Source organism: uncultured Altibacter sp. (genome assembly GCF_963972995.1).
GTDB lineage: Bacteria > Bacteroidota > Bacteroidia > Flavobacteriales > Flavobacteriaceae > Altibacter.
Genome location: NZ_CAXAXI010000006.1, coordinates 57,672 through 115,342, shown reverse-complemented (window position 1 = coordinate 115,342; position 57,671 = coordinate 57,672). Strand labels below are relative to the sequence as shown.

Annotated in this window: 52 protein-coding genes and 1 other RNA gene (1 of these 53 only partly in view); 28 read left to right on the top strand and 25 right to left on the bottom strand. The window is 42.7% G+C overall.

All coding sequences use genetic code 11. The features are described from left to right. Positions 1-16: 16 nt before the first annotated feature. Entirely contained in the window at positions 17-553 is a 537-nt protein-coding gene (locus tag AACZ11_RS04215; RefSeq protein WP_290625854.1) for a phosphoglycerate mutase family protein, read from the bottom strand. A 295-nt stretch (positions 554-848) separates the two neighbouring features. On the opposite strand from AACZ11_RS04215, the gene AACZ11_RS04210 reads away from it, so the two are divergent. Further along, the gene (locus AACZ11_RS04210; RefSeq protein ID WP_290625855.1) at positions 849-1,034 is read left to right on the top strand and encodes a CsbD family protein; all 186 of its coding nucleotides are present in this window, start codon (positions 849-851) and stop codon (positions 1,032-1,034) included. Between the two features lie 56 nt (positions 1,035-1,090). Here AACZ11_RS04210 and AACZ11_RS04205 read toward each other — a convergent pair whose 3' ends face one another. Together AACZ11_RS04205 and AACZ11_RS04200 are read right to left on the bottom strand one after the other, a co-directional pair. Next, on the bottom strand, positions 1,091-1,219 hold the full coding sequence (locus tag AACZ11_RS04205) for a hypothetical protein (RefSeq protein WP_290625856.1): 129 nt from the start codon (positions 1,217-1,219) through the stop codon (positions 1,091-1,093). Between the two features lie 107 nt (positions 1,220-1,326). After that, complete coding sequence (locus AACZ11_RS04200; protein WP_290625857.1) at positions 1,327-3,072, bottom strand: redoxin domain-containing protein; 1,746 nt, start codon at positions 3,070-3,072, stop codon at positions 1,327-1,329. 110 nt (positions 3,073-3,182) lie between these two features. On the opposite strand from AACZ11_RS04200, the gene AACZ11_RS04195 reads away from it, so the two are divergent. Next, positions 3,183-4,481 carry a T9SS type A sorting domain-containing protein gene (locus AACZ11_RS04195; protein ID WP_290625858.1) on the top strand — a complete coding sequence of 433 codons (1,299 nt, stop codon included), beginning with the start codon at positions 3,183-3,185 and terminating at the stop codon, positions 4,479-4,481. 156 nt (positions 4,482-4,637) lie between these two features. On the opposite strand, the gene clpB is transcribed toward AACZ11_RS04195, so the two are convergent. Beyond that, positions 4,638-7,247 (bottom strand): ATP-dependent chaperone ClpB, encoded by a 2,610-nt coding sequence (gene clpB, locus AACZ11_RS04190; protein WP_290625859.1) that lies wholly within the window; start codon positions 7,245-7,247, stop codon positions 4,638-4,640. Between the two features lie 178 nt (positions 7,248-7,425). Here clpB and ytxJ point away from each other — a divergent pair, with 178 nt between their 5' ends. Beyond that, positions 7,426-7,818: a bacillithiol system redox-active protein YtxJ gene (gene ytxJ, locus AACZ11_RS04185; RefSeq protein WP_290625860.1), complete on the top strand. Its 393-nt coding sequence runs from the start codon at positions 7,426-7,428 to the stop codon at positions 7,816-7,818. A 29-nt stretch (positions 7,819-7,847) separates the two neighbouring features. On the opposite strand, the gene AACZ11_RS04180 is transcribed toward ytxJ, so the two are convergent. Together AACZ11_RS04180 and fahA are read right to left on the bottom strand one after the other, a co-directional pair. Then, positions 7,848-9,032 (bottom strand): hypothetical protein, encoded by a 1,185-nt coding sequence (locus AACZ11_RS04180; RefSeq protein WP_290625861.1) that lies wholly within the window; start codon positions 9,030-9,032, stop codon positions 7,848-7,850. A gap of 49 nt (positions 9,033-9,081) precedes the next feature. Next, a complete protein-coding gene (fahA, locus tag AACZ11_RS04175; protein ID WP_290625862.1) occupies positions 9,082-10,362 on the bottom strand; it encodes a fumarylacetoacetase in 1,281 nt (426 codons plus the stop codon). 107 nt (positions 10,363-10,469) lie between these two features. Here fahA and glyA point away from each other — a divergent pair, with 107 nt between their 5' ends. The 3 genes from glyA to AACZ11_RS04160 are packed head-to-tail and all read left to right on the top strand — an operon-like array spanning position 10,470 to position 12,529. Next, a complete protein-coding gene (glyA, locus tag AACZ11_RS04170; protein ID WP_290625863.1) occupies positions 10,470-11,747 on the top strand; it encodes a serine hydroxymethyltransferase in 1,278 nt (425 codons plus the stop codon). Then, complete coding sequence (locus tag AACZ11_RS04165) at positions 11,747-12,286, top strand: GNAT family N-acetyltransferase (protein WP_290625864.1); 540 nt, start codon at positions 11,747-11,749, stop codon at positions 12,284-12,286. The genes glyA and AACZ11_RS04165 overlap by 1 nt, the downstream gene beginning before the upstream one ends. A gap of 51 nt (positions 12,287-12,337) precedes the next feature. Continuing rightward, on the top strand, positions 12,338-12,529 hold the full coding sequence (locus AACZ11_RS04160; RefSeq protein ID WP_034257748.1) for a cold-shock protein: 192 nt from the start codon (positions 12,338-12,340) through the stop codon (positions 12,527-12,529). An 83-nt stretch (positions 12,530-12,612) separates the two neighbouring features. Here the strand turns inward: AACZ11_RS04160 and AACZ11_RS04155 are convergent, their stop codons facing one another. Further along, a complete protein-coding gene (locus AACZ11_RS04155; RefSeq protein ID WP_290625865.1) occupies positions 12,613-14,157 on the bottom strand; it encodes a hypothetical protein in 1,545 nt (514 codons plus the stop codon). A gap of 107 nt (positions 14,158-14,264) precedes the next feature. Beyond that, a complete protein-coding gene (locus AACZ11_RS04150) occupies positions 14,265-15,320 on the bottom strand; it encodes a glutaminyl-peptide cyclotransferase (protein ID WP_290625866.1) in 1,056 nt (351 codons plus the stop codon). A gap of 86 nt (positions 15,321-15,406) precedes the next feature. Here AACZ11_RS04150 and ffs point away from each other — a divergent pair. From ffs to fsa, 3 genes are all read left to right on the top strand, one after another. Next, positions 15,407-15,505: signal recognition particle sRNA small type (ffs, locus tag AACZ11_RS04145), an RNA gene on the top strand. Positions 15,506-15,582: 77 nt separating this feature from the next. Further along, the gene (locus AACZ11_RS04140) at positions 15,583-16,392 is read left to right on the top strand and encodes an SDR family oxidoreductase (RefSeq protein WP_290625867.1); all 810 of its coding nucleotides are present in this window, start codon (positions 15,583-15,585) and stop codon (positions 16,390-16,392) included. 100 nt (positions 16,393-16,492) lie between these two features. After that, on the top strand, positions 16,493-17,146 hold the full coding sequence (gene fsa, locus AACZ11_RS04135) for a fructose-6-phosphate aldolase (protein WP_034257753.1): 654 nt from the start codon (positions 16,493-16,495) through the stop codon (positions 17,144-17,146). A gap of 64 nt (positions 17,147-17,210) precedes the next feature. On the opposite strand, the gene AACZ11_RS04130 is transcribed toward fsa, so the two are convergent. Next, positions 17,211-18,599, bottom strand: coding sequence for a thioredoxin-like domain-containing protein (locus AACZ11_RS04130; RefSeq protein ID WP_290625868.1), 1,389 nt, complete (start codon positions 18,597-18,599; stop codon positions 17,211-17,213). A gap of 152 nt (positions 18,600-18,751) precedes the next feature. Here AACZ11_RS04130 and AACZ11_RS04125 point away from each other — a divergent pair, with 152 nt between their 5' ends. Next, positions 18,752-20,377: an ATP-binding cassette domain-containing protein gene (locus tag AACZ11_RS04125; RefSeq protein ID WP_290625869.1), complete on the top strand. Its 1,626-nt coding sequence runs from the start codon at positions 18,752-18,754 to the stop codon at positions 20,375-20,377. Positions 20,378-20,380: 3 nt separating this feature from the next. On the opposite strand, the gene AACZ11_RS04120 is transcribed toward AACZ11_RS04125, so the two are convergent. Both AACZ11_RS04120 and AACZ11_RS04115 read right to left on the bottom strand, forming a co-directional pair. Continuing rightward, positions 20,381-20,623, bottom strand: a complete 243-nt coding sequence (locus AACZ11_RS04120; protein ID WP_290625870.1) for a DUF2007 domain-containing protein — start codon at positions 20,621-20,623, stop codon at positions 20,381-20,383. 11 nt (positions 20,624-20,634) lie between these two features. After that, positions 20,635-21,357 carry a hypothetical protein gene (locus AACZ11_RS04115; protein ID WP_339831558.1) on the bottom strand — a complete coding sequence of 241 codons (723 nt, stop codon included), beginning with the start codon at positions 21,355-21,357 and terminating at the stop codon, positions 20,635-20,637. A 144-nt stretch (positions 21,358-21,501) separates the two neighbouring features. On the opposite strand from AACZ11_RS04115, the gene AACZ11_RS04110 reads away from it, so the two are divergent. Together AACZ11_RS04110 and AACZ11_RS04105 are read left to right on the top strand one after the other, a co-directional pair. Further along, entirely contained in the window at positions 21,502-22,077 is a 576-nt protein-coding gene (locus AACZ11_RS04110) for a fasciclin domain-containing protein (protein WP_290626965.1), read from the top strand. A gap of 115 nt (positions 22,078-22,192) precedes the next feature. Further along, the gene (locus tag AACZ11_RS04105; protein WP_290626963.1) at positions 22,193-22,798 is read left to right on the top strand and encodes a fasciclin domain-containing protein; all 606 of its coding nucleotides are present in this window, start codon (positions 22,193-22,195) and stop codon (positions 22,796-22,798) included. 56 nt (positions 22,799-22,854) lie between these two features. On the opposite strand, the gene pheT is transcribed toward AACZ11_RS04105, so the two are convergent. Beyond that, entirely contained in the window at positions 22,855-25,281 is a 2,427-nt protein-coding gene (pheT, locus tag AACZ11_RS04100; protein WP_290626961.1) for a phenylalanine--tRNA ligase subunit beta, read from the bottom strand. An 89-nt stretch (positions 25,282-25,370) separates the two neighbouring features. On the opposite strand from pheT, the gene AACZ11_RS04095 reads away from it, so the two are divergent. After that, positions 25,371-26,603, top strand: a complete 1,233-nt coding sequence (locus AACZ11_RS04095; RefSeq protein ID WP_290626959.1) for a TlpA disulfide reductase family protein — start codon at positions 25,371-25,373, stop codon at positions 26,601-26,603. Here the strand turns inward: AACZ11_RS04095 and AACZ11_RS04090 are convergent. Beyond that, positions 26,588-27,928 carry a hypothetical protein gene (locus AACZ11_RS04090; RefSeq protein WP_290626957.1) on the bottom strand — a complete coding sequence of 447 codons (1,341 nt, stop codon included), beginning with the start codon at positions 27,926-27,928 and terminating at the stop codon, positions 26,588-26,590. The two genes, AACZ11_RS04095 and AACZ11_RS04090, sit on opposite strands and share 16 nt — an antisense overlap. Positions 27,929-28,020: 92 nt before the next feature. Then, entirely contained in the window at positions 28,021-30,126 is a 2,106-nt protein-coding gene (gene recG, locus AACZ11_RS04085) for an ATP-dependent DNA helicase RecG (protein WP_290626955.1), read from the bottom strand. An 87-nt stretch (positions 30,127-30,213) separates the two neighbouring features. Between recG and AACZ11_RS04080 the strand changes: the two genes are divergently transcribed. Further along, positions 30,214-32,271 (top strand): M1 family metallopeptidase, encoded by a 2,058-nt coding sequence (locus AACZ11_RS04080; RefSeq protein WP_290626953.1) that lies wholly within the window; start codon positions 30,214-30,216, stop codon positions 32,269-32,271. Then, positions 32,268-33,182, top strand: a complete 915-nt coding sequence (locus tag AACZ11_RS04075; protein WP_290626951.1) for a patatin-like phospholipase family protein — start codon at positions 32,268-32,270, stop codon at positions 33,180-33,182. The genes AACZ11_RS04080 and AACZ11_RS04075 overlap by 4 nt, the downstream gene beginning before the upstream one ends. On the opposite strand, the gene AACZ11_RS04070 is transcribed toward AACZ11_RS04075, so the two are convergent. Beyond that, positions 33,179-33,703, bottom strand: a complete 525-nt coding sequence (locus tag AACZ11_RS04070; RefSeq protein ID WP_290626949.1) for a hypothetical protein — start codon at positions 33,701-33,703, stop codon at positions 33,179-33,181. The genes AACZ11_RS04075 and AACZ11_RS04070 overlap by 4 nt on opposite strands. 173 nt (positions 33,704-33,876) lie before the next feature. Between AACZ11_RS04070 and AACZ11_RS04065 the strand changes: the two genes are divergently transcribed. The 3 genes from AACZ11_RS04065 to AACZ11_RS04055 all read left to right on the top strand — a co-directional run bounded on the left by AACZ11_RS04065 (position 33,877) and on the right by AACZ11_RS04055 (position 39,203). After that, positions 33,877-35,622, top strand: coding sequence for a T9SS type A sorting domain-containing protein (locus AACZ11_RS04065; protein WP_290626948.1), 1,746 nt, complete (start codon positions 33,877-33,879; stop codon positions 35,620-35,622). Positions 35,623-35,697: 75 nt separating this feature from the next. Beyond that, positions 35,698-38,463 carry a histidine kinase gene (locus tag AACZ11_RS04060; protein WP_290626947.1) on the top strand — a complete coding sequence of 922 codons (2,766 nt, stop codon included), beginning with the start codon at positions 35,698-35,700 and terminating at the stop codon, positions 38,461-38,463. Beyond that, positions 38,460-39,203 carry a LytTR family DNA-binding domain-containing protein gene (locus AACZ11_RS04055; protein ID WP_290626945.1) on the top strand — a complete coding sequence of 248 codons (744 nt, stop codon included), beginning with the start codon at positions 38,460-38,462 and terminating at the stop codon, positions 39,201-39,203. The genes AACZ11_RS04060 and AACZ11_RS04055 overlap by 4 nt, the downstream gene beginning before the upstream one ends. 3 nt (positions 39,204-39,206) lie before the next feature. Here AACZ11_RS04055 and AACZ11_RS04050 read toward each other — a convergent pair whose 3' ends face one another. Continuing rightward, positions 39,207-40,823, bottom strand: a complete 1,617-nt coding sequence (locus tag AACZ11_RS04050; RefSeq protein WP_290626943.1) for an FMN-binding glutamate synthase family protein — start codon at positions 40,821-40,823, stop codon at positions 39,207-39,209. A 3-nt stretch (positions 40,824-40,826) separates the two neighbouring features. Next, positions 40,827-42,047, bottom strand: coding sequence for an amidohydrolase (locus AACZ11_RS04045; protein WP_290626969.1), 1,221 nt, complete (start codon positions 42,045-42,047; stop codon positions 40,827-40,829). Between the two features lie 198 nt (positions 42,048-42,245). On the opposite strand from AACZ11_RS04045, the gene AACZ11_RS04040 reads away from it, so the two are divergent. After that, the gene (locus AACZ11_RS04040; protein WP_290626942.1) at positions 42,246-44,564 is read left to right on the top strand and encodes a UvrD-helicase domain-containing protein; all 2,319 of its coding nucleotides are present in this window, start codon (positions 42,246-42,248) and stop codon (positions 44,562-44,564) included. Here the strand turns inward: AACZ11_RS04040 and AACZ11_RS04035 are convergent. Beyond that, complete coding sequence (locus AACZ11_RS04035; RefSeq protein WP_290626941.1) at positions 44,561-45,448, bottom strand: alpha/beta hydrolase; 888 nt, start codon at positions 45,446-45,448, stop codon at positions 44,561-44,563. The two genes, AACZ11_RS04040 and AACZ11_RS04035, sit on opposite strands and share 4 nt — an antisense overlap. 109 nt (positions 45,449-45,557) lie before the next feature. Between AACZ11_RS04035 and AACZ11_RS04030 the strand changes: the two genes are divergently transcribed. The 3 genes from AACZ11_RS04030 to AACZ11_RS04020 all read left to right on the top strand — a co-directional run bounded on the left by AACZ11_RS04030 (position 45,558) and on the right by AACZ11_RS04020 (position 47,383). Continuing rightward, the gene (locus AACZ11_RS04030) at positions 45,558-45,770 is read left to right on the top strand and encodes a DUF2945 domain-containing protein (RefSeq protein ID WP_290626940.1); all 213 of its coding nucleotides are present in this window, start codon (positions 45,558-45,560) and stop codon (positions 45,768-45,770) included. Positions 45,771-45,832: 62 nt separating this feature from the next. Then, positions 45,833-46,450: an L-threonylcarbamoyladenylate synthase gene (locus AACZ11_RS04025; RefSeq protein WP_290626939.1), complete on the top strand. Its 618-nt coding sequence runs from the start codon at positions 45,833-45,835 to the stop codon at positions 46,448-46,450. A gap of 96 nt (positions 46,451-46,546) precedes the next feature. Continuing rightward, positions 46,547-47,383, top strand: a complete 837-nt coding sequence (locus AACZ11_RS04020; RefSeq protein ID WP_290626938.1) for an alpha/beta hydrolase — start codon at positions 46,547-46,549, stop codon at positions 47,381-47,383. 11 nt (positions 47,384-47,394) lie between these two features. On the opposite strand, the gene AACZ11_RS04015 is transcribed toward AACZ11_RS04020, so the two are convergent. From AACZ11_RS04015 to AACZ11_RS03990, 6 genes are all read right to left on the bottom strand, one after another. Continuing rightward, positions 47,395-47,883, bottom strand: a complete 489-nt coding sequence (locus tag AACZ11_RS04015) for a nuclear transport factor 2 family protein (protein ID WP_290626937.1) — start codon at positions 47,881-47,883, stop codon at positions 47,395-47,397. Between the two features lie 75 nt (positions 47,884-47,958). Further along, complete coding sequence (locus tag AACZ11_RS04010; RefSeq protein ID WP_290626936.1) at positions 47,959-48,564, bottom strand: DinB family protein; 606 nt, start codon at positions 48,562-48,564, stop codon at positions 47,959-47,961. Positions 48,565-48,692: 128 nt separating this feature from the next. Continuing rightward, positions 48,693-49,553 (bottom strand): OmpA family protein, encoded by an 861-nt coding sequence (locus tag AACZ11_RS04005; protein WP_290626935.1) that lies wholly within the window; start codon positions 49,551-49,553, stop codon positions 48,693-48,695. A 146-nt stretch (positions 49,554-49,699) separates the two neighbouring features. After that, the gene (locus AACZ11_RS04000) at positions 49,700-50,554 is read right to left on the bottom strand and encodes a flagellar motor protein MotB (protein ID WP_034257776.1); all 855 of its coding nucleotides are present in this window, start codon (positions 50,552-50,554) and stop codon (positions 49,700-49,702) included. Between the two features lie 93 nt (positions 50,555-50,647). After that, positions 50,648-51,643, bottom strand: a complete 996-nt coding sequence (locus tag AACZ11_RS03995) for a glycosyltransferase family 2 protein (protein WP_290626934.1) — start codon at positions 51,641-51,643, stop codon at positions 50,648-50,650. An 18-nt stretch (positions 51,644-51,661) separates the two neighbouring features. Continuing rightward, positions 51,662-52,111: a type I restriction enzyme HsdR N-terminal domain-containing protein gene (locus AACZ11_RS03990; RefSeq protein WP_290626933.1), complete on the bottom strand. Its 450-nt coding sequence runs from the start codon at positions 52,109-52,111 to the stop codon at positions 51,662-51,664. 53 nt (positions 52,112-52,164) lie between these two features. Between AACZ11_RS03990 and holA the strand changes: the two genes are divergently transcribed. After that, positions 52,165-53,169 (top strand): DNA polymerase III subunit delta, encoded by a 1,005-nt coding sequence (gene holA, locus AACZ11_RS03985; protein ID WP_290626932.1) that lies wholly within the window; start codon positions 52,165-52,167, stop codon positions 53,167-53,169. Here the strand turns inward: holA and AACZ11_RS03980 are convergent. Next, positions 53,166-53,543, bottom strand: a complete 378-nt coding sequence (locus tag AACZ11_RS03980) for a DoxX family protein (RefSeq protein ID WP_290626931.1) — start codon at positions 53,541-53,543, stop codon at positions 53,166-53,168. The genes holA and AACZ11_RS03980 overlap by 4 nt on opposite strands. A 167-nt stretch (positions 53,544-53,710) precedes the next feature. Here AACZ11_RS03980 and menA point away from each other — a divergent pair, with 167 nt between their 5' ends. The 5 genes in view from menA to AACZ11_RS03955 are tightly spaced (at most 42 nt apart) and all read left to right on the top strand, a layout consistent with a single transcriptional unit that may run on beyond the window. Next, the gene (gene menA, locus AACZ11_RS03975) at positions 53,711-54,613 is read left to right on the top strand and encodes a 1,4-dihydroxy-2-naphthoate octaprenyltransferase (protein ID WP_290626930.1); all 903 of its coding nucleotides are present in this window, start codon (positions 53,711-53,713) and stop codon (positions 54,611-54,613) included. A gap of 29 nt (positions 54,614-54,642) precedes the next feature. Next, the gene (locus AACZ11_RS03970) at positions 54,643-55,323 is read left to right on the top strand and encodes a metal-dependent hydrolase (RefSeq protein ID WP_290626929.1); all 681 of its coding nucleotides are present in this window, start codon (positions 54,643-54,645) and stop codon (positions 55,321-55,323) included. 42 nt (positions 55,324-55,365) lie between these two features. Continuing rightward, entirely contained in the window at positions 55,366-56,436 is a 1,071-nt protein-coding gene (locus AACZ11_RS03965; protein WP_290626967.1) for an o-succinylbenzoate synthase, read from the top strand. Between the two features lie 22 nt (positions 56,437-56,458). Further along, positions 56,459-57,415, top strand: coding sequence for a CPBP family intramembrane glutamic endopeptidase (locus AACZ11_RS03960; protein WP_290626928.1), 957 nt, complete (start codon positions 56,459-56,461; stop codon positions 57,413-57,415). Positions 57,416-57,424: 9 nt separating this feature from the next. Next, positions 57,425-57,671 carry the start of an AMP-binding protein gene (locus AACZ11_RS03955; RefSeq protein ID WP_290626927.1) on the top strand. The gene runs 833 nt beyond the window's last position, so only the first 247 of its 1,080 coding nucleotides appear in the window; it begins with the start codon at positions 57,425-57,427; the stop codon falls past the right edge of the window.

Here is a 57,671-nt window from a genome sequence, read left to right as displayed (position 1 = left end):
TCAAACACGCAGGGCTTTATTCTACCGTAAAAACCCATGCCTTCTTTTGATCACCCACTACCGTCACCATATATAAACTGCTGTTGTCTGTGTCGTCCATATCGGTAAACTCATGGGTTCCCAAGATGGCGTTCACAAATTGTGGTGTGGTATTGCTATGGCCGGCAACGAGAACCGTTTTCGCTTTGGTGAGACGTTGAAAATCTTGACTGTAAAGTGAAGAGGCATCGTAGGTTTGTACCGTAATAGCATGATCGGCAGCGAGATCCATGACGGTTTGTTGTGTTCGCTTATAGGAAGTGGAATAAATTTGGTCCAGCGGTATCTTAATAAAGAAAGTTGCCCATTTCTTGGCCCGCTCCAATCCTGCTTCCGTAAGTTCGGGGTCACTGTTCTCCGGGTCACTTCGATCCTTTTCCGCATGACGAATAAGAAAATAGGTGGTCATCTCGGGAGCTTCGGTTTCAGGGAGCAGTGTTTTCTTTTTTTCCGAAGAATGACAAGCTGATAAAGAGCTGACAGCCAATAGAATAACGAGTAGGTGGGTGCGCATAATCCTTTTTTTTCTGAAGAAAGATACAAAACTTACATCCAAGAGACGAATAGTCTCGTATATAGAAATAGAACGCATCTATGTTAAATGTGAGGTTTACATGTAGATAAGAAGTTATGCTATGATGAAGAGATCCCGTTTCCGGCCCCGAAACGGGATTTTTGTTTGTAACATAATTTAAGAGACTTTTGTAAAACTATAACAATTCCGGCAGCCTATTTATGACTTCCTTATTACAGAAAGCCGACGCCTCTGGGTATCTTTATACTCATATTAACTTTAAAACAACATAGCTATGAACTCAGAGCAATTAAAAGGAAACTGGAATCAAATCAAAGGAAAAGCGAAACAACAATACGGTATTGCCGTAGATGACGACGCTACCTATTCAGAAGGAAAATTTGACGAACTGGTTGGAAGAATTCAAGAAAAGACCGGAAAAGCCAAAGAAGAGATCAAAAAAGAGGTTTCCAGTTGGTAATCCTTTTTTAAACGAAACGTTATAACAAACCAAACCCGCTCTATGAGCGGGTTTTTTTATAGGTTGCTTACAATGGTAGTGACCGAATAGGCAACAGTGACCAATGTAATAACGGCAATGTAGATGCCCAGAATGTAGTTGGGTCTTGCCGTATTTTCGTTCGAAGGATTCTCGTAAGTTTTCATGCGGTTGGTTTTTTGATTGTTATACTAAGAAGACGAACATATAGGTGTTTTTGTTACAGTATTTCTGAAAATATTTTTTTCTGAAATGACCTCCAATGTCCTAAAAGTCAATCTTCTATCGTATAATTGAAGAATCCGATAAGCATTTCGTCGGTACTTTGCAACCCAAAACCGATCTCCTTGGAAGGATCCGGATTGAAGGGGTTTTGGAAACTATTGTCATAAATACCTTCTACCCATATCGTAGATCCCTTTGGTACAAAAAACGGCTGTTCCAAGCGATACATACGCTGCCAATTGAAGTTATAATCGGATATGGAAATAACGGTCTCCTTGCTTCCGTCCGGGAAGGTGACACCAAATTGTATACGCTTTCCCCTATAATGCATATGGGGCGCGACATAATAGATGTTGATATCACGGTGGATAGAGTCTTCTACACGCAGGGGCACATGTTGGGCGTAGGGTGGAATGCTAAAATTGTTCTTGGAAGGAGATAGGGCGTAGAATTCCTTTTTTGGAGGGGTATCGTGATAATATAATCCAATCCGCATCGTATCCTCTTCCGGCTTTCCTGTTGTCGTATAATGAATCTGTAACGTAAGTTCGGTCTGTTCCGGAAGCATGACCCCGGTACCTTCCGGAAAAAAGGTGGCCTGCGCTCCCTGACTGCTAATCGCTATGTAATTATCGGTCCAAGGCCGTTGTTTGCGATTGGTGATAAGGCTTTTCTTGTTGCGTTCGGTGTTGGTGACTACCACGTGATGTACCACTTTGTTGTTACCCGGTTGGATCTCAATACCTCTAAGCCATTTCACTTCAGCGTTATTTAAGGGTATGGTCTGGTATCTGTAGTCAAGGACTCCGGTCGCGGGTAGTCTTTCGGTCTTTAAGTCTATAATTTCATCGGGAATACCTCGCTTCCATTCTTTGGTGATCGGCGGGAGCGCTTGTAGTGGATCTTCGCCTTCACCATATTCAAGACCGTTGTCAATCCAGGCTACTATTTTTCTTGCGTTGGAGTCGGACAAGGCCAAAGAATTCTCAAAGACACCAATGTGGGGATCGGCTTTCCAAGGAGGCATGCGTTTACTAAGGATCACTTGTTTAATCATTTGGGACCACCCCTGTATCGTTTGGTAATCTGTCATCTGCCACGGTGCGATGCCTCCTTCAATATGGCATACCGCACATCGTTCTTTCAAAATTGGCGCAATGTCTTTGGTATACGAAAGTTGTGATTCATCTTGAATTTTGGACAGCCGCGTTACGGTACATCCACGGGTCATGTCCTTCTTCTGTGTAGGCTTTTTACCCTTCAGGATGTGATCCAAGGCTTTTTTCAGAAAATGACTTGACGCTTCCTCTTTTTGAACCTCATAGTCCAATCGGTTATTAATGGGACCACGGTATAGGATCTCCCGGGTGGTGGGGTGAAGTACTAGCGCTTCGGCTGTTAATGTAATGTCCAACGCATCTGCGAGCAGTTGTGCGGAGTCTTTTAGCACAGGCACCTCAAAATTGAATTGCGAGGCTTCTTGCTGAATTTCCAAACGGTCGTCTTGCGGATTGCTGTTCAGCATAAAGAAAACAAAGCCCTTTTGTGAATATTCTGAAGCGATCTCGTGGTAGTCTGTTAAGGCGTTTCTAACAATGGGGCATCCGTTTCCTTGCACCCAAAGTACGATCGCTTTATGATCATTATAGTAGGAGAACCTATGAAGATCCCCGGAAGCATCGTACAGAGCGTAATCATTCACACGACTGTCAGCTACAGGCTGAGGCACGTCTTTACAGCCTGTCCAAAGCAGACATACAAGACTTAGGCATAAAAATTTGGCAACGTAGCTCATAGCTGCGAAAGTAAGCAAACTCGTTAAAAATGATACCAATTTTCAATAATGAGATATTTTTTTTCCAAACAATTCTTTATCTTACTTCCAAATAATCAAACGATTTAATTATGAAAAAAAAATACAATAGAGTACGATTTGATATGTTGGCTGTTCTTACAGTAACATTATTAAGCAGTGGTATCCTCTTTGCACAAGAGCGGCAAGGGTGTGTAGATCCTGTGATTACCGCTACCGACGGTCCGGGGACTATTTGTGAAGGTGAAACGGCAACGCTTACAGCCACACATAACGGGGACAGTGTGAACTGGTACGATGCAGCCACCGGGGGCAATCTGGTGGGCTCCGGTTCGCCTTTTGTTACACCACCGTTATCTTCCAGCACTTCTTTTTGGGCAGAATCCATCAACAATGGTGGAGGCGGGACGCCCCAAACCGGAGGCGGACGCGTAGCACCTACCAACACCTCTTCTTCAGCAGTAGTACCGGTAACTAGTCCTTGGGGTTTGGCATTTGACGCTACACAAGATTTTACCATCAACTCGGTAGATGTGTATCTTGCTTCTTCCACACCGGGTGATGTTGTGATGCAGTTAAAGGACAGCGGATTGAACATTCTGGAAACAGCTACCATAGCAGCTCCGGCTGGAAACTCTTCAACCCCGGTACAATTCACATTGAACTTGGATTTTTATGTCCCGATGGGTACAGATTTTAATCTGGTGGCAGAGAGCAGTCCGGTCATGGTACGTGAATTTTCCAGTGGTCACCCGGGCTTCCCGTATCCTATTGGAACCGTTGGTACAATTACCGGAGGAACAATTAATGACAATGATACCAACGCTACCTTATACTATTTCTTTTATAATTGGACCGTTACACCGGGACTTGTATGTGCTTCAGACCGCGTAGAAGAAGCTGTTATGGTTACTCCCGCACCGGCGGCACCCACGGGGGCCTCTACACAAACGTTCAGCGCTGGTGAGACTTTGGCAGATCTGGATGTGACCGGGGAGAATTTGACTTGGTATGCAGATGCAGCGGGAATGACAATGATCCCGGATACCACTCCGTTGGTAGACGGGACTACCTATTATGTAAGTCAAACGGTGGACGGATGTGAAGGCGATCTTTTGGCGATCACAGTAGAATTGTTATTAGGAGTTGACGAAGCTGCTTTGGCAGGAATTCGTTATTACCCCAATCCGGTAACAGACCAACTTAATATTGAACATTCACAAACCATCCGTTCGGTGACCTTATTTAATGCTTTGGGACAATCGATCGTTTCAAAAGAATATGATAGTACCTCCGTGCTCTTGGATCTCTCTCATGTAGCAGCAGGTTCCTATTTTATGAGGATCACAACCCAGGAAGGCTCCAAGACCTTTTCTGTATTGAAAAAATAACCAATAACCACTTCATTGATACTACCGGGAGGCAACTTCCGGTTTTTTTATGTGCTGTATGTCTTTAAACTTTCAGAAAAAAAGAAACCACCTGCGATCACTCGACAGGTGGCTCTTGACTAACCAACCAAATTATGAATGCGTTTTTAAGGAACGCTAACCTTTATTGTTCACCAGATCACTTTGGTTTCTGAACACAAGCTCGTTATTGAAGCTGTCCAGTAAAATGATGCTGTCTGTGGTTACTTTTCCTGATAGGATCTCCTTGGAAAGCCCATTTAGCACTTCTTTTTGGATCACCCGCTTTACAGGGCGCGCTCCATACTGAGGGTCGAATCCTCGTTCGGCAAGGTATTGGACCGCCTCTTCGGTTGCATCCAATGTGATGTTCTGTTTTGCCAGCATTTTAGAAACTCCTTTTAGTTGCAGTCCCACGATTTTGTGGATATCCGCTTTTGTAAGCGGTGTAAACATGACGCTATCATCGATCCTGTTAAGAAATTCCGGACGCACAGTTTGTTTCAGCAATCCCAGTACTTCTACTTTCGCAGCTTCCATCGCAGTATCGGGATCCTTCACGGTATCGAACTTCTCCTGAATAATAGTGCTGCCCATGTTGCTTGTCATCACGATGATGGTGTTCTTGAAGTCGGCTACGCGCCCCTTGTTATCGGTAAGTCGGCCTTCATCCAAGACTTGCAACAGAATATTGAACGTGTCGGGGTGCGCTTTCTCGATCTCATCCAGCAATACCACCGAGTACGGTTTTCTTCTAACGGCTTCGGTAAGTTGTCCTCCCTCATCATAGCCTACATATCCCGGAGGCGCCCCTACCAGCCTGCTCACACTATGTCGTTCCTGGTACTCGCTCATGTCGATTCGTGTCATGGCATTTTCATCATCGAACAGATATTCTGCCAACGCTTTGGCCAATTCGGTCTTACCAACCCCTGTGGTTCCCAGAAACAAGAAAGATCCAATAGGTCGTTTTGCATCTTGCAGTCCTGCACGGCTTCGGCGTATCGCATCACTCACAGCGACAATGGCTTCGTTTTGACCCACCACACGTTTGTGAAGGTGATCTTCCAGCTTTAATAGCTTTTCACGATCGCTTTGGAGCATCTTGGTAACCGGAATTCCGGTCCATTTCGCAACCACTTCGGCAATATCCTCGTGGGTTACTTCTTCTTTTATAAGAGAGTTGCCCTCTTGATTCTCGGCAAGCTGTATCTCAAGTTTGCTTAGTGCTTCTTGGGCTTCCTTAATCTTGCCATAGCGCAATTCGGCCACTTTTCCGAAGTCGCCTTCACGTTCTGCCTTTTCGGCTTCCAGCTTGTATTCTTCTATACTGGTTTTTACCTTCTGAACGTTGTCTACAACTTCCTTTTCACTTTTCCACTTTGCATTCAGTTCGTTACGCTCTTCCTTGAGGTTGGCAAGATCTGCCTGAAGCGATTTCAGTTTGGCGGCATCTTTTTCGCGCTTTATGGCTTCCAATTCGATCTCTAATTGCATGATCTTTCGGTCCAACACATCCAATTCTTCCGGTTTACTGTTGATCTCCATTCGCATCTTTGAAGCCGCTTCGTCCATTAGATCAATCGCCTTATCCGGGAGGAATCGGTTTGTAATATACCGTTGTGAGAGCTCCACGGCGGCTATGATGGCGTCATCCTTGATACGCACCTTATGATGGGTCTCATACTTTTCTTTGATCCCTCGTAGGATGGAAATAGCACTTTCGATATCCGGTTCATCAACCATGACCTTTTGGAAACGGCGTTCCAGCGCTTTATCCTTCTCAAAATACTTTTGATACTCATCCAAGGTCGTGGCACCAATAGCACGAAGCTCTCCCCGGGCCAATGCCGGTTTTAGAATATTGGCAGCATCCATGGCACCCTGCCCGCCACCTGCTCCTACCAGGGTGTGTATTTCATCAATAAAGAGTACGATATCGCCATCACTGGAGGTAACTTCTTTGATGACGGCCTTTAAACGTTCCTCAAACTCACCTTTATATTTGGCTCCGGCGATTAGTGCTCCCATGTCTAAGGAATATACTTCCTTGCTTTTAAGGTTTTCAGGCACATCACCGTCCACAATACGATGGGCAAGACCTTCGGCTATGGCTGTTTTTCCGGTGCCCGGTTCTCCCACGAGCATTGGGTTGTTCTTGGTACGTCTTGAAAGTATTTGAAGGATTCGACGAATCTCCTCATCCCTTCCAATAACCGGATCTAGCTTACCATCACGGGCTAGCTGATTTAGATTTTTTGCGTACTTGTTTAATGAATTGTAGGTGTCCTCGGCGCTTTGTGAGGTAACCGAATCACCTTTGCGTAATTCGGAAATTGCTGCTTTCATGCCCTTCGTGGTCACACCTTGATCCTTTAAGGACTGCGCAATGGAACTGCTTGAGTCAAGAATCGCCAACAATAGATGTTCGATAGAAACATATTCATCGTTCATCTTTTTTGCAATAATACCGGCTTCGTTGACCGTCTTTGACGCTTCACGGGATAACATGATATCTCCGCCCGATACCTTCGGAAAACTTTGAAGTTGTTTATCGAGGATTTGTTGGATCATCCCAATATTCACATTCAGTTTTTTCAGAATGAAGGGCGTTACGTTCTCGTCCACTTCAAAAATGGCCTTTAGAATATGGTCATTTTCAATTTGTTGATGTCCGAAGCTTTGCGCAAGCACTTGTGCCTGCTGTATCGCTTCCTGACTTTTTATAGTAAAGTTGTTAAAATTCATGGTTTTCTATGTTTTCTTAAGGGGGTATTTCAAAAGATACGCCATAATTAATTTACGACAAAATGACCGATTTATAGCTTGTTTTGCACGACATTTTGACAATCAGTTTTGTGATTTTTGTGAATTCCTTCAGAAAAAAAAGGGTGTAGAATGTGTACCTTTATATAAAATTTCAATCATGGGAATATTTGATAGATTTAAGTCACAACGGGATATTGTTAAGGAAGAGATTGTAGAGGTGCCATGGCACCGACTCACCGATGTTGATCAGTTGGATACACTTGAAGAAGAATCGAAAGAAAAACCGATTGTTATCTTTAAACACTCAACACGATGTGGTATAAGTGCTATGGTGTTACGCCAATTTGAAAGTGCTTACGACCTAACCGAAGCGGAGATCAAACTTTATTTCTTAGATCTCTTGCAACATCGTAATATTTCCAACGAAGTGGCTTCAAGGTTTGGCGTGACACACCAAAGTCCGCAGGTCTTGGTAATTAAGAATGGGAACGTGGTACATCACGATTCACACCACAGTATTAGCGCAGCTCATTTAAAAGAATATATTTAAAAAGAATCCCGCCAATTGCGGGATTCTTTTTATCGTATGGAATTATTCTTTAAGATCTCCCGAAGGCGAAGCTTTATGTCTTCTCCCGCATCGAGCACCATTTGCGAATTGCTTGGAAAGGGTACATAGCGATTGTTGATTAAGTTCCAGTCTTCATCTTCCAAAGCCCTTTTATCTCCTTGGTAGGTTGCGAAAATATTTTCAAAGATAAACTCACTCGACAACGGAAAGTCGTTGAGGTCACGTCTCGCTATGAGATCACGATACACGACATTCCCGGCTACCAACACCGATTTGGACTGTTCGGTGATAAAAAGTCGTGCCTCTACATTTGTGAACTTGTCGATCTTTATAGGATTGCCTAAGCTGTCTTTTACAATAGCTCCATTTCGGTCTAAACGATACTCCCATCCATCCTGTATGCGTTTCTTTCTAATGACCTCTTTTTCAAAAATACGCTCGGGAGCAATTGCGATGTCCCTTAAATTGAGAACGATCCCTAAGTTGTATTGAATGTTCTGTTGACGCTCATTGTGGTATTCGGTCCAAAAATCGTCCAGGCCGTAGGTATTGAAATCTAAGAGTTCCCTTTCCAATTGGTGCGGAATGATCTGTCCGCTTCGGTTATTCAAAGAAACAAAAACGAAATCTGTTCCGTAATAATGTGCCTCTTCTTTGAGACGTTTCACATCCTTATAATTGGGCTGTAATTCGTCAATCTCACAATAAATGTGGTACGCAGTTCTGTAATCGGCAATTTGCTGTCGATCCATATACGCGTCTGCTTCGGTGTAGAGATAGGCAATATAAGCCTGCTTTGCAGCGATCAATTCTACGGAATAATCTACCAATTTGAATTTAGCATTTCTACCAAGAACATCACTGTATAAAGGTAATAAAGGTCGTATAAGGTTTTGACGAAACTCCAAATCTCTATATAGGTGATAGATCTCACGTGATGCCGCCGGATTGTTTTCTTTTTTCAGAAAAGCAATGCGACGGGTATCATCATCCACTGCCTTGACAAAAGCCTCTTCGAGCAACACGATATGTGCATCGCTCTTATCAGAATCTCTGTTCTTCTGCAATTTCTTTACAGCGAGTTCGATCGCTTGGTCATAGTTTCCCTGCGCGACGAATTTCTGATTGCGTTTTACACTATTACAACTCGCGAGCAATAGTGCCAAGCAACATAAGGTAATAGTTGATCTCATAACGAAACGTATTGGTTATGATGAATAGAATACAATTGTGGTGCCAAATTTAAAAAGGCAGTGCGGGCAAGACTTTACCGCTGCATTCTCCAAAACCAATTCGCACTTTTTCATTTTGACAAAACCCTCTTAAAATAACCGTGTCGTTATCATTTATGAATTTCCGTTGGGTGCCGTCTTTGAGCGTGATAGGATTTTTACCTCGCCACGTAAGCTCTAACATGGATCCATACGATTCTTTAGTAGGTCCCGAAATCGTACCGCTCCCCATCATATCCCCGCTACGAACGTTGCACCCGTTGACTGTGTGATGGGTAAGTTGCTGCGCCATGGACCAGTACATGTATTTGAAGTTGGAATTGGCCACTACGGTTTCCTCGCCGCCTTCCGGCAAGATAGACGCCTGAAGTTTAATATCAAAATTCTTCTTTTTTCCTTGCTTTAAATAGGGTAGTGGTTCCGGATTTTGTGTAGGTCCTTCAACGCGAAACGATTCTAGAGCATCCAGGGTGACGATCCAAGGGGAAATAGTTGAAGCGAAACTCTTTCCTAAGAAAGGTCCCAGAGGAACATATTCCCATGCTTGAATATCTCGTGCACTCCAGTCGTTAAACAGTACTAAGCCGAAGATATAATTTTCGGCATCATTTATGGAAACGCGCTTTCCAAGATCATTACTGTCTGTAGTGATAAAGGCCATCTCCAGCTCAAAATCCAATAGTTTGGTAGGTCCAAAACCAGGGATCGCATAATCCCCGGGCTTTGTCTGTCCTACAGGCCGTCGAATAGGAGTCCCCGAAGGGATGATGGAAGAACTTCTACCGTGATAGCCAATAGGTATGTGAAGCCAATTGGGTAAAAGCGCATTTTCAGGGTCGCGAAAGAGCGAGCCAACATTAAAGGCATGTTCCTTACTCGCATAGAAGTCGGTGTAATCACCCACATCCACCGGTAATTGCATCTCGATCTCGTCCATGGTGAATAAGACCTTGTTGCGGTGTTCTTCATTGTCGCGAAGACTGTTATTTCCTTCTAAGAAAATATCGGAGATCCTGTTGCGTACCAACCGCCAAGTCTTTCTACCATCCGCGATAAAATCATTAAGGCTGTCTTGCAAAAATATATCATCGGTAAGGTCGATCCCTTTAAAATATCCTAATTGATGCAGTGCGCCCAGATCGATGGCATAATCACCAATGCGTGTTCCAATAGTAATGATATCGTCACGTGTTAAAAACACACCAAAAGGTATATTTTGAATGGGGAAGTCGGTATCTGTAGGCGTATCCAGCCACGTTTTTCTTTTTGGGTCGTTGGCAGTTAAAGGCATAGCGGTTTTTTTGTTGTTTGTAAAATGTTAATCAAATATATAATTTCTTCAGAACTAACGGCAAGCTTTTACTATTTTTGGTTTTTATTAACTTTTTCAGAAAAACTATGCAACGCGACGAACAGATTTTTGAACTTATTGAAGCGGAGAAACAACGACAACTGAATGGTTTAGAACTCATTGCTTCCGAAAATTTTGTAAGTGATCAAGTATTGGAAGCTGCCGGTTCTGTACTAACGAATAAATATGCCGAAGGCTATCCCGGGAAGCGCTATTACGGCGGTTGTGAAGTGGTGGATGAGGTAGAGCAGATCGCGATCGATCGCGCAAAAACCCTTTTTGGGGCCGAGTATGCCAACGTTCAGCCACATTCAGGCTCGCAAGCGAACACTGCGGTCTTTGCAGCTTGTTTGCAGCCCGGGGATACATTCTTGGGTTTCGATCTTTCGCATGGCGGCCACCTTACGCATGGATCGCCCGTAAACTTTTCCGGTCGTTTATACAACCCTGTATTTTACGGAGTAGAAGAAGCAACAGGGATGCTCAACTACGATACTATTGAAGCTATTGCCATAAAGGAAAAACCTAAAATGATCATTGCAGGAGCCTCAGCCTACTCGCGTGAGATAGACTATAAACGGTTTCGTGAGATCGCCGACAAAGTGGGCGCTATTTTATTGGCAGATATTGCCCATCCTGCCGGACTTATTGCTAAAGGTATCATTGCAGATCCCATTCCCCATTGTCATGTGGTTACCACCACCACTCATAAGACCTTACGAGGGCCAAGAGGCGGAATGATCTTAATGGGTAAAGACTTTGACAATCCTTTTGGGATCACATTAAAGAATGGTAGTTTGCGCAAAATGTCTTCGCTTCTTGACAGCGGGATCTTTCCCGGGAACCAAGGCGGACCCTTAGAACATATTATCGCCGCAAAGGCCATCGCATTTGGCGAAGCACTAACCGACGACTTCCTTCATTATATGGTACAAGTGAAGAAAAATGCCGCCGTTATGGCCGAAGCATTTATCGATAAAGGATATCACGTGATCTCCGGCGGTACTGACAATCACATGATGTTGATCGATCTTCGTAATAAGAATATTAGTGGTAAGCAAGCTGAAGAAGCTTTAGGAAAAGCCGATATTACCGTAAATAAGAATATGGTCCCGTTTGACAATAAATCGCCTTTTGTAACCAGCGGGATTCGGGTAGGAACCGCGGCTGTGACCACACGTGGTCTGGTGGAGACCGATATGCAACAGATCGTCGAACTTATGGATAACGTGATCTTGAACCATGAAGACGAGGGGATGTTGGAAGCTATCGCAGCTCAGGTACACGAAATGATGGCCGGATTGCCGCTGTTCAAGCAATACTAATGGAAGCATTTTCCACGCAGCGGTTGTCTATGCGTGAATTCACAAAGCAGGATGCACCGTTTCTGTATTCCTTAATGAACAGTGAAGGATGGCTGCAGTATATAGGGAACAGGAATATCAATTCACTGTTAGATGCCGAATCGTATTTGAAGACCCATTACTTGGGGAGTTACAAACAACATGGATTTGGAGCTTATGTAGTTATGCTGAAGGAACACAGCACTCCCATTGGCAATTGCGGACTTTATAAACGAGATACACTCTCGTATCCCGACCTAGGTTTTGCATTCTTGCCCGATTACTTCGGAAAAGGCTATGCCTTTGAAGCTGCACAAGCGGTTGTGAAATATGCTTCAGAAATCTTAGAACTTCCAAAGCTATACGCGATCACATTGCATGAGAATCAACGGTCGATTCATTTACTTGAGAAATTAGCCTTCAGAAATATAGGAGAGACCAAACTAAAAAGTGATGGGGAAGAACTACTTCTTTTTTCCAAAGATTTGCAGCCTTCAGAAAATATAATTGCAAAAAAATAGTGTGGAGAAAGAAATAAGTATACCTTTGCCGCTTAATTTAATACTATTATAATGCAAACAGGCACAGTAAAATTCTTCAACGATTCCAAAGGATTTGGTTTTATCACTGAAGATGACACAAACAAAGAACATTTTGTACACATTTCAGGTTTGATCGATGAGATCCGTGAAGATGACAGAGTGGAATTTGAACTTAAAGAAGGTAAAAAAGGATTAAACGCAGTAAACGTAAGAGTACTATAATATAATTTTCTTTCACTTTTGAAACACAAAACCCATCGCTCGAGCGATGGGTTTTTTTTATGTCTTGTCCTGTTTTAACCTAGTTAATTTCCGTCGTCGGGAAACACAATGCTTTCGTACGCACCGGCATCTGAAGGATTCGCCCGCACCGTTCCGTTGAGATCAACAGGAACCGGAGGTACTGTTGGGGTGATCCCTATATTCTCTGCGCCAGAGACATCTTTCTCTATGTTGAAGTTGTTCATTTCCGTATCCTGAAAGGCAGGATCTACGTTCAGTACGCTATTGGTGTACAGGGCATTGTTCTCAAACTGATAGTTGGGATCGTCACTAAAATCACCGTTGGGATCTTCAAAACGAATCAAGCTATTGGTAAAATTAAAATTGAACTGCGCACTTGAATTGGAAGGTACCAGACCCAGCTCTCGTTGCTCATTCCCGTAAACGATACAGTTGTTGAATGACGCGTTGAGGTCTATTCCGGACGTTTCGTTCAAAATGTTATCTAACGTAACGGCAGGGAAGGAGCGGAAACTTCCGGTCCAATAGTTTGCAAACGTACAATGATTAAAGGTATACGTGCCTCCAATGGAACATGCCAAAGCCGATTGTCCTGCGTTATTGATCACCATATTCTCCCCATATACGTTCCCTGTTCGAGCCAAAAGACCTATGTTGGCCGAGTTGTAGATCTGCACATTCTTTAAGGTAAGTGTCTCGTCACCGTCGTTGGCATCCATAAGGATCCCAACTGCACTATTCTTAATAGTGGTGTAACTAAATTCGTTATTGGTACTTCCTGCTGTCAACCAGATGGTCAGCCATTGACCGGGAATATCCGAAAAGTCGGGTTCCAGTCGATCACCTTCGAAAATGATCTCATTCTCCAATAACTCCGGATCGCTGCTGGGCAGTCCATTCGCCTTGATCGAGCCGGTATTGGCAACCAAGATGCCGCTATCGGCATGAAAGTGAACACGGGCTCCGGGTTCTACTGTCAAAGTTTTACCGGCACCCACAGCGGCAAATCCGTATATCACATAAGGTTTCTCGTTGGTGAAGGTCAGTTCGGTGTCGTCCAGAAAGAAGCCTTCTATTAAAATAGGTTCGCCATCATCGTCTTTTCCTAGATTTAATGTTTCAAACATGCCGTTCCCAAGATCCTCGGGAAAGAGGAAAACAGCATCCTGCACTAAGGTTACGAGCTCGACTTGCTGTTGGTTTGCACCGCTGTCAAACAGGATCTGGTCGGTATATAAAAAACGACTCTCGTCGGCAGGAAAATTAGTGATGTCGGCTGTAGTCTCTATAAAAATGAAAATACTATCCTTGGCCATTATCTGAACGTTCTCAAATATTTTACCGGGCACACCATCTACATTGAGGCGATAGTAGGAGGACTCACCGGTGCCTAAGCGTACCGATGGGATGTTGATATCCTCATCGCTTCGGTTGTATACCTTTAAATTATACGTGCTGGAACCTATATTGGTAAAAACGGTATCGAGGTAGACCGTGTCCTTTGAAAACTCCAAATTTCCGGTACTTGGAACACTTTCAAAATCATTTCGGCAAGAACTCCAAAAAATGAGACACCCCAAAAGTGCCAATCCGTATACATACTTCATCTAGAATAATTTTCAGTAAAAATATAACTTTTTATGGAGCTAATTATTGTAGTCCTTAAAAGTTATCGGTTTCGGTAAGGGTACAAACATCCTTAAAAAAGGAAGTGTTATTTCTCGATGATCTCGATCTTAAACAATTGGTCCCAATTCTTTCCGGTAACATACAAAATGTTTGGCTCGCCCTTGTAGGCAATTCCGTTTAAAACATCCAACTTGTCATGTTGTGTGACTTCGTCCTTTAAATTGCTAAGATTGATCACGCCTTCTACAGCGCCGTTGGTAGGATTCACAATGGCAATGGCACTTTGTTGGTAGATATTGGCATAGATCTTTCCTTCTACCCATTCCAGTTCGTTCACTCTTGGGATCTTACTGGTGTTCGTATAGATCTCGATGTACCCTTCTTCACCAAGAGTCTCCGGACTTAAGGTCCAGATCTTTTCGGTTCCGTCACTTTTATAGATGTTCGTACCGTCATTGCACAATCCCCATCCTTCCTTGCTTGCTCCATAGACAAACGTTCCTTTTTTCTCCAGGGTTGCCAGGTTATAGATGAATCCCGTGTTCTCTTGCCAAGTAAGTTGGTAAATCTTATCATTTAAAATCGTAAGACCTTCACCAAAGTAGGTTTCGGGCAAGGGGACTTGCTCTAGCACCTCGCCGGTAGTATAATTGGTTTTTCGAAGCGATGAAGATTTGTATTGTCCTGTACTTTCGTATAATGTATCATTTTCAAACTCTAGCCCTTGAGTATACGCATCACGGTCGTGAGGATATCGTTCTAAAATCTTATAGGTATAAAGTTTTGGTTTTTCTGAAGCGACCATGGTAAAAATTTTTGTTACCGAATAGGTGGATCCATTCGATTCGATACGCGCTTTCAAGTTTCGTTGTCCCAGTTTTTTTTCTGAAAGAGAGACCGAAACAGGCGCTGTTCCTTCCACCGAAGCGATCACATCGTCATCCAGCAGGTAGGTCACCGAAGAAATATCTCGGTTCTTTATATTTTGTAACGACACCGAGATCGTTTCGGCCGGTGTATACACCTTCTTATTCTCCTTGATTTGGATGCTGAACAGGTCGTTGGCATTTTCTGATGTATCGCCGCAGCCGCTTACAAAAGCCGCTAAGAGCATCACTATAAAATACTTATGGAATTTCATGATTCGATCAAATTTTCGGCAAGATATTTATTATAATCTAGAACTAAAAATCATTGTGAAATCTACAAAATCCCGTATATTTGCACCGGCAAGTCCTACACAACCAGCTCCTGTTGAATCCCCCAGGGCGGGAACGCAGCAAGGGTAGACGGTCGTAGCGGTGTGATGTAGGTAGCTTGCCATTTTTTGTACCCTTATTTTTCGTTCCAATCTTTTGGAAAAGTACACAGGGTAACGCATCTTTGTCCTTTCAAGCAATCGTATGGCGAACGTAGTTTTTATTACCGGAGGTTCTTCAGGAATTGGGAAAGCCATAGCCGAATTTCTTACCAAAAAAGGGTTCCGTGTTTACGGAACTAGCAGAACGCCTCAAAAGTATACAGACCAATGTTCTTTTCCCTTGCTAGCCATGGACGTGACAGATACTGCTTCTATTGAAGCGGCTGTTTCCGAAGTTATTAAAAGAGAAGGCAGGCTGGACGTGCTTATTAACAATGCAGGAGTTGGTATAACCGGTCCCATTGAAGAAACTCCCGATGCAGAGATCCATAAAGCGTTCGAAACCAACTTGTACGGGCCCATCCGTGTGATGAAGGCAGTGTTACCGCAAATGCGGCAGCAACATAGGGGACACATTCTCAATATAACCTCTATTGCCGGATATATGGGATTGCCGTATCGCGGGATCTACAGCGCCACCAAATCGGCTTTAGAGATCACCACCGAGGCTTTTCGTATGGAAGTAAAGCAGTTTGGTATTGAAATGACCAATATTGCCCCGGGGGATTTTGCCACCAATATAGCTGCCGGAAGGTATCACGCCCCGGTCTTGGAAGATTCGCCTTACAGAGATGCCTATGGGAGTACCCTTCGTCAAATGAACGAACATGTAGATAAAGGTGAGGACCCTGCAAAAATGGCGCAAATGGTATTCAAAATCATTTCCACTACGAAACCCCGAATTCATTATAAAGTTGGGGCGCCCCTTCAAAAATTCTCCATTGTACTTAAAAGAGTGCTACCCGATAAGGTATACGAGCGAATGTTGCTCAATCACTATAAGCTCAAGTAGGTTGTAAACAATGCTTGTTCGGAAAATAGTTAGTGCAAACGTTTTACAACAAGACGATCTTATGTACTTTTGTACCTACTAAAATTATAAACCCTTTACTATGAAATTTTTCATTGATACGGCTAATCTGGATCAAATTCGCGAGGCTCAAAACTTAGGAGTGCTCGATGGTGTGACTACAAATCCTTCGTTAATGGCGAAGGAAGGTATTACCGGACGAAACAATATTCTTAAACATTATGTAGACATCTGCAAGATCGTGGATGGTGATGTCTCTGCCGAAGTGATCGCAACCGATTTTGAAGGCATGGTAAAGGAAGGAGAGGAGCTGGCCGAGCTCCATGAACAGATCGTAGTCAAGATCCCTATGATTAAAGAAGGCGTAAAGGCTATTAAATATTTTACAGATCACGGGATTCGAACCAACTGTACCTTGGTGTTCTCTGCAGGACAGGCCTTGCTAGCAGCCAAGGCAGGAGCGACCTATGTATCTCCCTTTATTGGCCGGTTGGATGATATTTCCACCGATGGATTGAGCCTTATTGCCGACATTCGCTTGATCTACGATAATTACGGTTTTGAAACACAAATTCTTGCCGCTTCCGTGCGTCATACCATGCATGTACTTGAATGTGCTAAAATAGGAGCCGATGTGATGACAGGGCCTTTATCCTCTATAGAAGGGTTGCTTAAACATCCGCTTACAGATATTGGCCTGGCAACCTTCTTAGCCGATTATAAGAAAGGGAACTAAAATTCAATCACCCACAGAAAAAGCCTCCAATAATGGAGGCTTTTTTTGTGGGTTTATTTTGATGCTATTGATTGAGGTAACCTAACAGCAGCGCTTCCATTTGCGGATTAAAGAGATTGGCATTTCCTTCTAGGATAACCCCGTTTTTATCTACGAGTATGGATTTATTCACTGTATTGATCACCAGTTTATTTTCAGCCTCATCTATATTTTCCAGTTGAAACTCCAACTTATGGCTGTATCCGGCATTGCGAACAATATCGCGCCATTTTTTAAAATGGGTATCGGTATTTATTCCAATAAAGTCGTATTCGGGATATTTATCTTTCAACTCGGCTGCTTTCGAATGTATGTCTTTATAATGGCGCATGGATTGAGCCGACCAGAAATACAGAACGGTTGGTTTCTTGATCAACTTCTGTAGGTCTGTCACGGTATTATCTGTGGTCACTAATAGTACATTGGGAATGATATTCCCGGGAGTCAAACGCATTGTTGCTTCGGCGAGTGCTTCGATCTCACGATGGTGATAAGCGTTGGTATTTGTCTTTAAAAAGAGTTCTTTGATACGCCTTTCTTTTTCGGCGTCCTTCCCGTTGATCAAATAATGTTTTACGAAAGTGCGAAGCAAGTTGTTTTTTAATGAATCGTTCGTTACTAGGCTATCGATGGTTTGGATCTTGTGATAATTGTGCAGATAGGAAAATTTGTCTAAATCCTGTTCCGATTTATACTTTTCATATACAATATTATCAAAGTAGCGATTGAGGAATCGGTAGTAGGGATAATAAGAACGAAGTTCTTCATTGCCAAAGTCAATCTTCTTGCGATAGTCGAAAAAACCTTTGGGATAGGTTATGGAATTCGCTGCATTGGCGGTTACGTACATCTCCTTTTTTGAAAAGTAATCGTAGTTGATATTGGCATCTACAATAGCTTCAAACGCTTCGCTGGTATCATGTGAATCCTTAAAATCTTCAAACATAGAAACACGTATTTGTTTTAGGGAATCCAATTTGGCTTCGTAAGCTTTTGGAGAAAGTGTATACCAAGATGGAACCACTTTGTTCTCGGCTTCATTAAGAAGAAAAAGCTCCATAAGAAGATTGTTCTTGTCTGCTCCTTTGCCCGTGTAAGTAAGAGATTCGTCGAAATCTACGGTATTTACCCTAAAGATGATACTGTCACCGGGCTCAACATAAAACATTTGGTATTCGAAATGCTGAAAGGAATAGAATCCACTCTTAAAATCCTTGGCTTCGTAAAGAAAGAAGTTCTTGTCGTTCAAAGCTACAGTGTCCAATACTTTTTGATCCTTCCGAAGGACTACACTTTCAGACTTGGGATTGACTACTTCTCCGCCAATCCAAATGGTCTTGGAGGAATCTTCTGAAGCGTTATTGCAGGAAACGCCCAAAACTATGAAAAGGAGGAATAGTAACTTATTAAACAATGGGTGCTGTGGTTTAGGTAGAAACAAAAGTAATTCACCATGCAGGGTGGGAATGTTAATTCCTCGTTAAAAGGAATTTTAAAACGTTAATGTTTCTTCAATCCCAGTTAATTGGCTACTTTTGTGGCGAATTACAAAAATTTCTAAACGCTATGCTTTCAGTTTCAAATCTATCGGTTCAATTCGGGAAACGAGTCCTATTTGACGATGTCAATACCCAATTTGTACAGGGCAATTGCTATGGCATCATTGGGGCAAACGGGGCCGGAAAATCTACCTTTTTAAAGATCCTTTCGGGCAAGCAAGATCCAACTTCTGGTCATGTGCATTTAGAACCCGGTAAGCGTATGTCGGTGTTGGAACAGAACCACAACGCTTACGACGAGTTTATGGTATTGGAAACCGTGCTTCGCGGAAACAAGGAACTGTTCGCTATTAAATCTGAGATCGATAAGCTGTACGAAGATTATTCCGATGAAAACGCAGAGCGCATCGGGGAACTTCAGGTTGCTTTTGAGGAGATGAACGGGTGGAATGCCGAAAGTGACGCGGCAGCTTTGTTGTCTAACCTTGGTATTGACGAAACAGCGCACTACAGCCTTATGGGCGACTTAGACGGAAAACAGAAAGTACGCGTTCTGCTTGCACAGGCCTTGTTCGGCAATCCGGATGTGTTGATCATGGATGAGCCAACCAACGATCTCGATTATGAAACCATAAGCTGGCTAGAGAACTTTTTAGCTAATTATGACAATTGTGTGATCGTGGTGTCTCACGACAGGCACTTTTTAGATTCGGTGTGTACACATATTAGCGATATCGACTTTGGAAAGATCAACCATTACAGCGGTAATTATACCTTCTGGTACGAAAGCAGTCAGTTAGCAGCCAGACAGCGGGCACAGCAAAACAAGAAGGCCGAAGAGAAAAAGAAAGAACTGGAAGAATTCATTAGACGATTTTCTGCGAACGTGGCAAAGTCGAAACAAGCAACCAGTAGAAAGAAAATGATCGAGAAACTGAATGTTTCAGATATTAAACCCTCCAGCCGCAGGTATCCGGCCATTATCTTCGAACGCGAACGTGAAGCGGGAGATCAAATTCTAAACGTCGAGAATCTTTCGGCATCACTTGACGAAGAAGTACTTTTTAAAAACGTGGATATCAATCTGGCAAAAGGAGATAAGGTAGTTGTGTACTCGAGAGATTCTCGTGCCACAACGGCATTTTATGAGATTATTAGCGGGAATGCCAAAGCCGACACCGGGAACTATCAATGGGGCGTTACCACGGCACAAAGTTATTTGCCTTTGGACAACAGTTCTTTTTTCGACAATACGATGTCTTTGGTCGATTGGTTGCGGCAATGGGCCAAGACCGAAGAAGAGCGAGAGGAAGTGTACATACGCGGATTTTTGGGTAAAATGTTGTTTAGCGGTGAAGAGGCATTGAAGAAATCAAATGTACTATCCGGAGGTGAAAAAGTTCGTTGTATGCTAAGCCGAATGATGATGATGCGTGCCAACGTGCTTCTTCTTGATGAACCCACCAATCACTTGGACCTGGAATCGATCACGGCATTTAACAACTCCTTGAAGAATTTTAAGGGGACGGTTCTGTTCACCACACACGATCATGAATTTGCGCAGACGGTAGGGAATCGCGTTATAGAACTAACACCTAATGGGGTGATCGATCGTTATATGACCTTTGATGAGTATATGAACGATAAGAAGATCAAGGAGCAGCGGGATAGTATGTATGCCGAAAAGGTTTAACGGCTATTCACCTATTTCTTTTAAGTATGCATCGATGGTTTGCTGCGCCTTAGGAAGTTCGTCGTTACGAATATACAGCATCACTTGACCGGGAACACCTATTGTGAAGCCGGCTTGAATACTACTTTCGTTATCATTTCGCTCAATTGGGCTGATCCCCAGATCATTAAGCCGCGACACCAATCCTTTGGCGATCATCGCCGGACCGGTATAAATTCTTGTCGTTTCGTTCTTGTATTGTGACATATCTTTTTTCTTTAGGCATTATAGAATTTGCTATCCCAAATAGCATTGTTGAAATTTTTCCCCTTGGCAAAACCATAAAAGAGTACGATACCGCCTACGGCCTTAAACATAAATAAGAACATAAGGAGATACTCTTGGGGCGTTACCACTGGTGTAAACAGATGCAACGGCATCATCGCAGTTAAAATTATACTCACGATAAAGATGGTGAAGACAAGGTTCTCAAAACTTTTATAGGGCCACATAAGGGCTTTCCTAAAGGGGTGAAGATCATTTCCCCACGTGTGTATCAAATAGAAATAATCATTTCCTAACGGTATGAATAGCAAGGGGTCATCGGCATTTTCAAGTTTCAACAATTTTGAAGGAGCCATGATCTTGAAATGTTCTAGCCGGGTGTTATGAATTTTTTCGAACTCACGTATGGCCGAAATGGCTTCGGAAGGAAACGGTCCTTTAAAATAATATGCATCTAAGAATCGAAGACGGTAATCGACACATATTTTCTTAATATCCTGAAGCTCATAGATCCGCTGGGGTTCCAGATGGGATATATCTATAGGTTCTGAAGGCTTATCAGGGGAAGGAATACCTTGCAATCGACTTTTGATCCCGGCACGTATGGTTTCATTTTGTGCAAGTATGGCGTGTACTTCTGCCAAGATCGCTTCGGAAGTGATTCGCTTGTTTCTGGAGCGTTTTAGTTGTTCTTCAATATTGGTTTTGGAAAGCATGGCGGCAATTTTCTTTTAAAAATACAGACAAGCCTTCAGTCGAACAACATTTTAACATTAATTTGAAAAGACACTAAATAATTGAGAACATTCTCCGTTTTGGTATCGTAATTGATTAATTTTAGCGAATTAAACTCATATAAAATGATCTTAAAGCGTACTGCATTCTTACTTTTGACAACCTTCTTAACGCTGAATGTGCTATCACAGAGTGCCTTGAGCAAGGAAAATCCTTCAGTAAAGACCACATGGAACGAAGTTACGTTCGATTCGCAAAAAACACTTTCAGAAAACCTTGCCCTTACGGAAGAATTCAGTGAGACCCAACGTATCTTAAAGGATGTGGAAGCTCACATGCTTAACGAGGATACTATGGTCACTGTGTTTGTTGCCGAAGACGCTGCATACAAGGCACTGGATAAGAACGAGTACAAAGCCTTGTTTGCATCAAAGAATACTATGAAGAATTTCTTTTCATACTATGTGGTTCCCGGACGATTGGACGCTACAACCTTGCGACTTGCGATATCAAAAAATGGAGGAACCGCGTATCTCAATACTATAAACGGCGAACAGCTTGGCGTTAAGGAACGCGACGGAAAAGTGATCGTGTTCGACAAGAATGGTAATACAGCCACGATCACGGCCTCAAATTTCTATCATGCCAATGGATTCTTTCATATTTTAAACGGATTGGTTTTTCCGGCTACGGCCAAGTAGCGGTTCCTAGAGGGGTCTTACAAACGTTAAATAAATAATAAATCCGAAGTCTGCTAAAACCGCAGTACTTCGGATTTCGTTTGTATGCATATAACTCAAAACAAAAAATTAGATTATGAAAAAGTCAAACATTAGTACACTTATTGCCGTAACAGTAACTCTTTTTGTGGGTAGCACTTCAATCGCGCAGGACAAAATGATGAAGGATAACATGAATAATGAAAAGACCGTGATGGTGGGTGGAGCTGCCATGTATCCCAGCAAGAATATTATTCAAAATGCGGTTAATTCAAAAGACCATACCACGTTAGTGGCAGCTGTAAAAGCAGCAGAACTGGTGGATGTGCTACAAGGTGATGGACCGTTTACCGTTTTCGCCCCAACCGATGCTGCTTTTGCCAAATTACCTGCCGGAACTGTTGAGGCATTGGTACAACCGGAGAACAAAGCGAAACTTCAAAGTATTCTAACGTATCATGTGCTTTCCGGGAACTATTCAGCTGAAGCTATTGTAAATGCTATCAAAAAGGGGAAAGGTAAAGCTACTTTTAAGACCGTGAGCGGGGGAACGCTAACCGCGATGTTGAAAGGATCTAACGTAGTTTTAAAAGATGAGAACGGCGGAATGTCTATGGTCACTATTGCAGATGTGTTTCAATCCAACGGAGTGATCCATGTGGTAGATACAGTCGTATTGCCCGGTAATAATAGCAAGAAATAATCTTCTTTGTATCGAAATTAAAAGCGTCTGCTACCTACTAGCGGACGCTTTTTCGTTTAACGCAATGTGGCTCCGAAATCGGTTTCAAAACGTTGTTGCAATTTTGCCATGATCTTATCGATCTGTTTGTCGGTGAGCGTTTTATTCTCATCCTGAAGTGTGAACGACACCGCATAGGATTTCTTTCCGGCCGGTAGTTTCGTTCCTGTAAAGACATCAAACAATGTGACCTCTTTCAGTAAGGATTGTTCGGTTTGAAAAGCCGCATCTCTTAAACTTTCGAAGGCAACGGCAGTGTCCAATAAAAGGGCAAAGTCTCTGGTTACTTCGGGAAACTTAGGAATGGCCTTCATTTCAAAAGTCCCTGTGGGGATCTCTTCCAGCACCAAGTCCCAATTGAAATCGGCGTAGAATGTCTCGGCATCGATATCGAAAGCCGAAGTAAGCTTCTTGCGCAGCACACCGAATTCCACCAATGTCTTTTTCTCCTTTACAAAGCAAATCCCTTCCGAAAAAAGATCACTTTTCAAGCCCTTCTCGGTATATCCCGCAATCCCTAAACGCTGTAAAATGGCGGTGATCACTCCCTTCAGATAAAAGAAATTGGTCTGGGACGAATTGCTTGCCCAGTTCTCAATTTCCTTAGTCCCGGAAATCGTCAATGCCAAGTGTTTCTTTTCAACACGGCCTTCGGGATATTGGTGATAGGTTTTGCCGAATTCGAACAACTTAACGTTGTGCATACGTCTATTCTTGTTGTATGCCAAGGCTTCCAAACCGCCAAACACCATGGATTGCCGTAACACTGATAGATCCTGACTTAACGGATTGAGCATGGTAACACTGTGTTCCGGATTGAGAGAAGCGGTTAGATCTACATATTTTTCCGAAGTGAGGGAATTTCCTAACATCTCATGAAATCCCAGTCCTATGAGTTGACCTGCGGTCTTGTTCTGAATCTTATAATCTTCTACTTTCTTGGTAGTGGCTATAGAAGCGTGTAGTTTTTCGGTAAAATTGATCTTGTTGTATCCGTACACCCGAAGGATCTCCTCGATGACATCGACTTCCCGGATCACATCGTTTCGATAGGCCGGAATGGTCATACCAATGCCGGTTTCAGTAACGTTATTTACTTTAATCTCTAAGGAAGTAAGAATGCTCTTTATGGTTTCCTTCGGAATTTCCTCTCCAATAAGCCTTGCGGTATTCTCAAAATTGAGGACCACTTGATGATCGCTTATTTTTTTAGGATAAATATCTACGACATCGCTGGTGGTCTCTCCTCCGGCGATTTCAGTAATCAAAATTGCGGCCCGCATTAACGCATACTCCGTGATATTGGGATCGATACCACGTTCGAATCGGAAGGATGCATCAGTATTTAAATTATGTCGTTTCGCTGTTTTACGAACACTCACCGGATCGAAATAGGCGCTTTCCAAAAAGATGCTGGTCGTTTTATCGGTGACTCCGCTATACATACCGCCAAAAACCCCGGCGATACACATAGGGCCTTCAGCATCACAGATCATGAGATCTTCCCCATCTAAGATTCGCTCCACGCCATCGAGCGTTGTGAATTTAGTTCCGGCTGCTAGGGTTTTTACAAGGATCTTATTCCCGGAAATCTTCGCAGCATCGAAAGCGTGCAGGGGTTGCCCAAGTTCGTGCAACACATAATTTGTGGCGTCCACGACATTGTTTATAGGCGCCAGGCCTATGGCCTTCAGTCTGTTTTGTAACCAAGTGGGTGAATCTTTCACCTTTAATCCTGAAAGGGTTATTCCACAATATCTTGGAGCTAATTTAGGCTCCTTTACTTGTACGTCAATTTTGAGCGTTCGGTTATCAATATGAAAACTGCTTGTAGAAGGAGTAATGAGTTCTACAGACATCCCTTTTTGGAGCAAGCCTGCACGAAGATCACGTGCGACGCCCCAATGACTCATGGCATCAGCACGGTTCGGAGTGAGACCTATCTCGAATACCGTATCATTCTCTACTTTATACACCGTAGCTAAATCGGTGCCGGGTTTTAGTTTTTTGTTAAGCACTAAGATCCCCTCATGGCTTTCGCCCAGACCAAGTTCGTCTTCGGCACAGATCATGCCTTCACTTACCTCACCGCGAATCTTTCCTTTCTTGATCTCCCAAGGCTTACCTTCGGCATCATACAACGTAGTGCCTACCGTGGCAACCGGTACTTTTTGTCCTACAGCAACATTGGGTGCGCCACAAACGATCTGTAAATCAGGACCCTCACCAATGGTTACTTTGGTTACTTTAAGACGATCGGCGTTGCTGTGTGGTTCACACTCCATTACTTCGCCAACGACAATACCCTGAAGGCCTCCGCGTACCGATGTAAACGATTCTATTCCTTCAATTTCGAGTCCCAGATCTGTGAGTAACTCCCCTGTTTTTTGGGCATCCCAGTCAATGTTTACAAATTGTTTTAGCCAGTTGTATGAAATCTTCATAAAATATTCTTAACAAACCGCAAAGATAGCATTTACCTCGTTTTTTGTGACTATTTTTGATACTTTCCCTATCAGAAATTCAAAATTATATGAAGTATTTACTTTTCCTCTTTAGCGCACTGTTGGTTGTCTCCTGTAACAGGGACCCTAAAACTCCTAAGATAGGGGAATGGCGTGCTGTTTTGGAATTGGATAAAGGGAAAAAGATCCCGTTCTTAATGGAATATGGTACCGGAAATGTCATTACTTTTTTTAATGCGGGGGAAGCGATTGAGATCACCGATGTCACCATAAAAGGCGATAGTATTCTTTTGGAACATCCTGTTTTTGAAGGCATTTTTAAAGGGATCTACACTGAAGATTCTATCTACGGAAATTTTGTGCAACCCAGTTTGGATCGTGTGGTGCCATTTAAGATGAAACAGGGGCGGGCCGAACGATTTGAACTTTCAAAAGCACCTAATCAGATCGTGACCGGAAATTGGGAGACGGTGTTTAGTCCTGATTCGGAAGCAGATCGCTATATAGCCAAAGGGATTTTCGAGCAGAAGGGACATAAAGTAACGGGTACGTTTAGGACCACTACAGGCGATTACCGCTTCTTGGAGGGCGCTGTGGAAGGGGATTCACTTAAACTTTCAACTTTCGACGGGGCCCACGCGTTCCTGTTTGAAGCAGAGGTGAAGGACAGTATCATGAATGGAATTTTCTACAGCGGAAATCACTGGAAAGAACCTTTTACGGCGAAGCGTAATGAAAACTACGAATTACCAAAAGCAGATTCATTGACCTTTTTGAAGGAGGGATACCAGAATATCGAATTTAGTTTTCCGAACACAAAGGGAGAGATGGTCTCTTTGTCCGATGAACGCTTTCAGAATAAAGTAGTGATCGTACAAATTATGGGTACTTGGTGCCCCAACTGTTTGGATGAGACCAAATACTTTTCAGAATATTATAAAAATAACAAGAACGACCAACTTGAATTTATAGCACTTGCTTTTGAATATGCCAAAACCGAAGCCAAAGCGATCCAAGCGATCAACAAGTTAAAAAATGCTGTTGATGTTCCTTATCCCATTCTACTTGCTCAATACGGCAGTAGCAGCAAGCAAAAAGCTAACGACAAGTTACCTATGCTCAATCACGTGCTTTCCTATCCAACTACTATTTTCATCGATAAAAGCGGCAACGTTCGAAAGATTCACACCGGATTTAACGGCCCCGCCACAGGCGATGAATATGATGCCTTTGTGAAAGAGTTTGAAGGGTTTGTACAAATGCTTCTCGAAGAAACCCCGGAAGATCAATCGCCGCAATGAGATCCTTCTGCAATCCATCGTTTCTCTTCTTCAAAAGCTTTATAGTCATGGTTTATAGCACCTAAGCCTAAAAAACTAAGGCTTAAACCGGCATGTACAACATATTTACAGGTCGCTGTATGACAAGGACGGTTATCCAACAAACCCGTGCTAAGATACGACGATGTATGTGTATTGAGTAACAGATAAGGTACTATGGTATTGCCAAAAATACCGATCTCGAAACGTGGAAACTCAACCCCCACGCCCATGCCCGCAATTCCGGCGGTAGCTGTATTACTGTCTCCTGTTTGCTCGGCTTGATCTCCGGTTACATCGGCAAACGTATTCACATGACCCGTTTCATAGCTAAAACCAATACTACTATTGTACTTGAGTTTGATACTCACCTGACTACTACTTCCGGGGGCTACTTCCGGATAGATCTTTAAATTAGCTTTTAATCGCAGGGTCACAGGGATCACTCCGTTCACCAAAATGGTTCTTTCGATCTTTGCAGGAATTTCAAGAATGGCAATCTCCGATCCTAAACCCACTGCCGCGAATTTCACTTCCATCTCGCCTTCCATCCCATCGTTGCGATAGGTGAATTGCTGGGTTTCGCCATCTTCAATTAGAATTTGTGCATTGCTGGTAAAGGAGGAGATAAAACCTTCGGCAACAATACTGCATACATTGCCTTTTTCGGCACTGAGTTTTATCTTTAGCTTACCACCGGCTTCGGGAGTGAGGTTAAACCCTACTTTCCATCCTTTAATCATTTCCTCGTACCGTATGTGAAGTCCTTCTTCGCCTTCCGGGGAAATTCCCTCTCCTTCCTCTTGAGGAGTCAACAGCCCCAACATTGGGGTAGCCATGCTAATAACAGGTTGTCCAACGTGCATCGTAGTAGTCGCTGCCGTTGCGTTGGACCAATTTATTGGAGCGCTGTACTCGATGTTGGCATCCTTGTAATAATCGGTGAGTTTAGCAAAATCTGTCGTTACGACAAAGGTTCCGTTCTCTTTACGTACGTTCTTAATTTTGCGAAGTGAATGCGTTTCAAAAAGAACGACAGTTCCGGCTTGAAGATTTTCCACGGCGTCGGCATCGTCATTGAAAATGTAGGTTCCGGTTTTGGGATCGTATGATTGCAGTGATTCCATCACAGGTGCCGGAACATTGGCCGTATGCTCTTTTTTGGTTGCTTCCAGCGTCTCGGTTTTGGGCGTAATAAAACGCTGTTGGTCCATGGATGATGAAGAGGGGGTATTGGAACATCCCGCCAAGAACAGAAAACAAGCGATTGCAAAAAATAGAATGGATTGGTAGTTGGTTGTTGTCATAGCAGTGTGTAGTTTAAGTGCTACAACTAAAGGTAACTACTTTACGGTGAACGGCATAGAAAAAAATGAACTTTTAAAAGAGGGCGTATTTTTTAGGAAATATAATTCCAAATATTCTTGTATTTAGACAGCTGTGCAAAGGTCTGTTTAATGGGGATATTGTGCGGTTGCTCCAAATTAGGGTCTTCCTTGAGTACCTGAATGGCATAGCTGCGGGCGATCTTAACTATTTCTGAATCCTTTACAATATCGGCTATACGCAAATTAAGGACACCGCTTTGTTGAGTTCCCATGAGATCACCGGGTCCTCGAAGTTTTAGATCGACCTCACTAATTTCAAAACCATCGTTGGTGCGCACCATGGTCTCCAGACGTGTTCGTGCGTCGGCAGAGAGTTTATGACCAGTCATTAGGATACAGTAACTCTGCTCGGCACCCCGCCCAACACGACCCCGCAATTGATGTAGTTGCGATAAACCGAAGCGTTCTGCACTTTCAATTACCATGACACTTGCATTAGGAACGTCGACACCTACTTCAATAACGGTCGTAGCAACCATGATTTGAGTTTCACCTTGTACAAATCGGTCCATTTCATACTCTTTGTCGGCAGATTTCATTTGGCCGTGAACAATCGAGACTTGATATTGGGGAAGCGGAAATTCCCTTACAATACTTTCGTAACCATCCATAAGATCCTTGTAGTCCATTGCCTCACTTTCTTGGATAAGCGGATAGACAATATACACCTGCCGACCCTTTGATATTTCATCCTTTAAAAAGCGAAAAACCTTGAGTCTGTTTGCATCAAATCTGTGCACGGTTTTTATGTCTTTTCGTCCCGGAGGTAACTCATCAATAATACTAATATCGAGGTCTCCGTAAACGCTCATGGCAAGGGTGCGGGGGATAGGGGTGGCGGTCATGATTAGTACGTGCGGAGGATAGTCATTTTTATGCCACAATTTGCTCCGCTGGGCGACTCCAAAACGATGTTGCTCATCAATGATAGCGAGTCCTAAATTTTTAAAAATAACGCTGTCTTCGAGCAGCGCATGCGTGCCGATGAGAATGTCTAAGGAGCCGTTTCTCAGTTTTTCGTGAATCTCTCTTCTTTTTGAAGTTTTAGTTGAACCAGTTAACAATTCTATACTGGTATTGAGTGAGTTACACAATTCAAATATGTTGTTATAGTGCTGGACTGACAAAATTTCAGTAGGAGCCATCAAGCAGGCTTGGAAACCATTGTCAAGTGCTATAAACATTGATAAGAGCGCCACTATGGTCTTCCCGGAACCAACATCTCCCTGCAACAAGCGATTCATCTGTGCGTGACTCCCTAGATCTTGTCTAATTTCTTTGATCACCCGCTTCTGTGCTTCGGTTAATTCGAAGGGTAAATGGTGGTTGTAAAAGGTATTAAAATGATCCCCTATAACAGGAAAAGGATACCCCTTTATTTTTGTTTTATGAAGTAGGTTTTTACGTATAAGTTGAAGCTGAATGTAGAATAATTCTTCAAATTTTAATCGGTATTGAGCACGTGCCAAATGGGATTGGCTTTTCGGGAAATGTACGTTGAAAAGTGCCTCGTTTTTTGACAGTAATTTAAGCTGTTCAAGAAGGGGTTGTGAAAGGCTTTCAGAAAATCCTTTTTTAGACTCTAAAAACAGCTGTTGCATCAGCCCGCCAATTACCCGATTTGTAATACCGCTGTTCGATAATTTTTCAGTGGAAGGATAAACAGCCTGCATGGCAGAACGAATGCTCTTCTCATGTGCCTCCAACAATTCCATATCGGGATGAGGCATCGAAAAGGTTCCGTTGAACCAGGTCGTCTTTCCGAAGATCACATAAGGAACGTTCATCTTTAAATGCTCTTTGATCCATTTGTGACCACGAAACCAAACTAGCTCCATGCTGCCCGTCTCATCTGTAAAAGTAGCAACCAGGCGTTTACCCCGCTGTTGTTGCACCATTTTGAGATGTGTGATCTTACCAATGACCTGAATTTCAGCATTGGTTTGTTGTAATTGTCCGATCTTATAATATTGCGTTCGATCTAGGTATCTGTTGGGAAACAGATTCAGCAGGTCTTGAAACGTATGAATGCCGAGCTCTTTTTTAAGCAGGTCTGCTCTATTGGGACCAACACCCTTAAGATAGTCGATAGGCGTTTGCAGAAAATTCGCATTCATAGAACGAATTTAGCAATTCCATGCGAAGAGAAGGAATCTCCACTAAGGATTTTGTAATTTTAGCCAGATAATTGATACACATCTTTCATGCGCCTACTTATTTCCGCTTTCCTTTTGTGTTTTGCCTCACTCCTCGTTGCCCAACAAACGGAGGTTGTCGATTTCCTAAAAGTAGAAGCTGTCCTTATTCCCAATGTTTCTGAAAGCTCCATCGAAGGAAGCGTTCGTTATACCTTCAAAGTGCTTCAGGAGACAGACTCACTCTATTTGGATGCCAAGAACATGAAAGTGCTTGCGAATCCTTCTCATGTAAAGACGGTAGCGTCAACCGATCGTATTTGGCTGCTGGGTGACTTTACAAAAGGGAAGGAGTACACAGCAGCATTTACTTATAAGGCCTTTCCGAGGCAAACCCTCTATTTTGTGGGTGAACAATTGTGGACCCAAGGACAGGGAAAATATACCTCACACTGGCTTCCCAGTATAGATGATATGAACGATAAGATAGAGTTCGACCTCACGCTGGCGAGCCCTAAGAACAAAACAGTGATCGCAAATGGGGTGTTAAAACAAACGTATTCTGAAAATGAACTTACTTATTGGCAATGGGATATGCAGCAGCCTATGTCCAGTTATTTGGTGGCTTTTGCAATAGGACCCTTTAAAAAACGAGAAATCAAATCCAAAAGCAGTATACCCATTGCCTTGTATATTTCAGAAGGAGATACCGCCAAGTGGGAGCCTACCTATCGATACAGCAAAGAGATATTTAATTTTCTGGAAGCTGAAATTGGCGTCCCGTACCCGTGGCAGAATTACAAGCAAGTGCCCGTAAAGGACTTTTTATACGCCGGAATGGAAAACACCACGGCTACCTTTTTTTCTGAAGCCTTTGTAGTAGATAGCATTGCATTTAATGACAGGAACTACATCAATGTCAATGCACATGAGCTTGCGCATCAATGGTTTGGAAATTTAGTCACTGAAACCGAAGGAACACACCATTGGCTCCACGAAGGATTTGCTACCTATTACGCCTTGTTGGCTGAAAAGGAAATCTTTGGTGATGCATATTATTATTGGAAACTGTATCAAAGCGCAGAACAGTTAAAAGCAATGAGTGACGACGGAAAAGGGGAATCCCTATTAGATCCTAAAGCGAGCTCCTTGACCTTTTATGAAAAGGGTGCCTGGGCATTACATATGCTAAAGGAAATTATAGGGAAGCGTCAATTTCAGCAGGCCGTCAAGAACTATCTTACAAAATATGCTTTCAAAAATGTGACGACAGATAATTTCTTGGATGAGGTGAAAGCCGTCACCGCGGTCGATATTTCTCAATGGGAAAAGGATTGGTTACAACAAACAGCCTTTAAGGCAGCTCAAGCCTATGAATCTTTAAAGAAAAATGATGCCATGTTGCATTTTTTTGAAGTTACCAGCCTTCGGGATGCTCCTTTTGCTGAAAAAAAAGTCGCGTTGTCACAAGCACTACAATCAGACAACGAATATGTAGGTCAGGAGGTAGTCTACCAATTGGCCAACGAGTCAGTCTCCGAAGCACTTTTACTCTATCAGAAAGCGTTGCAAAGTGATAATTTGTATATTCGGCAAGCCGTTGCACTTACTATGGAGGAGATTCCGCCCTCCTTACAAGCCTCTTTTGAAAATTTGCTGAATGATCCTTCCTACAGTACTCAAGAAGCCGCTTTGTATCGATTATGGTCCGCAGTACCCGAACGCAGAGCGTTCTATTTAGATACTATGAAGGGCGTTCTTGGTTTTCAGGATCGAAATGTACGTCAGTTATGGTTGGCACTCGCTCTCCTTACTGAAGGCTATCAGGAAGCGAATAAACGCAATTTCTTAGAGGAATTGAAAGGATACACAGCTCCCGAATTCGCTTTTGAAGTTCGTGAACGGGCTTTTGGTTATGTATATGAACTTGGACTGTTTGACGAAGATACTTTGGAACATCTTGTGAATGCTTCGGTGCATCATAATTGGAGATTCCGAAATTCGGCACGATCAATCCTGAAAGAAGTGTTGCGAGATCCAGTTTTGAAAGCTAAAATAACCGGTATGTGGGACTTCTTTTCAGAAGCCGAAAAAAAGAGTGTTCAATCCTTAGAAAAAGCAGAATGAGGGCATTGGTAATTTCAGGAGGGGGAAGCAAAGGAGCGTTTGCGGGCGGTGTGGCACAATATCTTATTGAGGAGCTGTTTCACGACTATGATCTCTTTGTAGGGACCTCTACCGGAAGTTTACTTATTTCACATCTTGCCTTGCAAAAGGTCGAAAAGATCAAAGAGGTGTATACTTCCGTGAATCAAAACAGCATTTTTAATCGCCGACCTTTTCTTATTAAGAAAGATAAATACGGCGGAAAGCAAATAGGAATCGATCATTTTAATGTATTGCGTAATTTTTTGCGTGGCAGTAAGACATTCGGAGAAAGTCAAAACTTGCGTAAGCTCATTAAAGAAACCTTTACACAGCTTGAGTTCAATATGCTGAAAGAGGGCTCCAAAGACGTTGTAGTTACGGTTTCCAACTTAAGTCTCAATCAGGTGGAATACAAATCGATCAACGATTTTAATTACGAGGACTTTCTGGACTGGATTTGGATCTCATGTAATTACATTCCATTTATGAGCATGGTTAAGAAAGACGGCTGCGAGTACGCCGATGGTGGCTTCGGAAGTATGGTTCCTATTGAAGAAGCGATCAATCGCGGGGCTACAACGGTAGATGTCATTATTTTGGAAACGGAAGTAACCTATTATAACAGATTGCCGTCGAAGAACCCATTCTCACTCTTGACCAACCTGCATGGGTTTATGTTAGATCGTATTGAGAAACAAAACATTCGCATTGGTAAGTTTGTTGCCGGGAATCACGACGCCATTATCAACCTCTATTACACGCCTACGGTACTAACGACCAATTCCTTGATTTTCGATAAAAAAATGATGGCAACGTGGTGGGAGATCGGCTTCAATTACGCAAAACAAAAGAATACAGAACTGAACGAAATAAAGGTTGAGGATCGCTAAAACAGTTCGCTTACCTCTTTTTTAATGTAAGCCAGTGCTTTTTGAGAGGGGGTTATTTCTTCCATAAAATTGCGAAGCAACCATTCCCGCATTTGATCTGCATTATGTTCTTTTTCGTGCATGGCACCCTGTCGAATCACATGTATAGTGGCATTTTTAGCGGCATTGATAAGGTTCCAGCATTCAGGGGTCACGTAGATTTGTTGCGTCAGGTTATGTTCAAACTCTTGTTCGATGTTTTTAATAAGTAAGGTTTCGTACTTTTCTACCTCATCGGCGAAAGGTCGTACACGAACCAACAATTTATTGGGGTCAATACGTTCCAAGAATAGCGTCATTCGCTCATACGCTTGTAGTCGCATAGGCAGGATCTTGTTTTGCGCTTCTTTCTGGATCAAATATCGGCGACGTCCTTCTTCGTTCGCCGTGTGTCCTTTAAAAAAATAGTATGCAATAAGTCCCACTACTATGGCCGGCAACAGGTAGGCCACATAACTTAGAATTAGAGTAACGTCTTCCATAAGAGAATTTATAAGATAACAAACTTAGTGTCTTTTTAGTATGTGGACAAAATAAATTGGATTCCTATAATGAAACGCAACTTTCGTTTTATGAAGTAGTAGGATGCTTGATTGAGCCTTGTTACGTCTAGTATTCATTAGTACTTTCAGCATCTCAACCAAATGTATTTGTCATGAAAACACTTCTATTTTTATCTTGTATTTCATTATTCTCCGTAACGATTCACAGCCAACCGTTTCAAAAGAACGTGGAAGTGACGAATGGATTTTATCACGATCTTAATCTTGAGTCAATCAATGATGCCTCAAATGATTTTGCCGTCGCAGGAAACATCTTTGATATGAACTTCTCTACCCAGCTCATGGCGATTCATCGTACAAATGCTGCAGGCATGATACAATGGTCCAATACCTACACCGATGCTGTTTTTCCGGAAGTAAGAGTACTTGACGTTGTCAATGTTGTCAATACGATTTATGCAACCGGCTACGTGGCCGATGGCAGCGGAAAGCGAAGCACCTTTATCGCAGAAGTACAAGCCAGTAACGGGGCCGTGTTGAATGCGCACTTTTATGATATGGTAAATCCTGGTTTCAATTCACAAGGTTTTAAGATCGTTCATACGAATAGCGATGCTAATAATGATACTGTATCAGATCCGGGATTTTTAATTGTTGGCCTCTTTGGAGCATGTCAAACGACCGATATCAACTGCGGGTTGAATATAGGATTTGTATTGAGAACCGATATGAATTTAGTTCCCATTTGGACTATTGAGCTAGAGAATAACAATAGTACTGCCGGAACGTTTGATTTCGACTTTATTAATGACATTACCGAAACACCTACGGGTTTTTTTCTTACCGGGAGTATTACCGGTCAGGTCACTCCTGGACTCGATCAACAGGGGGTTCTCGCCTACAAAATTGATTTCTTAGGCAATCCGGTTTGGGATCAAAGTTACATCTTTGGAAACTCTCAAGATGTAAGTGTCGATGCCTATTACGATAGTGGTTCCCAGCAGATTTTTATGCTTTGTAACTATTCACAAACGCATTATTTTGGTGTTACAAAATTAGCCGACGCTACAGGGGTCATTGACCCGAGTAGTTGGTTCTTAACGGGTAACGATCTTAACACCTACGCCTTTAGGATTATGGAATCGATCAACAATCCCAATACCCTCTTGATATCCGGATACGATCGTGATGAATCCTGGGTCGATGGTTCTAGTAATCCTCAATTTGGAGAGACGAATGTATTCGTACATGAATTTGACAAAGTCACCGGGGCGATCACCGGCAGTACACGACAATATTTGGTCCCTCATGTGGAACACGGGCCCGAAGAATTTAATTTCTGGGGATTTCAACAGCCCGTCATTTATTATCCCGATATAAGCCTTCCGTATACCTTGAACGATGGTTCGGGCACCTTTTTATATCATGTAGGTTACCGAACGACACCTAATTCGTTAACAGCGGCCGAACTGTTTGCCGTTCCCGCATCTAAGGATAATGAATGTGTCTATTTAGACAAATCCTTAACGCTTCAACCATTGGCATTTAATCCTATCATAGGTACTACGGGTCAAGTCACCCCAACCATGGGACCATTGCAATTGATAGTGAGTCCATTCAATGTTCAAGAACGTATCTGTGATGATACATTGGCGGTAGCAGACAATAACCTGCCTACTATAAAACTGTATCCTAATCCTGCATCGCAACATCTCTATGTGTATGGTGTGGATCTATCTTCCTACCGGCTTTTGGATGCTGTGGGGCGTGAAGTTAGTGCAGGCGTTTTACGTTCCGGAGAGGCTATTTCGTTAGCAACCGTCAACTCGGGAGTTTATTTCTTGCAGATTCAATTAATAGATGGGAGAAATACTACAAAGAAACTGATTGTCGAGTAGGCCTGCTTTCCAAGATAATTTTTACGTAATTTTAGTAGCAGAGGTCATTTTCATATAATTCAGCTCTTTATAGCTATGAACGTCAAGACATTCCAAATATCACTGCTGCTCACGTTGCTTATATGGAGTGTTTCGTTGTCGCAACGGTATCAAAATTTCAACATTGAACAGGGTCTTCCCAGCAATCATGTATATCGTATAACCCAAGACACAGATGGGTTTATTTGGATTATCACAGACAAAGGAATTTCGAAGTTCAATGGATCGACATTTCAAAATTTTACGACGCGCAATGGGCTACCCACGAATGATATATGGGACATTCGGACCACGCCGGACAAACGAATTTGGTATTTTTCAAAAGCTTCGGAATTGGGATATATTTATAACGACAGCGTGTATCGATTTCCTGTTTGCGAAAAGGGAGATATGCTATACCCCACATCTACTAATACCTATGGAAACAGTGTTGTATTGGGCAACTCCAACGACTGGTTCCATTTGTTAAATTCATGCTGGGAGTCGTTTTCTTTTACGGAGTCAAATTCGAAAGTTCCAAAAGCCTTTCCGAAGCTTTTAAAGCGCTTTCACGAAACAAAAAAGAGCGGTGTCACTAACTTAAAGTATCGCAATAAGGATTCTTTGGGATTTTTGTTATACGATGAAGGCTATGCCGTGATGGATTTTAATAAAGAAGCACTCTATATTCGAAGTTTCAGGAATACTAACAGTCCGAAGCATCCCAATTTTTTGCGCAATCATTACGTGAACCAAACACTGCAATTAACGGGCTTTCATTTTAATGCACGGTTGGATGATAATTTCAATATGACCGATCTGGTAGCCATTCCAGATGAATTTCAATCACATTTCTCTTTTCAAGATCGTTCAGGAAATATCTGGATCGCCACATTTAATAATGGGGTATATATGCTTCCCTTTGAAAAGCGCCATAGCCGGTATTATTTTAACCATAAAAAGGTTAAGGCATTGCGAAGTGTAGGTTCACGGTTGATCGCAAATGTATACGATGAGGGTTTTTATGTGTTCGATCCTGCTATGCAAAAATTTCTGCCCTACCTAAAAGAAAAAGGATTCTTGTACAATGCTATGTATATTGCCGAATTGGACCGCTATTTTTTTACTACCGAAAATAACATACTAACGACAACAAATGTAAAAGAACCGCCTAAGACCATAGCAATGAACAGACAATTACGCTCTCTTTTGTATTGGAAGGGATCCCTTTTTGGGAATACTGCCGGCGGATTGGAGCGTTTGCATCTTGAAACACTCGATGTTGAAAAACAATATTATCAAGTAGGAATTAAAAGTATGGCGATCTTTAAAGATGCCTTGTACTTGGGAACCTCAAACGGATTGCGGTTCTTCTCGAATGATTCGATACATGCAGTAAAGTCTGCTGAAGCGTCACTGCCATATCCCGTTCTAACACTAGCACCCATAGGACCGGACCATATGTTAATTGGTACCGATGGATTTGGAGCGTATATAACCGATATTGAAACGACAACGCTTTTGGAGCAATCAGCCTATTTAAGTATTGAAGATGCGTATGTACAAGACAACACGGTTTGGCTCGCCACCGAACAAGGCGTGTTACAATATGAAAAGGATAATGGGAATTATAAATTGAAAAGAAAATATGATGAAAGCGACGGACTTCCTTCCAAAAAGGTGAATTCGGTCTTTACGGTCAATGATTCCCTTTATGCCAGTACCGATACCGGAATCGTGGTATTGCCAATCAAGACCCAACGGCAATCACCTTTGTTGAATATATATATATCCAAGGTTCGCTATGGGGATCGAACACTCTCGAAGGAGCACCCTGTTTCGAAACATCGATCGAATTCATCCCTTACATTTTCTGTAGACCAAATAAATTATTCATCAAATCACACTAAGGCTTCTTATGCATATCGCTTATTGCCTATTCAGCAGCAATGGTCTAGTACAACATCGGGAACGATTACGTTCAACGAATTAACACCTGCTACCTATCAACTGGAGGTTAAAAGCGAAGACAAACTAGCAACTTTTGAAGTCCAGATCACTCCGTTATGGTATCAAACGATCTTTTTTAGAGTGGGGATAGGTCTATTGGCAATATTAACATTGGGGATGATACTATTTTTAATTAGAAAGCATGAGCTTGCTAAAAAGACGCAGAAGATTCATGCTGAAAAAAAACTGGCAGAAAATGAATTGTATGCACTGCGATCGCAAATGAATCCGCACTTTGTCTTCAATTCTTTGGCAGCGATCCAGTACTATATCAATAATAATGAATTGGAAACCTCGGAGCGATATTTGGTGAAATTTTCACGGCTTATTCGTCAGTTCTTTGAATTATCAAAGGAGAAAGAAATTTCGGTGGCGGAAGAAATTTCCTTATTGCAAAACTATCTGGAAATAGAAAAAATGCGCTTTAAGGAAAAGTTACACTTTGTAATCCACTGCGACAAGGAGATTAAAGCCGAGGTTTTCACAATTCCTACCATGTTACTTCAACCGGTAGTTGAAAACGCAGTAAATCACGGTATTTTTAATAAAACAGAAGCAGGAAATATACACATCTTCTTCAATTATATTGCCTCAAATGCGATACAGATCTCTATCGAGGACGACGGTGTAGGTGTAGTGCAAAGTAAGATAGTTTCAGAAAAAAAATTAAAATCATCACAGGTGCTTGAAGAACGCGTACGGCAATTAAATAAATCCGGTCAATGGGTAATTTCGATGTCGCAATGTGAAGTGAATCCTTCAAAGGAGAACCGAGGTCATAGAACCACTTTCAAAATAAAACGCATGGTATGAAAAAGATAACAGCAATTATTATTGATGATGAAATTTCGGCCTTAAAAGGACTTCAGCATAAAGTGGAGAAACTATTTCCCGAGATCGAGATCTTGCAAACCTTTCAGAAACCGGAATCAGCCATCGCAGCACTTAAAAAAAAGAGTCCCGATATTATATTTTTAGATATTGAAATGCCCAGAATGAATGGGTTTGAGCTTTTAGCCGCGTTAGAAAACATACATTTTCAGGTAATTTTTGTTACCGCCTATAACGAATATGCCCTCAAAGCTTTGAAGCGATCTGCCGTGGACTATATCCTCAAACCGGTGGACTCTGAAGAACTTAAAACGGCAGTTCAAAAGGCACTCATCAATATTAAAGCAAAATTCCAAAGTGAGATGCATCACAAGCTTGTAGACATACTTCATGAAACCTTCAGTAAAAACGATAAACTCATTGTGCCTACATCCAAAGGGCTTTCATTCATTCCTCAAGAAGAAGTTTTACATTTGGAGGGTTGCGACGGGTATACCAAGATTCATTTGACGGATACTTCTGAAATTCTCAGTTCCTATAATCTCGGACGTTTCGAAAAAGAGGTAGGTCGGCTTTTTTTTAAATGCCATAAATCACATATTATCAATTTAGAGAAGGTGCGTAGTTTTGAAAATGAAGGGTATGTTGTATTGGAGTGCAACCGACGTGTTCCTATTTCGAAAACGTATCGTAAAGCGTTTCTACAATTAATAGGGAAGTAATCACTAATAGCGTACTTTATCTTCCTTCTTTAGTTTTTTTACTTCTTTCCTTTCTTCTTTCCGATTGTAATTTCCTCCTAAATGAGGACATTCCTGATGCTCCTTTACGCCATGGAAGGGCACGGGTACTTTGTTATAGGTAAAGGATTCTCCCAAGGTTTTTAAAAGATTCTTGTCACCCACACTCAATTCTACATCATCCATGGTAAACTGGCAGGGATGCTCATATCCGCAGGCATGTGTCATTTCCAATAGTTCCTTTCTGAAGTTTTTAAAATAGAATTGTGCCCGCACCGACTTATCCTCAATGTTGATACCTCGTTGGCGCCATTTGTTTTGTGTGGCAACACCACTGGGACAGGTATTATTATGACACACCTGTGCCTGAATACAACCTATGGATAACATCGATTCCCGAGCAACATTGATGAGGTCGGCACCCATAGCAAAGGCCATGGCTGCCCTCGCAGGAAAACCAAGTTTTCCGCTCCCTATAAATACAATACGTTCTGTCAATTGGTGATTCTTAAATATCTTGTATACTTCGGCAAAACCAAAGAGCCATGGCAGCGCCACATGATCCGCAAAACTAGGAGGCGCTGCACCTGTTCCTCCTTCGCCGCCATCGATTGTGATAAAATCCGGTCCCTTACCGGTTTCCTTCATCAATCGGGCCAGTTTTTCCCAATCGTCCAATTTTCCCACGGCCGATTTGATTCCAACGGGCAATCCCGTCGCATCAGCAATGGCTTCCACGAACTCCAACAAGCCATCTACTCCTTCAAAAGCCGAATGGGTAGGAGGGGAGAGTACATCTTTTCCTAAAGGTACGTGGCGTATCTTCGCGATCTCCGGGGTGATCTTCGCCGCCGGAAGAACACCGCCTTTGCCCGGTTTGGCTCCTTGGGATAATTTTACCTCGATGGCACGTACTTGAGGGTAATCTTGAACCAATTGAACCATCTTTTCCATAGAAAAATTACCGTCGTCATCACGCACGCCAAAATAACCGGTCCCAAAATGAAAGACAATATCACTCCCTTTTTGGTGATAAGGTGAAAGACCTCCTTCTCCGGTATTGTGGTATGCATTGGACAATTTACAACCTATATTGAGCGATTCGACTGCTCTCGCGGAAAGGGAACCAAAGCTCATGGCAGAAACATTGATCACCGAAGCAGGCCGATAGGGCCTTCTTCGTTGGTTGTAGGCGCCTATTACCTTTGCTGAAGCAACAAAGTAGGGGTCTTTGTCATTGGGATGTCCTTTTTCTACTTTGAAAGTAAGCATGGCGTTGTTAATGAAAATGTAATTAGGCTCGTAGATATCCCTATCGGTTCCAAAGCCTTCGTAGTTGTTTTCGTTCTTTGCTGAAGCATAGATCCAACCACGCTCAATTCGGTTGAAAGGAAGTTCTTCACGGTTATTGGCCACGATGTATTGTCGTAGTTCGGGACCAATACTCTCCAGCATATATCGAATATGCCCCACGACAGGATAATTGTGACTTATGGTATGGCGTTTATTGAAAAAGACGTCACGAATTGCTACGATGAGCAAGAATAGTAAGATCCAAGCCCACCATGGTACCGTTGAAAGAAAATCCGGTATTGTTTCCATCTATTAGTTGTTTAGATAATCTAACGTTAGCTGAGAAAGACTCTTTACCCCTAAAGTAAGACCCGAATCATCGATCCTGAAATCGGGTGTATGGTGCGGATACGGTACAGCGGTTCCGGGTGACATCCCACCGAGATAGAAATAAAAACCCGGCACAATTTCTTGAAAGAATGAAAAATCTTCGCCCCCTGTGGTCGCGTTCATCAAAGAGACATTTTCTGTTCCCGCAATGTTTTGAAGTGTAGGAAGCATTTGCGCTGTGAGATCAGGGTCGTTATACGTAACAGCTGTATTGTTCTGCCACTCGATAGAAGCACTACCTCCATAGGCTTTGGCTATATCCTGTGCCATTTCAGTCATTCGTCGAATTATATGATCTCGCATCTTTGGGTCCAAAGTTCGAACAGTCCCTATCAGTTCGGCACTTTCAGGAATAATGTTAAAGCGAACCCCACTAGTGATCTTACCAACAGTGATCACGGCTGCTTCCTTTGTGAGATCGGATTCTCGGCTTATAATGGTTTGGAATCCGTCTATAATCTTTGCTGAAATAAGAATAGGATCTACGCCGGTCCATGGAGCAGAACCGTGTGACTGCTTACCGTTAACCGTCACCACAAAGCGCTCTACGGCAGCCATCATACCGCCCGGTTTGTATTTTATAGTGCCTACTTCGGTACCGGAGTTAATATGCAATCCAAAGATCACGTCGACATCCGGATTTTTTAATACGCCTTCTTTGATCATGAGTTTTGCACCGCCTTCTTCACCGGGAGGAGGTCCTTCTTCGGCGGGTTGAAATATAAATTTGACCGTTCCTTTAATGAGATGCGTATTTTTTGATAATACTTCGGCGACACCCATAAGTATGGCAATATGGGCATCGTGCCCGCAGGCATGCATTACACCGGTTTCCGTACCTAAGAAGGTATCGGTGACGGTGCTTTTATACGGAAGATCGTTTCGTTCGGTAACGGGAAGGGCATCGATATCGGCTCGCAGAGCAACCACCTTGCCCGGCATTTTTCCTTTGAGTACACCTACAACACCTGTTTTAGCGACTTCCGTTTTAACTTCCATACCCAAAGAACGAAGGTGTTTGGCGATCGCTTCGGCAGTTTTGAACTCCCTGTTGGAAAGTTCGGGGTGCTCATGGAAATAACGTCGCCATTGGATCACTTGATCTTCGATTTCTTGAATATCCTTCAGAAGGGCTTTGTCCATTTGTGGAAAGGCCGCAGCAGAAATTAAAAAGGTGAATAGTAATACAGAATATCGAATCATAGCCGGAATATTTCAGTTAAAGATATTTAAATTTCAGCAAACCAAAAATTGGTAAGGCTGTTTATAAATTATAGCCATTCACCCCGTGTTTTTGCACGAATTTCCCTATTTTTCGCATTCAAATTTCTTCAGAAAAAATTGCAGCAATATTTAGAACAACTCAATGAGGCACAGCGCGCTCCTGTTTTACAAAAGGATGGGGCTATGATCGTGATCGCGGGTGCAGGATCGGGAAAAACACGTGTTTTGACCTACCGCATCGCGTATTTGATGTCGCAAGGAGTGGATCCTTTCAATATTTTGGCGCTTACCTTTACCAACAAAGCCGCTCGTGAGATGAAGAAGCGTATCGCCCAGATCGTCGGGAACAGCGAGGCCAAGAATCTATGGATGGGCACCTTCCACAGTATTTTTGCTAAGATTCTGCGTTTTGAAGCCGATAAACTAGGGTATCCCTCTAATTTTACAATCTACGATACGCAAGATTCGCACAGCGTGATTCGGGCCGTGATTAAGGATATGAACTTGGATAAAGATATCTATAAATACAAACAGGTCTATTCGCGTATCTCTTCGTACAAGAACAGTCTTATTACAGTCAAAGCCTATTTCAACAATCCGGAATTGATGGAAGCCGATGCCATGGCGAAGATCCCTAGATTAGGGGATGTGTATAAAGCGTATGTCGATAAGTGTTTTAAGGCCGGCGCAATGGATTTTGACGATCTTCTACTGAAGACCAACGAACTGCTTACTCGCTTTCCCGATGTGCTTTCAAAATATCAAAACCGATTTCGGTATATCCTTGTGGATGAGTACCAAGATACCAATCACAGTCAGTATCTCATTGTGCGCGCTTTGAGTGACCGTTTTCAAAATATTTGTGTGGTAGGGGATGATGCGCAAAGTATCTATGCGTTTCGCGGAGCTAATATCAATAACATTCTAAACTTTCAGAAAGATTATGACGATGTGAAGGTCTTTCGCCTAGAACAGAATTATCGATCGACCAAGAATATTGTCAATGCGGCTAATAGCATCATAGAAAAGAACAAGACACGATTGGAGAAGGTGGTGTGGACCGCCAACGATGAAGGGAACAAGATATTGGTAAATCGTACCATGACCGATGGGGACGAGGGACGCTTTGTCGCGAGTTCCATCTTCGAGAATAAAATGAACAACCAGTTAAAGAACGGTGATTTTGCCATTTTATATCGCACCAATGCCCAGTCGAGAGCAATGGAAGATGCGCTTCGGAAGAAAGATATTCCCTATCGTATTTACGGCGGACTCAGTTTCTATCAGCGTAAGGAGATCAAAGATGTGATCGCCTATTTACGCCTTATCCTAAATCCGAAGGATGAAGAAGCGATCAAACGTGTGATCAATTATCCGGCTCGGGGTATTGGTCAGACCACTATCGACCGGTTGATCGTAGCTGCCAATCATTACGACCGCTCTATGTTCGAGGTTATGGAGCATATAGATAAGATCGATCTGAAGATCAACAGCGGTACAAAGGCTAAACTAGAAGATTTTGTTACTATGATCAAAAGTTTTCAGATACTGAATGCCAGTTACGATGCCTTTCAGATCGCAGAACACGTTACCAAAAAAACAGGATTGTTACAGGAGTTAAAGAAGGATGGAACTCCGGAAGGGATCGCCCGTATCGAGAATATTGAAGAGTTGCTGAACGGGATGCGCGATTTTGTGGAAGAGCAAAAAGAACTGGCCGACACCACCGGATCGCTTGCTGAGTTTCTGGAAGACGTTGCCTTGGCAACAGATCTTGACAATGAAAAAGGCGATGAGGATCGTGTCGCACTTATGACCGTTCATTTGGCCAAGGGGCTGGAGTTTCCGTATGTGTATATCGTGGGTATGGAGGAAGATCTGTTCCCCAGCGCCATGAGTATGAATACACGCAGTGAATTGGAAGAAGAACGACGTCTATTTTACGTAGCTTTGACACGTGCCGAAAAACAGGCGTATCTTACTTATACCCAATCACGTTATCGCTGGGGAAAATTGATCGATGCTGAACCCAGCCGCTTTATTGAAGAAATAGAAGGAGACTACCTGCATTATCTTACACCGGTCACAGAGCAGCGATACAAACCACTCGTGGATGCCGATATTTTTGGCGAGGTAGATAAAAGTAAATTACGGCTCCAAAAGCCTGCAGCAGGAAGTCCTCCCAAGGGACCTACGCAAGATCAATTGCGAAAATTACGCCGATTAAAACCTGTAAGCAGTGATACCGATAAGAACTTCAACGCCAAGGACGCTAATCTAAGCGAAGGAACGAACGTTGAGCATGTGCGCTTCGGAAAAGGAAAGATCTTAAAGATCGAAGGGGTGGGTGCCGATACCAAAGCAGAGATCCAATTTGAGAATGGCGGACTTAAAAAACTATTACTTCGATTCGCCAAACTGAATGTGTTGGATTAATCCTGAACATCTAAATGCACATTTATAAATGCTGATAACTGGGATTGCAGGTCGGCGATACTCGCTGCACTCCAATCATCCCCATGACCACCCTCATATACAGTAAAACTGTTGGTTACATCATGTTGGCTCAATGCTTGTTGAAGTCTTTCTCCGTTAGTAAGGGGCACAAGAGGGTCTGTGGTTCCATAAAATAAGATAGAAGGACTACTATCGCTACTAACATGGAAGACCGGGCTAACGGCTTGGGCATAATGGGTCCCCGTCGGATATGCACTCTCGTCAACCAAGGCATCCAAGGCAAACTGAAAGTTAGGATCGTTCGCATAAAAAGGATCTGTAAAATCTGTTGGACCTACGATATCCGCAACAAATTTTACTTGATCGTTGGTGTCGTACACATAATCGTACTGCAATGCCAAGTGGGCTCCGGCGCTGGTGCCTATCAAACCAAATGTTGGTTGTATCTGCAAGATCTCATTTTCGGCAGTTAGTTTTTCTAACACTCTTTTGATATCTAGAAACTGATGAGGAAAAGCGGGTGTAGCAAGGGTGGCCAGCACATAGTTCATATTGACAATGGCATGATCCGGATGCTCTTGTTGCAGGAGGGTCACAAAATTTTGCATATCGGCTTTGTCTCCGCCCGTCCAGCCGCCGCCATGCACCAATACAAGTACTTTTGTTGATTCCGAAGATCGTCCTTCGGGGAGGTACAAGTCATAGACTTGCTGTGAAGACGGTCCATAAGGTACATTCAATTCGGTTTTAGCAAGTAACGGCTGTTCTTCTTGGAGTCCGTTCGGGTCTGCTTCCGAAGAACAGGAAACGCTTACAAAAGAGATTGCCAAGATAGGGATGAATAGGAAATGAAGCAGTTTCATTGAGATGTGTTTAAACTCCTTAACGCATAAAAGGATTTTTTATGTTAAGGAATCGTTAGAAAGACCTAATTTTATTTAGGAAGCCTTATTTTTAAATAAAAAAGCAGCAATGATACGAAAAGGAACAAAGATCCAATGGAAATGGGGACAGGGGACAGCCCAAGGCGTCGTCAAGGAGACATTTACCAACAAGGTAAGTAGAACGCTTTCAGGTACCGAAGTAACGCGAGAAGGAACCTCGGGAGATAAAGCCTTGCTTATTGAGCAAGAAGATGGAACCGAAGTGCTGAAACTAGAAAGTGAAGTAAAACGAAGGGACTAAGAATTTATTGACTTTTCTTCCGTAAAGAGGTATCTTTAACAATCGATCAAATTTGTTTTACTATGGCTGAGTTTATTAAAATCTACGAAGAGAACCCTAATCCGAAGGATGTAAAGAAAGTAGTCGATATCATTCGCAATGGAGGTTTAGTGATCTATCCCAGTGATACCGTTTACGCCTTAGGCTGCGACATCATGAACAACCGAGCCTTAGAGCGTGTTGCTCAATTGAAAGGCGTGAAACTAGAGAAAGCTAATTTCTCTTTTGTTTGTGAAGACCTGAGTAATCTATCCGACTACGTAAAACAGATTGACAGCCCCACCTTCAAAATATTAAAACGTGCACTTCCCGGACCGTATACCTTTATTCTGCCAGGAAACAATAACCTTCCCACCGTATTTAAGAAAAAGAAGGAGGTGGGTATTCGGGTTCCTGCAAATTCCATTGTCCAAGCGATCGTGCACGCGTTGGGGAACCCAATTATTTCTACATCCATCAAGGATGATGATGAAGTTATAGAATACACCACCGACCCCGAGCTTATCTTCGAAAAATGGGAACACCTGGTCGATGTGGTAGTCGATGGTGGGTATGGGGGTAATATTGCTTCCACGGTTATCGATCTCACAGGAGATCAACCCGTTCTAATTCGGGAGGGAAAGGGAAGTCTGGAGATTTAGTTTCTTTTAACAACCCCCGTTAAACTTATGGTAAACACACCTTAGAAATTTTTATAGCGTGAGAAGTTTGGTATTTTAATGTAAAATTATAGCATAATGGGATACCTTAAAACTACATCAAAAGAGCACAACGACCATATCAATCTCTACTACGAGGATTACGGTGCCGGACAACCGGTTATATTAATTCACGGTTGGCCCTTGAGTCAAGCCATGTGGGAATATCAAAAGCAAGCAATTGTGGAGGCCGGTTTTCGATGTATAAGTTACGACCGAAGAGGCTTTGGCAGTAGCGACAGGCCGTGGGACGGATACGATTACGATACCATGGCGGGTGACCTTGACAACCTCATTACCTCATTACAATTGGAAGACATCATTTTAATTGGTTTCTCTATGGGAGGCGGTGAATTAGGACGCTACGTAGGAAAATATGGAACTGCAAAACTATCAAAATTGATTTTTATCAGTTCCATTGCACCCTTTATGCTGAAGACCGACGACAATCCCGAAGGGGTACCGGCGGAAACATTTGAAGAATTTAAAGAAGGGATCAAAAAGGACCGACTCGGTTTCTTGGAGGATTTCGGAAAGGATTTCTTTAACTACGATGATAATAAGGACAAAGTGAGTAGCAGTCAGCTGCATTACAACTGGGGTATCGCTGCCGGAGCCTCTCCAAAGGCCACGTTAGACTGTATCGATGCCTTTGGCAAGACCGATCTACGAGAAGATTTGAAAAAGATCGACGTCCCTACGCTATTTATTCACGGAGATGCTGATGAGATCGTCCCTATGGGACCTACATCTCAACAAGGGCATGAGCTAGTGCCTAACAGTGCGTTACAAGTAATCGATGGGGCACCACACGGTTGTGTCTTTACACATACAGAGTTGGTTAATAAGATTATGATCAACTTCATGAAATCGTAATGACAACGCGGTCAGGAATTTTCTCTTGGCTGTTTTTTTTCAAATTCTGATAGAAAGTGACGTACCTGTTTGTTCAGTTTTTTTCTGAAAAAGGCGGTCCAACCTACCAAAAAACCTTTAAAACCCATGGATTGCTTTGCCCAGCGGTATAAATTGAAGCGGTCAATATGATTGATGATCTTTCCGTCCTTAAATTGAAATTCGGCATGGATGATATTGTGGACACGTCGCCCGGTTTTTGAAAACGTATAATACGCTTCCCAACGCGCTTTGCCTTGGGTCTCATTAAATTCAATGTTGGAAGCCTGTACCGTAAAATCGTTTCCTTTCTGTGACTCACATAGCATTCGCCACATGTTGCGTGCTTGGTTCCCCTTTAGAATGCCAAAAGCGGGATCTTCGAAAGTAATATCGGTGTGATACCACTCGATCATACGTTCTGCATCGAGATTGGCGAACGCCTCGTAAAATTTCTCAATGATGTTTTCTGAAGATGCCATATTTCTATACAAAATACATAAAAAAAGAACTCCGGGATATGCGGAGTTCTTCTATTTATAAAATCATTTTGTTGGTCATTCCTTCGGAAAGTCTGTATCCTCCATGATCTCCTGAATTTGAAGCACATGTCGTTCGGTGTGACCGGACATGAAGAGAATGACTTGGTACAGATCGAGCGTTCCAAAGGGAAGAACGGCGTAACGGTTGCGAAGATCGTCTTCGGTATTCAGGACATATTTCATATTATCGGCTCTCTTTTCCTTGAAATTTTTAAGCGTCTTCTCAAAAGAACCAAATTTACCGGTGGGCTCAAAGGGCTCCTGCGTTTTGACCTTATTACTTCGGTCTGTGATCACTTTGAGCACTTGCTCATCGTTCATCTTAACTTCCGATCGTCTTGAAGCATCGGCTTCCGACTTCAAATTCCCTTGCATCATTCCGAAGATATTGTTTTCAGAGATGGCGATATGCTCAACGCACTCGGCTATGGACCAACTTTCGGGACTGCTCTTGTAGTTGAGTTGTGCTTCGGAAAGGCCATCCACTGCCGTAAGCAACAGCTCGCGAGACTTATTAAGTTCAAAGATGGCAAAATCTCTTTCGGCTTCGGTGAGTTTATTTTCCGAAGCAGTAAAGCTAAGTAGCAATAGCGCTACCACGGGTAAAAAGAACTTTTTCATGAGGTATGTTTTAACGTGTTTTTAAATATATGATACGATGTATTTGAATGTGGTACAATAATCTAAAGATAGGCAATTAATTGTACAAAAAACCCGACCAGCATCGCGTTTGGATAAACGTTTCAGCCTTATTTTTTTTCTTCTTCGGAAAGTGTTTTCATTTCCTCTTCGATCATTTGGTAGAACTGATCGATCTTTGGTAGGACCAAGATACGGGTACGTCTGTTGGTGGCACGATTTTCAGCAGTATCATTTGGAACCAAAGGAACATACTCACCACGCCCTGCTGCTACCAATCGGCCTGGATCGATCCCTTGCGCCTGAAGCGCACGTACTACAGCTGTCGCTCTCTTTACACTTAAATCCCAATTATCTAAGAGCAAGCCGTTCTTATAGGGTACGTCATCGGTGTGTCCTTCCACCATGGCTTCAAAATTTGGCTTCCCTTTGATCACTGTGGCTACTTTTGCCAGAATTTCATTGGCTCGTGCGGAGATCTCATAGCTACCGCTCTTGAATAATAATTTATCGGCTATAGAGATATAGACAACACCTTTTTCAACACTAATTTCGATATCCGGATCGTTGATACCTACTTCTCGTTTAAGACTGGTCACCAATGCCAATGTTACACTGTCCTTTTTACTGATGGCATCCTGAAGTCTGGTAATCTTGAGGTCTTTTTCCTTTAAACTTTCCAATGATTTTTCGAGGTTAGAAGCACCCTGCGCGGTGAGCATGGTAAGGTCTTTTGAGCTTTGTATAAGATCTTCATTGGTCTTTTTGAGATCGGCGAGCCGTTCTTCCAAAGAATTGGCGCGCGCCTCCAAACCTGCCTTGTCGGTAAGACAGCTATTCAGTTTAACGGTGGTCGAGTTCAATAGGTCCTGTGATTTTTGATACTTGTTCTCCAATTCAACAAATTCCTTTTTCGAAACACAGGATGCGAACAAAGTTGCAGAAAGTAGGAGTAGTGCTATTTTTTTCATGATTCATTATTTAATTAGTATTGTTTTCAAGAAGATATATAAAAGTAAGAAATTATACAGAGTTAACGCATGAAGGCTGGCATGTATCTAAAAAACAAAAAACCCGACACGCTGTCGGGTTTTCTTATTTATAAAAACAATTGATATTATTTGCCTTCCAAGGTCTTCATTTCCTGCTCGATCATGTCGTAGAACTGATCGATCTTAGGCAATACCAAGATTCGTGTACGTCTGTTAATAGAACGGTTTTCGGCAGTATCATTAGGAACTAACGGTACATAATCTGCACGTCCGGCGGCTACTAGACGACTTGGGCTTACACCAAGATCTTGTAGTTCTCTAACGATAGCAGTAGCACGTTTCACACTAAGATCCCAGTTGTCCAATAACAATCCGTTACGATAAGGAACATTATCTGTGTGTCCCTCCACCATCGCTTCAAAATTAGGTTTGCCGTTGATTACTTTAGCAACTTTGCCTAGAATCTCTCTGGCACGTGAAGATATTTGATAGCTTCCGCTCTTGAAGATCACCTTGTCTGAAAGCGAAATATACACAACCCCTTTTTCAACATCGATCTCAATATCCGGGTCGTTGATACCTACCTCACGTTTCAAACTGGTCACTAACGCCAACGTAACACTATCCTTCTTATTAAGTGCATCTTGCAAGCGTGTGATCTTTAGATCTTTTTCTTTAAGACTTTCCAAAGACTTCTCAAGGTTTGTGGCACCTTTAGCGGTAAGCATGGTAAGGTCTTTCGAACTTTGAATAAGATCTTCGTTCGTTTTCTTCATGTCGGCAAGACGTTGCTCTAGGGCAAGCGCTCTGGCATCAGAAGCTGCCTTGTCGGTCAAACAGCTGTTTAATTTCACGGTAGCCGTGTTCAGCATGTCCTGCGTATTTTTTTGCTTCTCTTCCAGCTCTGCATATTTCTTTTTCGAAACACATGAGGTAAGGACAAAACTAGAACAGATCGCTAATATCAAAAGTTTTTTCATAATTGTTGTTCTTTTTTAAGTGTTAAATTGTTACCCAAAATTATCAAATGGAGGCTAGCTATCATAACGATTAACACAACTTTAAGTAAAATTTTAGTAGCCTTTGGGAAAGGTTCTTTTTTTCTGAACGAAATACCGCCACACAATCGACTTTATTCTGTAATATTTAAAATTTGAAGCATGTATCTTTCTCTTTTTCAGAAATATAGGAAGTAAGCGATAAAAGCTAAGGTGTGCCTTGAAAACAGCTGTAAAGTGGTGTAGTTTTCCTTGAAATAAAAATTGGAAAGCAGCTACGCCATCCAACATCATACGCTGGAACAAAAGCCACCACAATTGCACTCCTTTTACATTTTTTACAAGTACGAGTAGTGTGTTCCTAAAATTGTAAAATGTTTTTTTAGGATTGGCCACGGCAAGGGTGGCACCACCCAGATGAAAGACATGCGAGGTACCAATGTATTTAATGTGTCCGCCCATGGCATGTAAACGCCAGCACAGGTCGATCTCTTCCTGGTGTGCAAAAAAGTGCGCATCTAAGGCACCGGCCTCCCAAAAGGCGTTTCGACGTATAAATAGACAGGCACCGCTCGCCCAAAAGATATCAGCACTATCGTTATACTGACCCACATCTTTTTCGAGCGTATGAAAGATACGGCCACGACAGTAAGGGTAACCCAGTTTGTCAATATAACCGCCTGCAGCGCCGGCATATTCAAAATAATCTTTGTTCTTATAATCCAGTATTTTAGGCTGCGCTGCCACAAGGGTGAGGTTTTCTGCAAAAGCAGTAATCATAGGCTTGAGCCAACCCGGACTCACTTCCACATCGCTATTGAGAAGTACGAAGATATCTTCGGTAAGATTTTGTAAGGCCTCATTGTATCCAGCGGCATAGCCACCATTTTTTTTGTTTTGTATCACTTTGACCGAAGGGAAATGGGTTGATACATACATTACCGAATCATCTGTAGAAGCATTGTCCGCCACATAAACGGTGGCTTCTTCCGAATAGGCTACCACCGATGGCAGGAATTCCTCCAATAATTTCCTTCCGTTCCAGTTCAATATGACCACTGCTGTTTTCATCGCTGCAAAGAAAGTTCTTTATTGAGATACATACGAAGGAATATTTTCTAAAAAATCATAACGCTTTGCATTATAATCTAGTTTGCAATAATAATGGTTCAAACCATTGGTAACCAGTAAAAATTCTGCCTCAAGAACTAAATTGTAGCGTGCGATCTGGTCGAAGGTCTCCTGAGTGATAGCCACTGTGGGTGCTTTGCATTCCACGATCAAATGGATGCTTCCGTCGGGTTTAAATACCACAATATCGTACCTTTTTATCGTATCGTTGAGCTTGAGCTGTTTTTCGACATTGATATGGGAAGCGGGATACTTCTTTTCTGAAAGGAGGTAGCGAACCACATGTTGCCGCACCCATTCTTCGGGTGTAAGAACAACGAATTTTTTTCGGATTTGATCAAAAATCAATGGTTTGTTTTCGTTACTTTTGAAACGAAAGGAATAGCCGGGAAAATTCAATTTCAGCATACGGCAAAATAACAATTTCCGAAGGATTTTTCAGAAATTAAAAAGAAAACCTTGTGCCTTTAGACAAAGCCAAATCCATTATCAACGAAATAAAATCCGGAGTCATTCGTCCTATCTATTTTTTGATGGGTGAGGAACCTTATTACATCGATGGTATTGCGAAGTTTATTGAAGAATCGGTCCTTTCCGAAGAAGAAAAGGGATTTAATCAAGTGGTGCTGTACGGCCGTGATGTTACCGTGGAAGATATTGTAAGTCAGGCGAAGCGCTATCCTATGATGGCAGAGAAACAGGTAGTGATTGTAAAAGAGGCTCAGGAACTTTCCCGTACGATCGAAAATTTGGTTTCCTATGCCGAAAATCCGCAACCCACCACAGTACTCGTATTTTGCTATAAATACAAGACATTGGACAAACGTAAGAAACTTGCCAAGATCATTGGTAAATCAGGTGTCCTTTTTGAGAGTAAGAAATTATACGAAAATCAGGTTCCGGACTGGATACGTCGTGTCCTTTCCGGTCGAGGCTATACCATTACGCCAAAAGCCGCACAGATGCTGGTGGAATTTTTAGGGAACGACCTTAGTAAGGTCAATAACGAATTGGAGAAATTACAGCTCATCCTAAAACCGGGAGCACAGATCACTCCACAACATATCGAAGAAAATATTGGAATTAGTAAGGATTTCAACAATTTCGAATTGCAAAATGCCATAGGGAATAAAGACGTTCAAAAAGCTTTTACCATTATCCAATATTTTGCTCAAAATCCGAAGAATCATCCTTTAGTGATGACCATCGCACTGCTGTATAGTTTCTTCTCGAAAGTGCTTAAATACCATGCGCTGTCCAATAAAGGGGATGCAGCTAAGGTGCTGGGTGTGAGTCCGTATTTTGTAAAGGACTATGAGATAGCTTCAAAAAATTATCCAATGAAGAAGACGAGTGCTGTTATTGCTTCTATTCGAGAGATCGATATGAAGAGCAAAGGAGTGGGGGCAGCAAATCTTTCTCAAGGAGACCTGTTAAAGGAACTGTTGGTAAAAATTTTCAATTAATTTTTATCCAACGCGTATTTACCGGCACCTAAGAGCGCGATCACTAAAAAGCCCACTAGATACAATAATGCTTTTTCTTTTGAAGCGAATGGGTCATCGCCATGAACGATGAATGCTGCAACACCCATGGTGAGGAATGCAGGTATGGCAGCCCAACGGGTTTTAAATCCTACAATGATCAACAGAGGGCAGATTGCTTCTCCCAACACCGCAAGAACCAAAGAAACGGGTTCTCCCAAACCAATGGGATCTCCAAATTCAAAATTACCGCTTAGCAGTTTCAGTAGTTTCGGGATGCCGTGTGTAAGCATCATGCCGGCAAAGCCTATACGCAGTAAAAGTAACCCTAAATGATAACGTGTAGTGTTGTTCATTTTTATTTTTTTTAAATACGTTCAAATGTATGAAACCCCCAAGGAATCTCAAAGAAGAATGTGGTGAGGTAAATTAATTTACTATTGAAATGCGAAGAACCTACCTCGTTTACATGAGGTAGGTTTTTTATTTTAAATGTATTTTTGCAGCACCAAAATTATACAGAATGACAAAAGTACGTGCCTGGATCGCTGCAGCCCGATTACGAACCCTGCCCTTGTCCATTTCAGGAATTATAACGGCTGCCGCCGTTGCCCACGCTACAAACAGTTTCTCCCTCTCGATATTTGTATTGGCATTGGCTACGACCTTGGGGTTTCAAGTGCTTTCTAACTTTGCCAACGATTATGGGGATGGTGTAAAAGGAACCGATAACGCAGACCGTGTGGGCCCGGCCAGAGCGATGCAAAGCGGGTTGTTGACGGCGAAAGAACTAAAAGCAGGCATGGTTGTTACGGCTGTCTTCACCTTGCTCTTAGCTAGCTTGCTCATATTTATAGCGTTTGGGAGCGATAACTTTTTATTATCTTTAGTGTTTTTCAATCTGGGAATAGCGGCCATTATTGCTGCCATAACCTATACCGTGGGTAAGCGCGCTTATGGGTATCGTGCGTTGGGAGATGTGTTTGTTTTTGTTTTCTTCGGAATGGTAGGAGTGATGGGTTGTTATTTTCTTTTTACACAGGAACTTTCCCATTTTATTCTACTGCCGGCCATTACCATAGGTTTGTTGAGTACCGCAGTGCTCAATTTGAACAATATGCGTGACCGCCTTGCCGATGCGAAAGTGAGTAAAAATACGTTGGCTGTTGTGCTGGGAGAAAAAAAAGCAAAGAGCTATCATACCTTGCTAATACTAGGGGCATTTGTGTCTTCCGGTGCGTATTTTTATTTGACTGCCGAAAACTATTGGGAGTTCCTTCCGCTTGTCGCTTTCATTCCGTTGTTTTCAAACGTGTTTATCGTCTTAACGAATGAAGCTCCTGCCATGCTGGATCCCGAATTAAAGAAGGTGGCGCTTAGCACTTTCTTATTTTCAGCACTGTTTTTTGCCAGCCAATTCTTTTAGATTTATCTTTAAGAAAAAATTACATTCGTATGAAGATTACATTCTACGGTCAAAACAGCTTGGCCATTGAAGTGTCCGGCACACATATTCTTGTCGATCCCTTTATTTCGGGGAATCCTTTAGCTAAGGATAAAGTGAACATCGAAGATCTTAAAGCCGATTACATTCTATTGACCCACGCACATCAGGATCACATACTCGATGCAGAGGCCATCGCCAAACGCACCGATGCCATGATAGTGAGTAACTACGAGATAGCTACACATTATGAGAACAAAGGCTTCAATGTGCATCCTATGAATCACGGCGGAAGCTGGGATTTCGAATTCGGAAAGGTGAAGTACGTTAATGCCATCCATACCAGTTCCTTTCCTGATGGTAGTTACGGTGGACAGCCCGGCGGATTCGTAATTGAAGGGGAACATAAGAATATTTACATTGCCGGAGATACGGCGTTGACATTAGACATGAAACTTATTCCTATGCGCGTCTCTTTAGACTTGGCCATTCTGCCTATTGGTGATAATTTCACCATGGGCGTTGAGGATGCTATTATTGCCAGTGATTTCGTAAAATGCGATAAGGTGCTGGGAGTGCATTACGATACCTTTGGCTACATCGAGATCGATCACGAAGAAGCCAAACGAAAGTTCTATGACGCCGGAAAGGATCTTATGCTGCTGGCCATTGGCGAATCTATCGAATTGTAATGTAACTTGTCACCCTGAGCTTGTCGAAGGGTATTTCATATGCTGAAAGCCAACTATTACAAACACACACTGCAATTTAAACGTCCCGGTGGAACCTCGCGCGGTGTGCTACACACAAAAGATACGTGGTATATCTTCCTGCGTGACGGACAGCAATGGGGCGTTGGGGAATGTGGACTTCTACGCGGACTCTCAATAGACGATCGTCCGGATTATGAAGATAAGCTGCAATGGACATGTGAAAATATACATCTGGGAGCGATCGCACTGTATAACGCCTTAACACAATTTCCCTCCATACAGATAGGGGTGGAGACTGCGTTTCGATCCTTTGAGGCTCAACATGCTTTTAATTTATTTCCTTCTGAATTTACACAAAGGAGCGCGGCTATCCCCATCAACGGACTCGTTTGGATGGGTGATGCTGCCTTTATGCAACAACAGATACGCGAAAAACTGAACGCAGGTTTCGATTGTATTAAAATGAAGATAGGCGCAATCGATTTTGCGACCGAGTTGGATCTGTTGCGATCGCTTCGGAAGGAATTCTCAGCTTCCGAAATAGCGCTTCGTGTCGATGCCAATGGGGCTTTTGGTCCTTCCGAAGCACTCGAAAAACTGAAGCGGCTTTCCGATATGGATATCCATTCTATAGAACAGCCCATACAACAAGGACAGTGGGAAGAGATGGCGCAGCTGTGTGAGGCAACCCCGGTGCCCATCGCACTCGACGAGGAGCTTATCGGTATCTTTGCTTCCGAAGAGAAAAAGGCACTACTTCAAACCATTCGACCACAGTATATCATTCTTAAACCAAGCTTTGTGGGCGGTTTTAAAGGGAGTGATTCTTGGATAGAAATAGCCGAACACTTGGACATTGGTTGGTGGATCACATCGGCCTTGGAAAGTAATGTAGGATTAAACGCCATTTCACAATTCACCTTCACAAAAAATAGTAAATTGCCACAAGGTTTGGGTACCGGCAGCCTGTTCACAAATAATATTGAATCGCCCTTGGAAGTGCGTAACGGATCGCTGTATTATGAGACGAATAAAAAGTGGGACATAGCACTCTTAACGGGGATGGAAACCAAGGTAAGAAACGACAGATAATTTCTTAAATCAATTATAATTCATGTACATAAAACAAGCATTTTATTTTCTTCATGACTGGTGGCGCTATCTTTTGGGTGGCGTCCTTATTTTTATAGCATCGCAACTAGGGGCCATCCCTTTGTTGGCCTTGGTAATGTTCAAGGTCATGAGCGAAGGGGGTGATTTCACATCGCTGGAAGACCCGAATACGCTCATGACGACCTTAGATTCGAATCTCACCCTCTTCCTCATGTTGCTGAGTTTTGCTATTGGATTGGGGGTGCTGTATCTGGTAGTTCGGTATTTCCACAAACAACCATTTAAAACAGTAACCACATCGCGGCCTCGTACCGATTGGGGACGAGTTTGGTTTGGCTTTGGCCTTATAGCCGTCTCTACGGTGGTGTTAACAAGCATCGACTACTACATGAACCCAACCGATTATGAAGTACAATTCGATTTGGTGCCGTTCTTGATCCTCGCTGTGATCGCTATTGTCATGGTCCCGTTGCAGACCAGCTTCGAGGAGTACCTGTTTCGCGGGTATTTGATGCAGGGCGTTGGTGTGGGCGCAAAGAATCGTTGGGTGCCCTTGGTGGTTACCTCGGTGATCTTTGGTGGCTTGCATTTTTTTAATCCTGAAGTGTCCAAATTAGGAAACATCATCATGGTCTACTATATTGGTACCGGCTTCTTCTTGGGTATTATGACGCTCATGGATGAAGGGATGGAACTGGCCTTAGGGTTTCATGCAGGGAACAATCTAATAGCTGCGCTGTTGGTGACAGCAGACTGGACCGTGTTTCAAACAAACTCCATCTTAAAGGATGTGTCCGAACCTTCTGCAGGAATTGACGTTATCATGCCCGTACTCATCATCTATCCTATTTTTTTAGGGATCATGGCATGGAAATACGGTTGGACGGATTGGGGCGAAAAGCTCTTCGGAAAGGTAGTCCCTCCGCCTGAAGACGAAGCGTACGAAGAATATGTATAAATCTGTTTTGTGAATCCTACCCCGCACATACTCCATCCGGATTTTACGCTCAACGGACTTCAATTTGAAGCTGTTGAAGAGCTGCTCGATTTTGCCGGTGAACTCAGGCGGGAAGGTGACGATCACGAAATTGGAATCGGGAAGTTCATTCAAAAATGGTTCAACGATAAATCGTATATTACGGTGAAGACCTCCGGCGCCACAGGAAAATCGAAAAAGATCCGTCTCGAAAAACAATGGATGGTCAACAGTGCCA

Bases quoted from the DNA above. Each gene is read 5' to 3' on its own strand.
- AACZ11_RS04215 (WP_290625854.1), bottom strand. From the start codon at position 553: ATGCGCACCCACCTACTCGTTATTCTATTGGCTGTCAGCTCTTTATCA.
- AACZ11_RS04210 (WP_290625855.1), top strand. From the start codon at position 849: ATGAACTCAGAGCAATTAAAAGGAAACTGGAATCAAATCAAAGGAAAA.
- AACZ11_RS04205 (WP_290625856.1), bottom strand. From the start codon at position 1,219: ATGAAAACTTACGAGAATCCTTCGAACGAAAATACGGCAAGACCCAAC.
- AACZ11_RS04200 (WP_290625857.1), bottom strand. From the start codon at position 3,072: ATGAGCTACGTTGCCAAATTTTTATGCCTAAGTCTTGTATGTCTGCTT.
- AACZ11_RS04195 (WP_290625858.1), top strand. From the start codon at position 3,183: ATGAAAAAAAAATACAATAGAGTACGATTTGATATGTTGGCTGTTCTT.
- clpB (WP_290625859.1), bottom strand. From the start codon at position 7,247: ATGAATTTTAACAACTTTACTATAAAAAGTCAGGAAGCGATACAGCAG.
- ytxJ (WP_290625860.1), top strand. From the start codon at position 7,426: ATGGGAATATTTGATAGATTTAAGTCACAACGGGATATTGTTAAGGAA.
- AACZ11_RS04180 (WP_290625861.1), bottom strand. From the start codon at position 9,032: ATGAGATCAACTATTACCTTATGTTGCTTGGCACTATTGCTCGCGAGT.
- fahA (WP_290625862.1), bottom strand. From the start codon at position 10,362: ATGCCTTTAACTGCCAACGACCCAAAAAGAAAAACGTGGCTGGATACG.
- glyA (WP_290625863.1), top strand. From the start codon at position 10,470: ATGCAACGCGACGAACAGATTTTTGAACTTATTGAAGCGGAGAAACAA.
- AACZ11_RS04165 (WP_290625864.1), top strand. From the start codon at position 11,747: ATGGAAGCATTTTCCACGCAGCGGTTGTCTATGCGTGAATTCACAAAG.
- AACZ11_RS04160 (WP_034257748.1), top strand. From the start codon at position 12,338: ATGCAAACAGGCACAGTAAAATTCTTCAACGATTCCAAAGGATTTGGT.
- AACZ11_RS04155 (WP_290625865.1), bottom strand. From the start codon at position 14,157: ATGAAGTATGTATACGGATTGGCACTTTTGGGGTGTCTCATTTTTTGG.
- AACZ11_RS04150 (WP_290625866.1), bottom strand. From the start codon at position 15,320: ATGAAATTCCATAAGTATTTTATAGTGATGCTCTTAGCGGCTTTTGTA.
- AACZ11_RS04140 (WP_290625867.1), top strand. From the start codon at position 15,583: ATGGCGAACGTAGTTTTTATTACCGGAGGTTCTTCAGGAATTGGGAAA.
- fsa (WP_034257753.1), top strand. From the start codon at position 16,493: ATGAAATTTTTCATTGATACGGCTAATCTGGATCAAATTCGCGAGGCT.
- AACZ11_RS04125 (WP_290625869.1), top strand. From the start codon at position 18,752: ATGCTTTCAGTTTCAAATCTATCGGTTCAATTCGGGAAACGAGTCCTA.
- AACZ11_RS04120 (WP_290625870.1), bottom strand. From the start codon at position 20,623: ATGTCACAATACAAGAACGAAACGACAAGAATTTATACCGGTCCGGCG.
- AACZ11_RS04115 (WP_339831558.1), bottom strand. From the start codon at position 21,357: ATGCTTTCCAAAACCAATATTGAAGAACAACTAAAACGCTCCAGAAAC.
- AACZ11_RS04110 (WP_290626965.1), top strand. From the start codon at position 21,502: ATGATCTTAAAGCGTACTGCATTCTTACTTTTGACAACCTTCTTAACG.
- AACZ11_RS04105 (WP_290626963.1), top strand. From the start codon at position 22,193: ATGAAAAAGTCAAACATTAGTACACTTATTGCCGTAACAGTAACTCTT.
- pheT (WP_290626961.1), bottom strand. From the start codon at position 25,281: ATGAAGATTTCATACAACTGGCTAAAACAATTTGTAAACATTGACTGG.
- AACZ11_RS04095 (WP_290626959.1), top strand. From the start codon at position 25,371: ATGAAGTATTTACTTTTCCTCTTTAGCGCACTGTTGGTTGTCTCCTGT.
- AACZ11_RS04090 (WP_290626957.1), bottom strand. From the start codon at position 27,928: ATGACAACAACCAACTACCAATCCATTCTATTTTTTGCAATCGCTTGT.
- recG (WP_290626955.1), bottom strand. From the start codon at position 30,126: ATGAATGCGAATTTTCTGCAAACGCCTATCGACTATCTTAAGGGTGTT.
- AACZ11_RS04080 (WP_290626953.1), top strand. From the start codon at position 30,214: ATGCGCCTACTTATTTCCGCTTTCCTTTTGTGTTTTGCCTCACTCCTC.
- AACZ11_RS04075 (WP_290626951.1), top strand. From the start codon at position 32,268: ATGAGGGCATTGGTAATTTCAGGAGGGGGAAGCAAAGGAGCGTTTGCG.
- AACZ11_RS04070 (WP_290626949.1), bottom strand. From the start codon at position 33,703: ATGGAAGACGTTACTCTAATTCTAAGTTATGTGGCCTACCTGTTGCCG.
- AACZ11_RS04065 (WP_290626948.1), top strand. From the start codon at position 33,877: ATGAAAACACTTCTATTTTTATCTTGTATTTCATTATTCTCCGTAACG.
- AACZ11_RS04060 (WP_290626947.1), top strand. From the start codon at position 35,698: ATGAACGTCAAGACATTCCAAATATCACTGCTGCTCACGTTGCTTATA.
- AACZ11_RS04055 (WP_290626945.1), top strand. From the start codon at position 38,460: ATGAAAAAGATAACAGCAATTATTATTGATGATGAAATTTCGGCCTTA.
- AACZ11_RS04050 (WP_290626943.1), bottom strand. From the start codon at position 40,823: ATGGAAACAATACCGGATTTTCTTTCAACGGTACCATGGTGGGCTTGG.
- AACZ11_RS04045 (WP_290626969.1), bottom strand. From the start codon at position 42,047: ATGGACAAAGCCCTTCTGAAGGATATTCAAGAAATCGAAGATCAAGTG.
- AACZ11_RS04035 (WP_290626941.1), bottom strand. From the start codon at position 45,448: ATGAAACTGCTTCATTTCCTATTCATCCCTATCTTGGCAATCTCTTTT.
- AACZ11_RS04030 (WP_290626940.1), top strand. From the start codon at position 45,558: ATGATACGAAAAGGAACAAAGATCCAATGGAAATGGGGACAGGGGACA.
- AACZ11_RS04025 (WP_290626939.1), top strand. From the start codon at position 45,833: ATGGCTGAGTTTATTAAAATCTACGAAGAGAACCCTAATCCGAAGGAT.
- AACZ11_RS04020 (WP_290626938.1), top strand. From the start codon at position 46,547: ATGGGATACCTTAAAACTACATCAAAAGAGCACAACGACCATATCAAT.
- AACZ11_RS04015 (WP_290626937.1), bottom strand. From the start codon at position 47,883: ATGGCATCTTCAGAAAACATCATTGAGAAATTTTACGAGGCGTTCGCC.
- AACZ11_RS04010 (WP_290626936.1), bottom strand. From the start codon at position 48,564: ATGAAAAAGTTCTTTTTACCCGTGGTAGCGCTATTGCTACTTAGCTTT.
- AACZ11_RS04005 (WP_290626935.1), bottom strand. From the start codon at position 49,553: ATGAAAAAAATAGCACTACTCCTACTTTCTGCAACTTTGTTCGCATCC.
- AACZ11_RS04000 (WP_034257776.1), bottom strand. From the start codon at position 50,554: ATGAAAAAACTTTTGATATTAGCGATCTGTTCTAGTTTTGTCCTTACC.
- AACZ11_RS03995 (WP_290626934.1), bottom strand. From the start codon at position 51,643: ATGAAAACAGCAGTGGTCATATTGAACTGGAACGGAAGGAAATTATTG.
- AACZ11_RS03990 (WP_290626933.1), bottom strand. From the start codon at position 52,111: ATGCTGAAATTGAATTTTCCCGGCTATTCCTTTCGTTTCAAAAGTAAC.
- AACZ11_RS03980 (WP_290626931.1), bottom strand. From the start codon at position 53,543: ATGAACAACACTACACGTTATCATTTAGGGTTACTTTTACTGCGTATA.
- menA (WP_290626930.1), top strand. From the start codon at position 53,711: ATGACAAAAGTACGTGCCTGGATCGCTGCAGCCCGATTACGAACCCTG.
- AACZ11_RS03970 (WP_290626929.1), top strand. From the start codon at position 54,643: ATGAAGATTACATTCTACGGTCAAAACAGCTTGGCCATTGAAGTGTCC.
- AACZ11_RS03960 (WP_290626928.1), top strand. From the start codon at position 56,459: ATGTACATAAAACAAGCATTTTATTTTCTTCATGACTGGTGGCGCTAT.